We start from the raw sequence: 54,944 nt of genomic DNA on the forward strand, positions 1-54,944 counted from the left end.
CCGGGCGTCCCGCCCGTGGTGTGAGAGGGGCCCCGGGCGTCCCTGCCCGGTGGTGCGGGACTTGTGTGATTCAGCAGACGCGCGCAGGACGCGCGCGGTCGAGCGTGGTGTCTCTTGGGTACGGCGTCGAATTGGTGTCTGTCGGGGGCGGTGGGCGATGTGTGTCTGCGGGTGTGGTGTCTGTGGTGGGGGATCGTTTCCGGGTGTTGCGGCTGCGTGGTGTCCGGGAGTGTCGGGGGATTGCCGCGGCTTGCCTGGCCTATCGAGTTTCGATAGATTTCGGTTGTCATTCGTGAGGAGGGTGGGGTTGTGGGCAGGCTGACGGTGGGTGCGTTGCGGGCTGTGCTGGTGGTGGTGCTGGCCGGGACGGTGTTGGTGCAGGTGTTGATGGTGTGGGTTGTGGTCAGTGGGAGTGATCCGGAGGGCGGGTCGGCGGCGCTGACGGCGATGCGGGTGTTGACGGTGGTGGGTTTGGTGTCGGTGCAGGCCGTTGTGGTGTGTGTGGGGCGGCTGGTGGCGATGGTGCGGCGGGGGACGGTGTTCTCTTCTGCCGCGTTTCGGTATGTGGACGGTATTGCCGGGGCGATCGTGGCGGCTGCGGTGGTGTGGTTCGCGGTGACGGCTGTCAATGCGCCGGGGCAGCGGGACGATCCGGGTGTCACTGTGATCATGGGCGGGATCGGTGTGGCCATTTTGGGGGTGGCGTTGATCGTGCTCGTGCTGCGGGCGCTGCTGGTGCAGGCTGTGGCCCGTGAGGGGGAGGCGGCGCGGATGCGGGCCGAGTTGGACGAGGTGATCTGATGCCGATCGCCGTGGACATCGATGTGATGCTGGCCCGGCGGAAGATGTCGGTGGGGGAGCTCGCGGAGCGTGTGGGGATCACGCCGGCGAATCTGGCGGTGCTGAAGAACGGCCGGGCCAGGGCGGTGCGGTTCACCACGCTCGCCGCGCTGTGCGAGGTGCTTCGGTGCCAGCCGGGCGATCTGCTGCGCTGGGAGGCCGAGGACACCACGGCCACCGCCGGCCCCGCGGCCACCGCCGGCACCGCGGACACCGCCGGCACCGGGGACGCCGCCGGCCCCGCGGACACCGAGGGCACCGTGGACGCCGCCGGCACCGGGGACGCCGAGGGCACCGTGGACGCCGAGGGCACCGCGGGCGGTGAGGGCACCGCGGGCACAGAGGAAGCCGCGGGGGCTGCCGGGGTCGCGGGGGGATGATCCGTGCCTGCGGGTGCGTCGCCGCCGTCTCGTGCCCGTCGTCGGCCTGTCCGGTGCGCGGGCGGGCCGGGGCTGCGGTGGCCGTGTCCGGTGCAGCCGCCGGATCAGGGCGGGCCGGCACGGTCACGTGTGACGGGTGTTCGGTGAGCGGCTGGGCCGGGTGGCCGGCGTAGGGGGTGAGCCGGTCCAGCCGTGGTCTGCTGCGGGCGGCACGAAGGGCCGTGGGCGGTGGCCCCGGGACGCGGCCTGGACGGCGTGCGGCCGAGCCCGCCCGGAGGATGCATTCAGGGGCGGGTTCCGCGGCCTGGGCGAAGACGTTCACGGTGCGGTGGGCGGCCGTGCCCGGGGTCGTCCGCTTGAAGGGGTGTCCGCGCACGGGACTTCACCGGGGTGCCGCCGTCGTGGGCGGGAACGGTGTGGTGTGGTGGCCGTGTTCGGCGCCGGGGGTGTGGGGCGGGGTGGTCCGGTGGTGGGTGGTGCCGGCCGGTGGCCGTGGCCGTGGCGGTGGCCGGGCCGGGCCGGGGGTGTGAGGGGTGTGGTGGAGGTGGGGGAGAGGGTGGGGGCGTGGGGTGGGGACGGCGGGTGGGTGTGGCAGTGGCTTGGTGGGCTGATGGGCAATCCCGCGCTGCCCGCGTCGGTGCTGGCGCGGTTGCTCACGGCCTAGGAGTTGCCCGATGGCGGCTCGTCATGGCTGGCCCGGTGTCCTGTGGATACGCAGGGCACGCAGGTGCTGGTGGCGTCGGCGCAGATGGGTCACCGGCTGGGGGCGGTGGAGAATCCGGCGGCCGATGGGGAGGCGCTGGCGCGTCTTGCCCGTGATCCGGTGCCGCGGGTCCGGTTCGCTTATGCGGCGCTGGTGGGCGACTTCGGCCGGCGTATCCCTCAAGGGGGTGCTGGAGGTTTTGGCGGGTGACGGTGAGGCGAGGATCCGGCGGGCGGTGACGCAGGGGAAGGTGGTGCCGCCCGCGGTGCGGGAGCGGCTTGCCGGGGACGATGACGCCGCGGTGCGGGCCGCGGCCGTCACCGATCAGCTGTGGGCCGGGGCTGCGCCCGCCGTGCGCGAGAGCCTGTTCGCCGATCCCGCGCCCGAGGTCCGTTGCGCCCTGGCCGCATTGTTCCCCGGCGAGCCCGGGCCCCGGCCCGCGCCCGGCGCACGCGTCAGGGATGCCGACCCCGCGGTCCGCGGCGAGGCCGCCCAGGACCCTGAGGTGCCCACCGGCCTGGCGCTGGAACTCGCCGGGGACGGCGACGACACCGTCCGGCTCTGCCTGTCCCTGCGTGAGGACCTCACCGAGGAGCAGCGCGCGGCCATCGCCCATGTCGTGCCGCACGGCTATCACCAGGTTCCGCGCTGGATCGTGGAACGCGGCCACGGGCCGGACGTCGCCCGCCGTGCCGCCGCCTTGGGCCACGTGCTGTTGCGGCGCAGCATCGCCCTGCAGCGTCATCTGCCCGCCGACGTGGTGGAACGCCGGGCCGCCGACGAGGACTTCTTCGTCAGGCTCACCCTGTGCCAGTCCTGCCGTAAGGCCCCGCACGATCTGCTGGGGGAGATGTACGCCCACGGGCACGGCCTGAAGTGGAGCTTCCTGCGCGTCCACCCGAACTTCGCCCGACCCGGACTCGCCCGCTTCGCCGGCCACCCCCATGGGCGGCTGCGGCGCGCCGCGCTGGACGACCCCGAGGCCGGCGGCGACCTCGTTCTGCGGCTGGTGGACGATTGGGACGTCGGTGCTTTCGCCCTGCGCGATGCCCGGCTGCCCACGGCGGAGCTGCATCGGCGCCTGAACATCCCCGGCTGCGCCCAGTACGCCGCGGGCAATCCCGCCCTCGCGCCCGCGATGATGCACCGGCTTCTCGATCTCGCCGGCGTGGCTACGGTCACGGGGAGCTGAACCGCTCGGGTGTCCCGGCCGCACCTCATGTGCCACCGGCCGGTGAGGGCCGCAGCGCACCGGCTTCTCCACGGCCGCAAGGCGGGCCGGTACCGCTGTCCGTCCCTCTCCCGGCTGCGCGCCGGGCGGGGCCGGGTGCACGGTGCGTCGGCTGCGGTGCCGGGCAGGGCCGGCGCCGGGGCGGGCAGGTGCTGTTCGCCGCCTGGCCGTCCGGTGCGTTGTCGGTGGGGTGGGTTTCACCGGGGCGTCATGGAGCTCACGCACGCGACCGTGGATGATCTGCCGGCCCGGCTCGGCCGAGGGGGCGGTCACCTGTATCTGCCCGCCGGCCTTGATCCGCAGGCGCCGACCGAGCTGCTCGCCGGCCGGTTCGGGCATTCCGCGCACTCTGGTCCTGGACGGTTTTGACCGATCCGACGGTCGGGGAGTGTGCCGGCGGCCGTCCTGGATCCCTGTGCGGGGCGGGTGGTGAAGATGCGGGTGTGGGCGTGCGGGGACCGGTGGGTCGCCGCGGGGACGGCGCACGATGCGGCGGGGGTTCTACGGCCGGTGCTGGTGGCCGCGCACCGGCAGGTGCCGGACATGCCGGCGGCCGCCCGAAAGGAGAACGAGGGTGAGGGCGGGGCCGGGGTCGACTGGGTGCGTCGGCTGAGGGAGATCACCGGCTGGTCGCGGCCCGCCCGGCGGCCGGAGGTGGACTGGGTCCGGGTGCAGTCGCGGGTGGGCACCCGACTGCCGGGTGACTACCGGCGCATGGTCGAGACGTTCGGCGTGGGTGCCTCGACGGACACCTGGATCTGAACCAGGAGCCGTGGACGGATCTTCAAGGTGAGGGGCTGCTGATCTGGGCGGTCACGGAACACAAGGACCGGTACTGCTGGCGGATGCAGGGCGAGGACCCCGACGGCCGGCCCGTGGTGGTCCGCTCCTTCGACGACGAGGACACCGTCTTCGCCTGCCCGGCCGCGCAGTTCGTCTGCCGCATCCTCCTCGATGCGCACCACCCGTACACGCTGGCCCACTACGCCGGCGCCCACTGGTTCATGACCTACGACGATGGCCGCTGACCGCACCCGGCGCCCCCGGGCCCGCCGGACACGCCTCCGCCCCGGCGCCGCCCACCCCCCGGGGGGGGGGCTGGTGGAGGTGCCGGGTCGTCTCGGGTGCCGTGCGGTGAGGGCCCCGGATCGCGGCTGCGGATCGCGGCTGCGGCTGCGGTGGGGGCGGGGCGGGCGGTGCTGCCGTCAGGTGGTGCGGCGGCAGCGGTGCCCGCGCCGGGGTGTCAGGGGGTGGCGAGGTGGGAGGCCATCGCGAAGGAGTCGGCGATGATCCGGTCGGTGGCCTTGTCGATGTCCTCGTCGCTGGCCAGCGTCGCGCCCTGGGTGGCGCCGCCCTGGAGGTTGTGGGTGCCGCCCTGGGTGGCGCCCTGGGTGTTGTTGTTCCCGGCGCCCTGGGTGGCGCCCTGGGTGTTGCCGGTGCCGCCCTGGGAGCCGCCGAGGGTGTTGCGGATGCCGCTGACGGTGCCGCCCTGGACGTTGTTGGTGCCGCCCTGCGCGCCGCCCTGGGTGTTGGTCCGGCCGGTCTGGGTGCCGCCCTGGACGTTGTGGGTGCCGCCCTGGACGCCGCCCTGGGTGTTCTTCTTACCCCCGACCTGGGTACCGCCCAGCACGTTGCCCGTGCCGCCCTGGGTGCCGTTTTGGATGTTGTGAGTGCCGCCCTGCGCCGCGGTCTGGGTGTTACCGGTGCCGCCCTGGGTGTTGCCGGTGCCGCCCTGGGTGCCGCCCTGCAGGTTGCCGACCTGGACGTTGTTGCTGTTGCCGTCCCCGGTGTTGGAGATGTCGCCGATCCAGCCGCCGTTGTTGAAGATCACGTTGATCTTCGCGGGGGGTACCGGGTCGGTGCGCAGTGCCGCGGACGCCTGGCTCGCGGTGGTGCCCGTCCACGCCATGGCAGCGGCGAGGGACAGGGTCGCGTAGATGCCTACCTTCTTCACGGCAGCCCTTTCGTGCGGTAGGTGGAGAATCGGACTTTCTGCCGCTCCAACCTGTCGCACCCGCCGACCGCGCATCCACCGCGACACGGGCGAAGTCACCCGGACAGCGCCCCGCCCAACTCTCCCGCACCACCGGCGACTTTCCGCACACCCGTTCCACCCTCGGGCGCCCGCGGCCCGCACGGCGGCCGTCCGCCCGGCCCAAGTACCGTGCGTACGGCCCATGATGACCCCGCTCGCATCCCGGCGCGGCCGCCCCCGGCGCCGTGTCCGCCACGAGCGGCCGGGCGCAGTTGCCCGCCGGGCCGCGCTCGGGTCGACAAGGCGGCCCGGCCGGTTGCGTGCCGGCCGCACCGTCATGTGCTCGTCGTACGATCCGCCGTTGTGTTTGTCGGTAGGTCATTCAACGCATGACCTCGGCACGCGAGCAGGGCGAGGCTGCCCTCTGCGGCCCGGTGCACGGCTCACGCCGGGCTCTGCCCGCACGGCTGGGCACGCGCAGTCGACACGTCGGGCTCCGGGTGAGCCCCCGGGGTGACGGCGTGCGATCGTACGCCCCTGCGACCGGCACATGACGCCCACTACGGTGATCCCATGGACGTGGGGGCGGTACTGATCGCGATGACGGGTGTGGCGGGGACGCTCGGGGCCGCGCTGCTCACCCAGCGAGGCGCCGACCGGACCAAGAAACGCGAGCTGGAGATGACCCGGGCCATCCAGGAGGCGAAGGACAATCGTGAGCTGCGGCGCAGCTGTTACACGCAACTGCACCGCGATGCCCGGCAGTTCACCACGGCGCTGAGCCGGCACCTGTACCTCCTGCGCGACCGTCCGCCCGCCGCACAGGACGTGGCGGCGCTGGAAGCGGCCAAGGACGCCTACCGCGACCGGTGGTCCGAGGCGTTGATGATCGCTCCCGACGCGGTGATCGTTGCGGCACACGCACTATCCGACGCGCTGACCGGGGTCTACGGGCAGGTCAAACGCCTTGAGCAGGGCAACTGCCGGCCCGGTGAAACCCTGCGGTCCGCTGCGCAGGCGCAGCATGCGCTGTGGTCGTCGATACGCGTCATGAGAGAGGCGATGCGCCGTGACCTGGGTGTCACCGCGGACGCAGGCGACGAAGCCCGCCGTCACCCGCCGCCGGTCTCGTCCGGCGATCGAACGGCCTTGACCGCGGACTTCGCCGGGCCGCCCGACGACCCCGACCTGTAGGCGCGTCCCGGCCGCGGAGTGCGCTGAGCGCAGGGACAGCGCCGCGAGGGGGAGGCCGGCCGGGCAGAGGGCGGCTGTCCAGTCGCACCGAGGGGGCGGGCCGCCCAGCACGGTCGAAAGCCGCTGAGCCGGCATCTCGGCGCCACGGCGCCCGAGTTCGAGACGCCCGGTCCCCCCTTGCCCCAGGGCGGGGCGGGGGCACCGGGGCACGGGGCCGGGCGGGGCACGGTGGCGGGGCGGGGCCGGCCGCGCGCCTTGCGCTCGGCCGGAGGAGGGCACAAGCATCCCGGCGCCCCGCCGCTCGACTTCCCGCTGGTGGCCTGTGCACCGGGGAGGGGGGCCGGTTCGTCAGGAGAGCGGCATGGGGGTGTCGCGGACGGTGACGGTGGCGTGACTCTCGTTCAGGCTCTGCTCGGAGACGAGGGTCAGCCGGGCCGTGGAGCGGAACTGGGGCAGGGTGGTGGAGCCGCAGGAGACCATGGTGGTCTTGAGTTTGGCGACGCTCAGGGCGAGTCCTTCGCTCAGGTCGCCGGCGTAGGGGACGTAGCCGTCCACGCCTTCCTCGAAGAGCAGGTGCCGGCCGCCCTGGCCGTAGCGCTGCCAGTTACGGGCCCGGTGGGAGCCCTCGCCCCAGTACTCCTTCACGAAGCCGTCGCGGGTGGGCAGTTTCGCGCCGGCCGCCTGGTCGAAGCCGGCGAAGTAGCGGCCCATCATGACGAAGTCGGCTCCCATCGCCAAGGCCAGGGCCACGTGGTAGTCGTGCACCAGGGCGCCGTCGGAGCAGATCGGCACATAGGCGCCGGTGCGTTCGCAGAAGGCGTCCCGGGCTGCCGCGACGTCCAGCACCGCGCTGGCCTGGCCGCGGCCGATGCCCTTCTGGTCCCGGGTGATGCAGATGGATCCGCCGCCGACGCCGACCTTCACGAAGTCCGCGCCCGCTTCGGCGAGGAAGGTGAACGCCTCGCCGTCGACCACGTTGCCACCGCCCACCGGGGTGTCCGGGTAGTGCTTCTTCACCCAGGCCAGAGCCTGCGCCTGCCAGTCGCTGTAGCCGTCGGAGGAATCGAAGCACAGTGCGTCCGCGCCGGCCTCCAGCAGGGCCGGGACGCGTTCTTGGTAGTCGTGGGTGTTGATACCCGCACCCACGCGCAGGCGCTTGCCGGCATCCACGAGCTGGTGGGGGAAGCATTGGTGGTCGGTGTGGTCGGTGTGGTCGGAGCGGAACACCAGGTGCTGCAGGTGGCCTTCGCCGTCCAGCACGGGCAGGCAGTGAAGTCGTTCGTCCCACAGCCGGGTGTCGGCCTCGGCCAGGGTGATGCCGCACCGGGCGTGGGCGAGTTCGGCGACGGGGATCATCCGCTCGCCGACCGGTCCGGCGAGGTCGTGGCGCCGGGGGTGGAAATCGCGGGAGGTGACCAGGCCGAGCAGGCGGCCACTCGCCGTCCCGTCGTGGGTGACGGCGGCGGTGCTGTGGCCGGTGGTGCGCATGAGGTCGGCCAGCAGGCTCAAGGGGGCGTCGGGGCGGACGTTGGTGTCGCTGGTGACGAAACCGGACGTGAAGCTCTTCACCTGGCGCACCGCTGCGGCCTGGTCCGCGACGGGCTGGTTGTGGTGCAGGAAGCTGAGACCGCCGTTGCGGGCGAGCGCGATCGCGAGTTCGGGGGTGCTGACGGCCTGCATGATCGCCGAAGTGAACGGGGACTGCAGCATGATCGCCGCCGTCTCGCCCGCCATGTGCCGCACCAGGGGTGTGCGCAGGTCCACCGTCGCCGTCGAGCAGTGGTTGCGTGTCCGGTTCGGCAGCAGCAGGAACTCGTTGAACGTCCGTGAGACCTCGGCGATGAGCTGTGCCACTCGTTTCCTCCTGACCCGTCGGCCGGGGCCCGGCTGCCCCGTGCCGTGAGGAGCGCCCCCGCGCAGGGGAAGGGCCCGGGCAGGCAGAGATCAGCCGGGCAGCCGTGCGGGCGCGGCCGGCTGCGGGCAGAGCTCTGACCGGCCCGCGGATCACCACGGGGGCGGTCGTGACCTGGCACCCTAGCCACCGATCCGGCCGCTGCACCAATCGGGAGCGTCACAGCCCTGCCCCCCCGGCCGCAGGCGGCAGGTCCTCGGCGCCGGTGACATGTTGCGGCCCGCCGCGACAGCTCACCGCGGCCCGCACCCACTGCCCCGCCCCGCCACGGCCCCCCGCCCCGCTCGGCTCGGCTCAGCTCGGGCCTTCATCCGCCGGCCGAGCCGCGCACTCGCCTCTTGCCCGCCCCGCGTCCACGGACGGAGCATCCGTGTCGACCCCTGTGGCGGTGCGTTCGTGCCGCACCACGCCGGCCAGGCGCCCGCGTCCACGCCGGCCAGGCGCCCGCGTCCGCGGCGAAAGGGGGGCATCGGCCGGGCGGCCCCCCCGCGCACGACCGCTGCCCGGGGTGTCCCGGTGCAAGCGGCCGGGCGGCAGAACGCCGGGGCCGTCCGCTCAGGTGACGTGGGCGGCGATGGTCCGTGCGCAGGCCATCGCCTCCGCGCCGGTGGTGTCGACCTCCAGGTCGTAGGTCACACCGCGGTGCACGACGTCGGCCTGCAGCGCGGCCATCCCGATGACCCGGTCGCCCCGTGCGACCTCACGGCCCGCGGCGACGGCCGCGTCACACCTGACGCCGACCCACAGCACCCCCAGTCCACCCAGCCCATGGCGCCAGCGCTGCTGCGAGGCCGCCCCGCCCAAAAACACCTCATCGACCAGGACGCGGGCACCGGCCCGGGCCATCGCTGCGACCCCCTCGATCCACGCCGCTTCCAGCGCCCGGAACCCGGCCCCGACACTCACACTTCCGTCCGCGGCGAACTCGATCCCGCCCTGCGACGCCCGCAGGGACGCGGGCATCGCCTCGATGAGCGTGTCCGTCCCCAAGGCCAGCCACGGACCCGGCAGGACGGCCTGCAGACACCGCACGACGGCGGACTTGCCCGAGCTGGAACCACCGTTGACCACGATCACCTGAGTCATCACCGCGCCACCGTAAAGACGCCGGGGCGACGTCCAAGACGGCTTTTGTGAACCACCAGCGCCTCCCACAACCTGGCGGGCCTTCCCTCGCAGAGCGCTGGGCGGCGGAGCAGGCCCAGTGCGACCGTGGGGTCGCGGGCTGTTCGGAGCCGAGGGCGTACTCGTGTCGCAGTGACACGCAGGTGCGGGTGCGCTGTCCGAGCCGGCCGGTGCCGAGAAGGAGAACACCGATGGCAGCGGCGGCCGTTCAGGACCCGCAGGCCCCGGGTCGGCTAGCCGGTGCACCAGACAGTCGGCAGTGCGCGCAAAGTACCAGGCGGGGCCGCCGACAACAGGCGCGGGCAGCCCCGCCTCGCGAGGGGCGGACATGCGGCAACATGCCCTGCCAGGTTGCGTCCTTGTCGCAGGTGGAGCCCGTCTCCAAGGAGCAGCGGGATGTGTGAACTCATCCCGTCTCAAAGACTCTGGCACGGCGACCACGGCGAGGCAACGACAGGCGGGACACTGCCGCATCAACGGCCGCGTTCACCCGCGTGCGGCCCGCTGCGCCGCAGGACCTGTGCCCCTGTCCATCGCTGATGACGCGCAGTCACGCTTATCGGCTGGGACACCGCTGCATCATCGCGTACCCGCCGGAACACGACGAGCCACTGACTCTGCCACGATGGGGTGCGCGCAGGCATCGGCAAATGCCCGCGCAGGAACCGCAGTTGGAGCCCGTCAACCGCTGGATGCCGAACCTCCGCATGAACGGCGTCCGCGTCCAGGAGGAACTCACATGAACCCCAACCGTCAACGCGCCCGGCGTTGCGTGTCGCTGCCCTCGCCGCACGGCACCCTCACCGGAGCCGTCGTCGTCATCATTGTCATCGTCACCCGATCCGGGACCGCCATCGACTCGGCGCTGCAAACCCTCACCGCGCTCGCCGGACTCGCCGCCGCCTGGCAGGCAGGCCGCAAACGAGCAGCCGGCGCCGGCACCGACCCGGCTGGGATCTGATCATGGGACGCCCGCAGAAGCCGATCACGAGCTCGCCGACGCTCGCCGAGCTCGCACAGTGGCTGCGCGACCAGCGCAGCCAACAACACCTCACCTACCGGCAGATGGCCCACCTCAGCGACCTCCACGCCACCACGCTCCAGCGGGCGGCAGCAGGCACCAGCGTCCCCACCCTTTCTGTCGTCGAAGGCTACGCCCGAGCCTGCCGAGCCGACCAGACGGTGGCTCATCGGCTGTGGAGGGCCGCTCGCTACGAGGCGTGCCAGAAACTCGGACAACGCGGCAACGCTCAGCTCACGCTCCGGCCCGAACTCGTCCGCGACTTCGCCGACCTTGCTCTGATGATGCGCGAGCTGCACCTGCGCGCGGGCGCCCCCTCGCTGCGGGCACTGCAACACCGGGCCGGATCACACGGCGAACTCCCGCGCTCGACCCTCCACCGCATGCTCAGCGGCCGTACGCTGCCCAGCTATGACCACCTCGTCGCCTTCGTCAAAGGCTGCGGAGCCTCACGGGAGACCACGAGAGCATGGCAGCAGGCCTGGCACAGGGCAGAGCGAACCCGTCGTAGCAGCGAGGGAGCCGAAACCTCCTTCCGCGCCGACATCCTGCACGAACTGCGCTCACCCCTGACCTCGGTACTGGGATTCTCCGCGACGCTGCTGGCCAAATGGGACCGGTTCACCGGGGACCAGAAGCGATTGATGGTGGAGACCGTCGACGCCGATGCACGGCGTATCAGCAGCCTCCTGAGCGACATGAGCCAGGCTCTCTACCACGGTATGGCGACAGACGCGTAGGCGGCGGTCTTCGATCGGCGCCACGACGGCACGATCCACGTGATAGCCCCGGTTCGGGGGCCGGCCCCCGCCCCCGAACGCGATCCCGCCGACGGACCGGGCAACAGTCCGGGCGCCTCCCCGTGACGGCGGATGCCGGTACCGCGCGCCGGGTGGCCGGATATCGCCCACGGCCTTACGCCGGGCCGGCCGCTGCTCGGCCGTGGTGCTGCCCGGCGAAGCGGCCGGCACCGCCTGCTGTGCCGGCACCGCCTGCTGTGCCGGCACCGCCGGCTGCCCGGCCACGCACCCGGCCGCGCCCGCCCGAGCCAGGCGCGGCGCGGTGCCCGCTCCAGGCAGGCGGCGGTGCACCGTCCCCGCCAAACCCCCTCAGAGCCCTGTGGTTCGCGGTGCGCACTTGGTGACGCCCCGCGCGGCCACCGGGGCGCGGCACACCACCCGCACCCGGAGGCGCGGGACGGGGGCCGAAATCAGCAAACGCTAAGCGTTACCGGCCGGTTCACCGAACGCCGGCCGATCCTTCCGGACGTTGTCGGGGGAACGCTTGTGCCTGCCGGGGCGGGTTTTCTAGGCTCACACTCCAACACGGCGGCGCCCCCACGGCGTTGCCGTGCTGTCCCCCCCCACCACCCTCCTCGCTGAGCCCGACACCCCCTCATCCCGCCTGTCCGGGGCGGCTGTCCGCGCCCGCGGCATGCCGGCCCGGCCTTCGCCGTCGCCTTCCGGCCCGCGTCCCGGTCCTGCCCGGCCCGTCACCGACCCCGACGGGCCCCATGCCGGCGTGACCGGCAAACCGGCCCGCCCCGTAGCGGTATTTCGGCCACAAGCCCCCCACCCCCGCTGCGCGCGGCCGCGGCTGCCCGCCCCCGACCTTTTGGGGGAGCAGAACGGCCCATGGGCCCATGACCCCGCCCGCAGCCGCCCCCCGAGGGAGGCGTGAACTGGGTGGGGTGCGGGTGGGGCGTGGTCCGGCTCACGCAGGGACTTCGCACCAGGAAGAGAACTGCCGATGACCCGTCGCACAGCCCGCCTGTACGCGCTGACCGCAGCCACCGTGAGTCTCGGTGCCGTCGGCGCCGGGACCGCGTTCGCCGAGACGCCCACCTCCTGCCAGGCCAGGTACGTCTGCCTGGCCGACGGCACCGTCTTCGGCGGCCCCGCCGATTCCTACCCGGACACGCCGACGGACAGCCAGATCACCGCCCGGCAGATAGTCGAGGACTGCGCGGTGGACCGGCAGGCCGACGCGCCCGGCGTGGCGTGCGGCTTCTACCCCTACGGCGAGCCGGAGACGAAGGGGTTCGGCCCCTGGGAGCCGTTGACGGCCGACTACGCCAACTGCCGGGGCGGCAACGAGCAGAACAACATCACCTACAGCGACCACAGCGACTACACCACCTCCAACAGCGTGACGGTCGGCGCGAGCGTCGAGATCGGCCTCAGCGAACTCGTCAAGGCGTCCCTGCGCACGGACTTCCAGTACACGTGGGGGTCCTCGCGCGGGACGACGCAGAGTTTCAGCGCGTTCGTGCCCAAGGGCCACAAGGCGCACCTGCAGCACCGCTACCAGCGGCAGCAGGTCAGCGGGGTGCTGTGGATCGACTACGAGCACACCGGCACCGGCCCGCTGCAGGGGCACGGTCACCACTACTGGGCCCTCACCGACTTTCGCGCGACGTCCCCGGCGAAGGACCCCGACAACCAGACGGTCAAGGACCAGGTGTCGCTGTCCAAGCCCCAGCCGGTGGCGGCGGACGACTGCGCCGGCTGAACCGGCCGCCGCCCCCGGTGAGGGGGCGGCCTTCCCTTCCTCTCGTCCCCGTCCCGATGCGTGTCGGCCCGCACCGCACAAAGGGGGGGTGTCCTCCCGCGGTGCGCGGCGCGGGCCGCCCGGTGGGGCCGGCCGGACGGCAGAAGGGCGGGCTTCGACGGCCTGCCGGCCGGCGGGTTCAGCCGTGCCGCTCGGTCAGGACGCACAAGGAGTGGCCGTCGTCGGGGTCGCCGACGTAGGTCCACAGCTTCGAGGTCCTGCCCTCTCGCAGGGCCTCGTAGCCGGAATCGACGTCGCCGGGGTCGTAGAAGACCGTGATGCTGGTCTGTCCCTTCCAGTCGTCGGCCTTCCACGTGCCCGATCCCGACCGGGGCTCGTTCTTCGGCCCGAAGGCGTCGATGTCGTAGTCGCCGCAGACACGCTCGGCAGTGAACGTTCCGTCCGGCTTCAGCTTCAGCACGCCGCCCTTGCCGTCGCCCCACACGGTCGTCATCCGGCGGTGCGGCAACTCGGTGGGCTCACCGTCCGGGACCGGCGGCGGGGCCAGCCGGCCACAGCCGGCGCAGGCGGACACCACGGCGACGAGAGCCCACAGGGCCCGGTAAGAACGCAACGCAACGCCACCCCACACTTCTTCTCGGACACGACCGCGGCCCGCCTGCTGGTGCCCGCAGATCCTAGGACAGGGCCCAGCAGCGGTGATCATGCGGACCGGGGCGGCGACCCACGCCGCGCCTATAGGTCCGCCCAGCCCCGGCCATGGGACCCTCCTCGTTGGGCCCGCAGCTCGTACGGCCGGGGGGACGGTGACGAGGAGCCGTTGACTTCCGCTCCCCTCCCTAGGGGGAGGGGATTCCTGCCACGGCCGGCTGACCGTCTCGGTGGGTTCCTGCTTCTACGCGCTGCGCCGGTACGGGTACCGGTCTTACCTGCGCTCCACGGGCTGTCACGGCCAGTCCGGCCGCCTTGGCGACGTTGACCGCCGCGTTGATGTCCCGGTCAAGGACGGTCCCGCATTCCCTGCATGTCCACTCCCGGATGTGCAGGGGTTTGGGTTTGTCCTTGACGCTGCAGGCCGAGCAGACCTGAGAGGTGGGTTCGAAGCGTCCGATGCGATGGAAGGCCCGGCCGAACTTCGCGGCTTTGTACTCCAGCATCGCGACGAACGCGGACCATCCGGCGTCGTGCACGAACGTGGCCAGGCGTGTGCGGGCGAGGTGTTTGACCGCAAGGTCTTCCACTGCGACCGCTTGGTTGTCGCGGATCAGCCGGGTGGAGAGCTGGTGGTGGAAGTCCCGCCGGGCATCGGCCACCCGTGCGTGAGCACGGGCGAGGCGAACCCTTGCTTCCTTTCGGTTCTTCGAGCCTTTCATCTTGCGGCTGAGAGTCTGCTGTGCACGCTTGAGGCGCTTCTCGGCTCGTCGCAGGAACCGCGGGCTGTCGATTTTCGTGCCGTCGGAGAGGACAGCGAAATGCCTCAGGCCCAGGTCCAAGCCGACCTCCCTGGCGACCGGCGGAAGGTGTGCGGGGGCGGTCTGCACGACGAAGGAGCAGAAGTACCGCCCGGCGGCGTCTTTGATCACGGTCACCGTGGACGGCGTGGACGGCAGCATGCGGGACCACTTCACCCGCACATCCCCGATCTTCGGAAGACGCAGGTCACCGCCGGGCGTGATCGACCAGCGAGCGTTGGCGGTGAACCGTACGGACTGCCGGTTGTCCCGCTTGGACTTGAACCGAGGCTCGGCGACCTTCGGGCCCTTGCGAGTCCTGTTGAGTGAGGCGAAGAAGTGACAGTACGCGGTGTCCAGGTCCCGCAGAGACTGCTGCAGCACCACAGCCGAGACCGCCCCGAGCCAGGCACGCTCAGGGCTCTTCTTCGCCTCGGTGATGACCCGCTTGGACAGGTCACCGATCGTCGGAAAGGGGCGCCCCTGCTCGTGGGCCTCCTTGCGGATGCGCAACGCGTCGTTGAACACCACGCGGGCGCACCCGAACGCCCCGGCCAGCGCGGCACGCTGGGGCCCGTTCGGGTACAGACGGAAGCTGTACCTCAGCTGCACGTCGATCAGCGTACGCACATGGTTCTGCCTGAGTAGGGAGAGATAGGAAGTGATCGGCACTGCGTATTTCACCTACATGCGGACGTGCTTTCCGTGCCGAAGTCCCCGCATGAGGTGTGCACCCGCCGACACCTGACGCGATGTGAAGCGAACATGCGGGCGGTGTCCCAGGATGTCGAGGCGGAGCTGGAAGGAGTGCAACGGCGACGGGTGGGTGAAACTCGCCCACCCGTTGCTGCGTTTTCCTCCTGGACGGCATCAGGGGTCCCGCCCCTTCGTCAACGACGTCCGCCCCTCCCAGCGGGGAGCGTCAGGATGCGCCGGTGCTGCTCCGAGGAGCGAGAGGGGCGTGGCAGTCGCTGCAGGTGCGGCGGTGGCAGGTTTCGTGCCCGGTTCCCGTACGCGGCTCAGGTGACGGCGAAGCCGATGGAGATGGCGTTGGCGATGACGTAGGCGGCGGTCGTCGACCAGACCACGATGTGGTTGGTGCGCCGTACGGCGGCGCGTTTGTCGGGGTTGGCCCAGCTCAGGAGGATGTAGGTGGTGCAGCCGACGCCGACGAGGGTGTAGAGCAGGGTGGCGAGGTGGATCTGGTCGACGAGGGTCACACCGAACTGGGTTCCGGTCAGGCTGGTGGAGCGCATGCTGAGCACGACGCTGAACAGGGAGGCGCCGAGGATGCCGAGGCGGGCCGCGAGCACGGTGAGGAATTCCGGTGCCCAGATGAAGTAGGACATCAGGGAGATGAGGAAGGCGACGTAGGCGGGCCAGGCCTGGCGGATGAAGCCGGCCAGGTCGACGCGGTCGAGGTGGAGTTCGATGACGAACTGGCTGTAGCGGCTCTGCTGCCCGTGCTTGATGCGGGGGTCGCCGAAGGACGTCTGGTAGGTGTGGGTGACCACCCGCACGCTGAAGTCGCGGATCTCGAATCCGTCGAGGCTGATGGCGTGGTCGTAGCCGGAGTTCGCCCGGTCGGCGACGTAGGCGAACTGGGAGGCGTTGAGCTGGGAGTCCTCGACCTGGATCTGGACGTCCTGTTTGTCGAAGGGGTATTCGCTGAGGTCGAACTGCTGGCGGAAGGTGCCGGAGACCTTCACCTGGGACCAGTACTGGTCGCCGACCTTCACCACGGACCGGTCGCTCTGGCTGACCTGGGTGGCGTTGATGAACTCCAGGCGCCGGGTGGCGTCCAGGTCGGCACTGGGGCACACGCTCCACAGCCAGAAGTCGGCGTTGATGGTCCGCGGTGAGACGTCCAGCCCGTAGAGGTCGGTGACGTAGGCGCCGACCCGGCAGGTCGGCGGCGCCGCCGCCGGGGCCGCGGCGGGCGCTGCCGGTGCCGCTGCCGGTGCCGCTCGGGTGGCGGCTGTGGGGGCCGCGGGCGCCGTCGCCGCTCCGAGGGCGGCGAACAGCACGGTGTACAGCAGGAGCGTGACCGCCCTCCGGCATGCCCGGCGCCGTGGGTTTCCCTTCGCCCAGGCGGCGGGGGAGCGGTGGCCGGGACAGGGGTGGTCGGGCGTCACCATGCGGGGGACCGTACCTGCGGAGACGGAGCTTGCTTCGGGCTGACACACCCTGCCCGCCGCGTTTTCATCCCGCAGTGGTGCGGCAGGCGGCGCACCCCCGGGTGGGCGGCGCGGCGGCCAGGGCGCAGGGGCCGGCGCCGCCCGGGGTGGGCGGACCCGTCGGGACGGTGTCCGCGCGGGCCGCGGGCCGGTGTCGGGCTGCTGCCTTGTCCGCTTCCGGGTCAGGCGGCGGCCGGTGTCTGGTGCGCGGGTGCCGGCCGGGTGTGCGCGGCGTGGTGGTGGCGTTGTGCCCAGCGCACCGCGGGCGGTGCGGCCAGGCCCGTCAGCGCGAACACGGCTCCAACGGCGTACCAGCCGGGGCGGCCCCAGGTGATGCACAGCGCGATGAGCAGTCCGGGGCCGAGGGCCTCGGCCAGGCCGGCGCCGAGACCGAACACCCCCAGGTACTGGCCGGTGGCGTGGTGCGGGGCGAGGGCGAAGGAGACCTCGAAACCGGCGGCCGAGTGCCAGAGTTCACCGACCGTGTGGATCACCACCGCGGTGAGGAGCAGGGCGGCGGCCGCCCCCGCGGGGACGCCCGCGGACAGCGAGAACAGCGAGCAGGCGATGAGGAAGGCCGCGCCCGCCCGGCGGTAGGCGCGGGCGCCGGCGGCGGGGGAGTCGATGCTGCGGCCGGAGCGGACCTGGAAGGCGACGACCATGACGGTGCCGGTGAGCATGGTGGCCGAGATGAGCCAGGCAGGGGCGGTGGTGGCGCCGACGATCCAGAGCGGGACGGCCACGGTGAGCACCTTGAACTGGACGGCCATGACGCCGTCCAGGGCGACCAGCAGCAGGTAGGGGCGGTCCCGCAGGGCGATGCGGCGCGGGCCGCCGGCGGCGGGCAGGGGCGCGAGGGGCGGCAGGCGGAGAAGGATCACCGCCGCGGCCGCGAACGCGAGCGCGTTGGCGGCGACCATTGCCCGGTAGGCGGTGAGCGTGCCCACCTGGACCACCCAGCCCGCCAGCAGGGCTCCCAGGGAGATACCGACGTTGGTCACCGCACGCAGGTAGGCCCTGAACTGCTGCGGCCGGTCTCCTCCGTGGTGCCGGATGAGCGGGGAGCGGGCGGCCGTGCCGGCCGCCTTCGCGGCGGCGGCCGCGCAGACGGCCACGACGAACGGCCAGAAGCCGTCCACCAGGACGAAGCCGGCCGTGGCCAGCGCCTGCACCACCAGGGTCGCCGCATAGATGCCGCGTGCACCGCGGCGGTCGGCCAGGTGGCCGACCGCGACCCCCAGGGCCAGCGCGAGGAGACCGGCGATGCCCAGACCGAGGCCCACCTCGCCCGCCGGAAGACGGACCGCCTCGGTGAAGTACAGCACCCCGGCGGTGAGATGGAGACCGCTGCCGAGGGTGTAGACGAGGTTCGACGCCGCGAGGATGCGCTGCGGTTGGGCATCGGGCATCCAGCGGGGCATGACAAGACTCCAGGTCCGGCACGGCAGGTAAGGACCCCACTAGCTTGTTGCATGTTACTTGCAAGAGCAAGAGGGTTGCTGCGGTGGGTGGTTGTGTTCGGCCTGCCGCACCGGCGGGGCCGCTCGTGCCGCCGGCCCGCGCCGGTGTCGGGTGACGGTGAGGGCGGCGGTGTCGGTGAGGGCGGCGGCGCGGGCGGTCCGGCCGGTGAGAGCGCGGCAGATCCCCCGGCCGGCCTGATGCTGCGCCGTGAGACGGCCCCCCGCCGTGGCTGCGGTGTCTGCCATGGCGACGGTGTGCCTGCCGGGGTGGCGGCGCGTTTTTCGGGGCGGCCGGCTCTCGGCCGGCGGGGCCGCGCCATCCCGGACGGCTCCGGCGGCAGCGCCGCCTACGGTGTGATCGTGCGTTCGCCCGGTGTGAGAGCGCGCAGGGTCCACAGCCCGTACAGGGCCAGCAGCGGTTTGAGGACCGTCCCTTCGCCCAGGCGGTAGTCGCCGGCGCGCACCAGCCTGGCGGCGAGATCGGGGCGCCGGCGGCGCAGGTAGGCGCGGGCCTTGAGGGCGTGGGCGGGCTGGGAGGCGATCTTGATGCGGTCGGCGTCCTCCAGCAGCGGGATCACGTTCGCGATGTTCTCCCAGGTCGTCCCGCTGGCCTCTTCGAGGGCCACGGTCCCCTCGAAGGCGAGCACCCGCCTCGCGTAGTCGGCCATCACCCGCGCCTCCGTGGCGACGCCGCCGGTCGCGCCGCCACTGAAGATCACACGCGTGCTGTGTGCGCGGTCGGCGGCGATGGAGCGGATGCCCGCACGCACACGCTGGCGGTTGACGGCGTTCGCCGACTTCTGCGGATTGCGGTATCCGAGTACGACGACAACCTCGGCGGTGCCCTCACGGTGGCCCACCAGGGTGCGCGACCAGCGCCAGTTCATCCACTCGCCCCAGGCCAGGACCGCCGCTCCGGCCGACACCGCCAGGCCTGTCCTTCGTCGCATGCGGCGACTGTAGTGCCGGGACCGGAACGAGGGGGTGCGCCGCGGCGGTGACGGGGCTTCCTCAGGAGGGGGGTGCGAGCGGGGCCAGCGCGGCGGGCCGCACCGCGCCGTTTGCGGCCGAGCCGCGCAGCAGTTCGGCGAGGTCGCGGGGGTGTGCCGGCTCGGTGGTGGCGGCGGCCGCGGTGATGCGGTCCAGGCGGAAGCCCCGGCCGGCCCGGCGCGTGCGGCACCAGGCGATGACGTACCAGCCGCCGCCGGCGGTGAGCAGTCCGGCCGGTTCCACCTCGCGCCGGCTCTCCCGTCCTGCCGCGTCGCGGTAGGCCAGCCACAGGACCGTGCGGGTGGTCAGGGCCGCTTCCACCGCGGTACGGACCGCGGAATCGGCCGGCGGGGGCAGCGTGACGATCCGTGCGGCCACCTCCTGTGCCGCCGCCGAGGCGGCGCCGGTCATCGACGCCGCGATCTTCTGGGCCGCGGTGCGGGCCGCACCGGCGTACGGGGTGCGGGTGTCGGCCGTGGCGAGGGCGACGGCCAGCGCGGAGGCTTCCTCGGGGGTGAAGCGCATCGGGGGGAGGGTCAGGCCGGGGTCGATCGACCAGCCCCCGCCTCGCCCGGCAACGGCGCGCACCGGGACGCCGGTCTCCATCAGCACCTGCAGATCGCGCTGCACCGTGCGGCGGCTGACCTCGAAACGCGCGGCGAGTGCCGCGACCGTGCGGGGCCGTGGCGCCGCCGCACGCAGCTCTTCCACCAGGGCATACAAGCGGGCCGTGCGGTTCATGCCGGTGAGGCTACTGTCCCGCGGTGGACAGGAAGTCCCGCTCGCGCCGCTGTTCGCGGGCGGTGACGGTCAGCGGGAACAGGGTGAAGCCGTGCATGGCGCCGGCGACGACACCGAGCTGCACCGGCGCGCCCGCCGCCCGCCACCGTGCGGCGAGGAACAGAGAGTCGTCGAGGAGAGGATCTTCGGTGCCGACGACGATCCGAGCGGGCGGCAGGCCCGACAGATCGGCGAACAGCGGTGAGATGCCGCAATCGCGGCGCGCTTCGGCTGTCATGCCCGGGGTGAACAGGTCGTAGGTTCGCCGCAGCGTGTCGGTGTTGCTCAGCAGCCGCCGAGAGCCGAACGCCCGCTGACTGGGTGTCATCGACAGGTCGTACGGGCCGAAAAGCAGGTGGGCCGCCCGGAAACCGCCGGTGATGCCGTGCCGGTCGCGAAGGCGCAGCAGCGTCACGACGCCCAGATGGGCGCCGGCCGATTCACCCCCGATCAGCAGCCGCCGGGTTCCGAACTCGCCGGCGGCGTTCTCCACCAACCAGCGGGCGGCCGCCTCGCAATCCTCGGGCCCGGCGGGGAAGGGATGCTCCGGCGCAAGGCGGTAGTCCACACTGACCACGGCCAGCCGTGCCTGCCGGGCCAGCCGCCACAGCCTTGCGTCCTGCCCGCAGGCCGAGCCGAACACCCAACCGCCTCCGTGGAAGTGCAGGTACACCCCCTCGACACGGCCGGGCGGCACGAACGCCCGGACCTTCACCCCCTGGGCCACGATGCGGTCCTGGCCCTGCGGCAGGCGCACCGGCGGCGTGTCACCGCCGAGTCGGTTGCGTCGCAGCGCGGCCAGACCGGCTGCGTCCGGCGCCTTGCCGCGCGCCGGGCGGCTCGCGGCTCTGGCCTCGAACTCCCGGTTGAACGCCAGGGTCTCGGCGAGGCAGTCCTCATCAGTGATCATCATGGCGTCGACCGTCGCAGCCGTCCGCGACACCCCCCTGTCACCGTTTCCCAGTGAGCTGCGACACGTGAGGGCTGCCCGCCAGGTGCCGCACCATCTCTCAACCCGCGACGCCACGCTCCCGTGCCGCGCCACCCGCACCCGACCGTGCAGTCCCCGGGCCACGGCGCCTCCCGCACGCTCCGGGGCCGCCGCGGATCGATGGCGCCGCCGGCCGGAATCCAGCGGTTCGTCATCCACAGGCGCCTGGACGTTCGGCACGTACCATTCCTCGCACGCCGCGAACGCAACGAAGTCCGCCTGAGCCCCACCCCGGGCCGGCGCAGCTGCACACCATCGTCCCCTCGAGCACACCGGGCAGGTGACCGCGGCGCACGCGCGGGAAGGCCGGTGTCACGACGGCCCTGCTGCGCCAAGCCCACGCGATGCCGCCCCGCAGTGCGCGCCGCCCCGAGTGCAGGGCGTGCCCTGACCGGCCACCGCGGCTCGCGCGGCGGCCCGCTTCAGCGCACGACGTCGAAGACCTGCTTCTGCAGGCCGTTGGCGTACGCCTCGTGCTCGACGAGCTTCAGCTTCTGCGTGTCCTTGTCCGTGGTGCTGAACAGGCGCTTGCCGGCGCCGAGGAGGAGGGGGAAGACGAGCAGGTGGTAGCGGTCGATGAGGCCGGCGTCGGAGAGGGCGTGGTTCAGGGTGGCGCTGCCGTGCATGATGATCGGCCCGCCTTCGGTCTCCTTCAGCGCGGCGACCTCCTCGACGCTGCGCAGGATGGTGGTCTCGCCCCAGTTGGACACGAGGTCGTCGTCGGTGAGGGTGGTGGAGACGACGTACTTCGGCATGACCTTGTAGTCGGCGAAGTCCGCCATGTCCGGCCACACGGGGCTGAACGCCTGGTAGCTGGTGCGGCCCAGCAGCATGGCGGTGGCTTCCTTCTGCTCCCGGCCCTTGATCTCGAACGCCTCGGGGAGGAACTCGGTGTGCTTGAAGGTCCAGCCGGAGTTGCGGTAGCCGGGCTCGCCGCCGGGAGCCTCCACGACGCCGTCGAGCGAGATGAAAGCGGTGCTGATCAGGGTGCGCATCGTGGTTCCTCGGTGTCTGGTGCGGTGTCCGGGTGGTGGGCGATCGGTGAGTGCCCGCTGCGGCCGTATGCGCGGCTGAGGCGCACCAACCGTGATCCTTGACTGCCGGCCACGGAAAAACTCATCGGACGTCGCCCACCCCTATCCTCGCCGCGACGCCGGCCGGCGGCCCGCATCACCGCGGGAAGCCGGCGCCCTCCTGGCCCACAGGCGCCGCCGGCCCGGCAGCGGCCGGGGGGCACGGCCGCCCTCGCTCGGCGCGGGAGGCGCCCGCGCCGGCCGGGCGGCGGGGGGCGCAGGGTCAGCGGGCCGGGGCGGAGGCGGTCTTCTTCCGGGCCCGGTACGCGGCCGCCTTGATCTTGTTGCCGCAGGATTCCATGCCGCACCACTGCCGGCGCATGCCCCGGGAGCGGTCGATGTAGGTGCGGGTGCATTCGGGGTTGCCGCACTCCTTGAGCAGCGGCACGTCCGGCCCGCTGAGCAGCTCGACGGCACAGCGGGCGACCAGGGAGAGGGCTTCGCCGGCACTGGCCTGCGTCCAGCGCCCGGACGGGGTCAGCTGCGGCACCGCGGGCGCGGCGCGGGCGGCGTTGTTCACCACGGTCAGCGCCGCCGTGTCGTAGGGCTCCGCGAGCCGGCGGGCGGTGACGAGCCGGTAGACGGCCTCCCGGACGGTCCTCGCCTGCTCGACGTCGGCCTGCGTGCTGGGCGCGACGGCGTCGACCAGGCCGGACTCCACGTACCAGGCGTTCAGCCGGTCCGGCGTCACGAACATCTCGAAGCGCACCGAACGGCGCGCGCGCAGCGTCGCGGCGAAGTCCAGTGCCGGATTCCCGCAGACGAAGACATGCTCGAGATTCACATCACCATCCTGACAGGTGACTGCCCGGGCGGGCAAACACTCCCCGAACGCCCAGTCCCGCCCCCCCCGGCAGCCCAGTCCCGGCCGGTGGCGGCCCGGCCCGGCCTGGCCGGCGGCCGTTCGGGCTACGCTGCGGCGAAGCGGCCGACAGCCGCCGAGGGGGGATCGTGAGCCGTCGACCGTTGCTGTTCCTGGATGTCGACGGGCCACTGCACCCGTACGCGACGCCTTCGGGCAGGTGCCCAGAGGGCTACGTCACCGTTGACCTGCCGGCCGAGGCACGCCGGCCCTTTGCGGCCGGCAGCCCGCCGTCCTACGTGCGTCCTCGGACGGTGTGGCTCGACCCGGCCCACGGCCCCGCCCTACTGGCCCTCGGGTTCGAGCTGTGCTGGGCCACTGCCTGGATGGGCGAGGCGAACCGGTGGATCGGTCCCGCCCTCGGCCTGCCGCCGTTGCCGTTCGTCGACTTCGGCGACGCGCTGCTGCGCGAGCGCCCGGACACGGTCCACCGGAAGTCGGCGCCACTTATCGCCCACGCCGGTGGCCGGCCCTTCGCCTGGGTGGACGACGAGCAGAGCGACGCGGACCACCGCCACGCCGCCGCCCACCGCGCGCCCTTCCTGCTGCATCACGTCGATCCACGCGTCGGCCTGCGCAGGGACGACTTCACCGCACTGGCCGGCTTCGCGGCCGCCCTCGACGGCTGCGCCGCGGCGCGGTGAGCCAGGCACCGGATGCCGGGCATCGGATGCCGGGCATCGGATGCCGGGCAGCGCGGACGGCGCGGGGACGGGCCCGGCCGCGCCGCGCCGTGCCGTGGCCGCCCGGGCACGGCACCCGGCCCCCGCACTCCGCTCTGTGAGCCCAAGGGGCGGAGCAGGCGCTGCGCTGCCGTTCACTGGGGCGGTCCGGCGAGAGGGCCGGCTGCCGTTGCCGGTCATGACGGCCAGCCGCCGAACTGCCAGGCGTGGACCTCGATGTCGGCGTATCCGTGGGGGGCCAACACGGCGCGTGCCGTCTGCGGGTCCGGTGCCCGCAGCAGGACGGCCGTGCCCAGCCAGGTGGCGGCGTCGTCGGACAGCAACGGCCCGTAGGCGATCAGTTCGTCCCGGTCGTGCGGCACCGCGAGGTCGGCGGCCTGCCCGGTGCCGAGGCCGAGCACCAGGTACCGGTTGCCGCCCGTCCGGCCGCCCGGGAAGTCCCACATGGTGCGCCCCAGTGTGTTGTGCCACCGTCGCAGCATCACGTCCCGGTAGGCGCCGGCCTGGTAGTTGGGCTCGTCGAAGGCGAACGCGCGGGCAGCGGCGGGGTCGGGCAGGTCGACGATGTGCACGCTTCCGGTCGGGGTCTCGCCGTCGTCCGCGAGGGTCGGACCCCGGGCGATCATCTGCTTCGCGTACCTGTCCATGTACGACCAGTGGGCCTCCAGCAGCTGCTCGCGCAGCGGCAGGGAGGCGGGCCGGTCGCGGTGATAGCAGAGGAACTCCATGCCCCCAGGCTCCTGGCCCGCACGCCATCAGGCGAACGATTTCCCCCCGGCGGGCGACCGGCACCTGCCGTCGACGCCACCGGGACGCTCAGGCACACCGGACGCCCGGCCGCGCGGGAGACCGACTGCGCAACCGGCGTGTCCGTTACCGTATGTGACGTACTGTCAGCTGGCATCGAGGAGTGTCGGAGTGTCGGGAGGGTTCGGGGGAAGCCCCCCAAGAAGCCCGGCCGGGCAGGTCCTGGTCCGTCTCAGGTGCTGACCGTGCGCAGGAAGTGGTCGGCGTCCTCCGGTCCTGAAAGCCGGCCCAGTTCCAGCCAGGAGCCGTCCGGGAAGTGGAGGACGAAGGTGCCGAATCCGCGCGGCTGGCCGGCCTCGGCCTCGATGCGGGCCTCGGCGGGGGAGAACTGGGCGACGGCGTGGAAGTCGGCGGCCTTGGTGGGGGAGAGCCTGCGGCGCGGGGAGGCGGCCACGCAGATGCCGTCACCGGTGAGCATCACCAGGCGCTGGGGGTTGGGGGAGTGCCCGTACCAGTGCAGCAGCAGCCGGCCCGCGGTGCGCTCCCAGTCGCCGTCGAAGAGGCCGTGCGCGGGGTCGCCCGGGCGCCGGCGGCCCTGACGGTCCCGGCCGGGTGCCGGGGGGCTGGACGGGGACGCGGTATCGGGCGGGGACGCGGTATCGGGCAACCCTGACCCTGAACTTGAGCTTGACCCCGGCTCCGGTTCGTGGCGGGGATGCGGGGCGCGTCGGCCGGCCGGCCGACGCTCGAGGCGGTCGCCGAGCTTGTCGATCAGCATCATGGGGATGACGACGAAGAAGAACAGCACCGCGCCGGCGTAGAGCAGCCAGTGGCGGCCCGGCTTGAGGCGTTTGCTGCCCGCGGCCCGGTGCACCTGTGCGGGGGGTGGGGGGATGGGCCGGGCCAGTTCGCACCAGACCAGAGCCGCCGGGTCCGCACCCAGGATCTTCCTCGCCCGCCGTCGCACCTTGCGCTTTGCCATGTCGGGAGCCTACGTGCCCGGCCGGTGCCCTCTTCCCGCCCGCCCCCGCGGCCGGCACGCAGGGTGATCTACGGCGCGCGGTGCGCGGAGGTTGCCGTGTCCGGTCGCGTCCGCAGCGGCCGCAGCACCGCGGTGCCGTCCTCCAGCCCCACTTTCATGGCGAAGCCGAACCGGTCGACTTCCAGGCAGAGTTCCACATCGGCGGGGTGAGCACCGCGGCGTCGCCCGCCGCGCAGGTCCTCCGCGGCCGGGGAGGTGCGCGCCCGGTGCAGGAAGGGGCCGGCGTCGGGGCGGTCCCCGGCCAGGAGCCGGTCCAGGTACGCGGCGCAGGCCAGGTCCTCGGCGGCGCGGCCGTCCTCGCCGGTGGCGACGAACGTCACGCGGTCGGCGCCGGCCTGCGCCAGGGCCCGGGCCGTCGCGCCGGCCACGACGAAACTCGCGCACAGCGCCAGTTCCGCGTCGACGACCGCCAGGGCTCCGACGGTCCCCGCCGTGGTCTTCTGGACCACGGTGCGGCCGGCCAGGTCGGTTTCCCGGATCTGGCCGGGGGAGTTGGCCAGGTCGAACCCGTCGGCCGGTGCCCCGTCCTTGAGTGCGAGCCAGCCCGGGTGGGACGCCTTGATCTTCAGTGCCTCGCCCTGGTCGGCAGCGAGGACGATCTTGTCCGCCCCGCGGTGGAACGCCCATGCGGCGGTGGTGAACGCCCGCATCACATCGATCACCACGGCCACCTGCTCGGTGCCGTCCACCTCGGGTATGCCGACCACGCGCGCGTCCATGCGGGGATCGTCGCAGCCCGCTGAAACAGCCTGCAAGACGTCGTGACGATCTTCGGGCAGGAGGCGGGGACTTGATACGACGTCCGCCCGAACACCCGCCCGTTGCCGTCCTGTTGATGGACCGGAAGGCCCGCCCGGTGTCCGCCTGGTGGCGGACCCGGCGCGGACGGCCCGGACGGTGCGGTGCCCCTGCGTCCCCTCGGCTCCCGCCGCGGGCAGGCCGCCGCACGGCCGGCCCGCCGGGCCTCGGGCGTTGCGCACCGGGAGGCACGAGGGTGGGGCTGGAGGGCGAACAGGGGTGGCCGGCCGGGGACTTGGCGCGGGCCGGCTCCGGGGCACGGTCCGGCCCGCGGCCGCGGGCCGTTCCCGTCGCCGGAATCACCAGAATCACCGGAATCACCGGATCACCGCATCGCCGGAATCACCGGATCGCCCAAGGGGTGCCGGGCGGGGGTGGGTCAGGGCAGCAGGACGGTCTTGCCGTGGTTGCGGTGGGCTTCGAGGTCGGCGTGTGCGGCGGCGGCCTGTTCCAGGGGGTAGGTCCGCCAGACGGGCAGGGTGAGCGTGCCGGCGGCGGCCATGTGGGCCAGTTGCGGCAGCGGGTCGTCGGCCCGGCCGCTCTGGCCGGTCCGGTCGGGGCCGCCGGCGCTGAAGCGGACGCCGTGCTCGGCGGCGGACATGTCGGCGATGGTGACGATGCGTGCGCTGTCGCCGGTCAGGGCGACGGAGTCGGCGAGGACCCCGGCGCCGGCGGCGTCCAGGACGTAGTCGACTCCCTGGGGGGCCGCGTCCCGCACCCGCTGCAGCCAGCCGTCGCCGTAGCGGACCGCGGTGGCGCCCAGCGCGGTGACCCGCTCGATGTCGTGCTCGCCGGCCGTGGCGACGACGGTGAGCCCGCGGGCGGCGGCCAGCTGCACCGCGAGGATGCCCACGCTGCCGCCGGCGCCGTGGACGAGCAGGGTTTTGCCCGCCCGCACGCCGAGTTCGCCCAGGACGCGGGCGGCGGTCCGGCCGACGGTGACCAGCGAGGCGGCGACCTCCCACGGCAGGGCGGCGGGTTTGGCCACCGGCTCCTCGAGCAGCGCGTACGTGGCGTAGCTCCCGCCGACCGTGGCCCCGAGGACCGCGTCGCCGACGGCCGCGCCGGCCTGCTCGCCGGCGGCGTCGACGACACCGGCCGCGTCCAGACCGGGGATCGCGGGGAAACGGACGGGGAACGCGCCGGCCATCGCACCGGAGCGGATCTTCACGTCCAGGGGGTTCACGGACGCGGCCCGCACCCGGATGCGGACCTGGCCGGGGCCGGGCTCCGGCAAGGTGACCTCGGCCGGCCGCAGCACCTCGGGCGTGCCGTACTCGGAGAAAGTGATCGCTCGGGACATCGGTACCTCCAGGCGGTGGGGGGGCAGGCGGTGGGGGGCGTTCAGGCGGTGAGGGCGGGGTAGTCGGTGTAGCCGCGGTGGTCGCCGCCGTAGAAGGTGGCCTGGTCGGGGGTGTTGAACGGGCCGCCGGCGGCCAGGCGCCGGGGCAGGTCGGGGTTGGCGAGGAACAGCGCGCCGTAGGCCACCATGTCCGCGGCGCCCTCCTCGATCAGGGTGAGCGCGTCGGGGCCGGTGACGTCGGGGTGGGTGAAGGGGTTGAGGACGAACGTGCCGGGCCAGGCCTTGCGCAGCCGCCCGGTCAGCCCGGCGTCCGGGCCCTCCAGCAGGTGCAAGTAGGCCAGGTCCAGGGGGGCGAGCCGGTCCAGCAGGGCGCCGTAGACCTCACCCGGGTTGTCCTCGGCGATGTCGTTGAAGGGGTTGCCCGGGGAGATCCGCAGCCCCACCTGCCGGCCGCCGACCGCCTCGGCCACGGCGGTGACGACGTCGACGGCGAAGCGGATCCGGCCCTCGGCGCCGCCGCCCCAGGCGTCGGTGCGCAGGTTGGCGTTGTCGCTGAGGAACTGGTGGATCAGATAGCCGTTGGCGCCGTGGATCTCCACGCCGTCGAAGCCGGCCGCGACGGCGTTGCGGGCCGCGGCCGCGAAGTCGGCGACGGTCTGGGCGATCTCCGCCTCGCCGAGCTCCTTCGGCGTCACGAACTCCTTGGGCCCCTCGTGGGTGTAGACCCGGCCCCGGGCGGCCACGGCGGACGGCGCCACCGGCACCAGGTGGCCGGGCAGCAGGCTCGGGTGGCCGATGCGGCCGGTGTGCATCAGCTGCGCGAAGATCACGCCGCCCTCGCGGTGCACGGCGTCGGTCACCGTCCGCCACGCCCGCACCTGCCCCGGGGTGTGCAGGCCGGGGGTGTCGGGGTAGCCCTGGCCGACGGGGGAGGGCTGGACGCCCTCCGTGACGATCAGGCCGGCGCCGGCGCGCTGCGCGTAGTACGTCGCCATCAGCTCGGTCGGCTCGGCGCCCGCTCCGTAGGCGCGGCTGCGGGTCATGGGCGCCATCACGACGCGGTTGGCCAGGGGCCTGCCGCCCAGGACGATCGGGTCGAACGCGGTGGTCATCAGGGGTCTCCTTCGTGGAAAGCGGGACGTTCGGCGGGCCGGGCGCACCGGCTCCCCGCACATTGCCTGCCCGAACAAGTAAATCACTTGTCCGAACAGTAAACGCCCACCGGTTCATTCTCCGAAGCCGGAAGTGACCCCACAAACACCCCGCCAACTGCACCGATGAACCCGGGAAGCAGCAGGAAACCCTCCGCCAGGCAACGGTGAACGGTAGAGTTGTCCTGTCCAAACAGGAGAGTGAGGAAGAGATGGCCGAGTCGAGGCCCGAGGCCGGGCAGGAATCCGCGGCGGCGCAACGGGAGGCCACCGTCCCGGTCCCGGGCGCGGCCGGCGGCGGGCCGATCAGCCACGCCATCTTCCGCCTCGCCCGCCTGCACCGCATGTTCGCCGGACAGCTGCTGCGCCGCATCGGCCTGCACCCGGGCCAGGAGCTGGTCATGATGCACCTGTGGGAACTGGGCCCCCAGCGCCAGATCGACCTGGTACGCCTGATGGACTCCGACGCCGCCACCATGACCCGCACCGTCCGCCGCCTCGAACAGGCCGGCTTCGTGCGCCGCCGCGCCTCGCCCACCGACAAGCGGGCCTCCCTCATCGAACCCACGGCCGCCAGCCACGCCCTGCGCCGGGAGGTCGAAAAGGTCTGGAGCCAGCTGGAGGACCTCTCCACCGCGGGCCTCTCCGACGACGAGCGCGCCGACGCCCTCGCCACCCTGGAGCGCCTGGAGCACAACCTCGTCCAGGCCGCCGCCCGGCCCGTGGGGCCGGCGCAGCACTAGAAGACCGCGGAGCGCGGCCCGAACGGCCGGGCCGCCTCGGCCGACGGCCCGGCGGACTCCTCCGCTTCAGCGCGCCGAACCCGGACGAGAAGCCGCCGCTGCGAGGGCCCGCGTCGTCTCCAGGGCCGGTGCCGGGCTGCCGAGGGCGCGGGCGGTGTCACGGGTGCGGTGGTGCCGGCGGGGCTGTCGGCATCCATCACGACACAAGCCCCGGCCGGGTCGTCGGCGGGTCGTCCCCGTGTCGGTCACGTCGATCCGCCGGGCCCGGAGCCGGCCGGGCGCAGCACTCCTCCAGGCGCACTCGGGACAGGAATCATGGCGACGGCAGCGGAGGAAATCTGTCACGGCGACGGTAGACATTGCCCCTCTGCGGAGTTACCCTTTCTGTCGTACCCAGGAAGTCGACATGGGCACGGATGAACGCCGTGCGAAGCAGGTCAAGCAGGACGCGACCCGAGGGGGTCGCGAGCAGTACCCGCGGTATGTAGCAGTGCAACCGAGTAGCCGAAGGTAAGGAGCAGAGCGCCATCAGGATCGCCCGGGCGAGGAGGAAGTCCGCCCGGGTACCGCAAGGCCCCGGATTGGAAGGTGGTCCCCGGTCACGCATCCGCGATCCCCGCAGCCCCGTCCTCCCAGGCGGGCCCTGCGGACACAGAAGGCCGGCGCAGTCGGCCGGTAGATGGTGTTGAAAGCTCGGGGCCCGGGTCGCCGCACGGCGACCCGGGCCCCCCGACGCGTCCGTGAAAGAAGAGGTCTATGCCCCCTGCCAGTACCCGGCCCGCCGACAATCTCGACGACGACGACTACCCCGCCTACACCATGGGCCGGGCCGCCGAGATGCTCGGCACCACCCCCGCCTTCCTCCGCACCCTCGGCGAGCACCGCCTGATCACCCCCCTGCGCTCCGAGGGCGGCCACCGCCGCTACTCCCGCTACCAGCTGCGCATCGCCGCCCGCGCCCGCGAACTCGTCGACCAGGGCACCCCCATCGAGGCCGCCTGCCGCATCGTCATCCTCGAAGACCAGCTCGAGGAAGCCCAGCGCATCAACGAGCAACTGCGCACCCAGGGCGGCCAGTCGCAGTCGAACACTCCGGCCTGACAAGGGCGCCGGGCCCGCTGATCACCGACTGCAGGGCGGACCAGGAACCCGTCCCAGGTCCGCGCCGCCGCCTCACACCGGCCTGGAGCCGGTGCGCACAGCACGACACCAGGGCCCCGACACCCCAGGTGCCGGAGCCCCGGCACATCTCGATCAGCAACCAGCCCACACCCAGACCCCGGCCGTCCACGCACCCGGCTGCCGGTGCGGCGCACGACGGGGGGTGCGGCCCTCGGCGTCCCGGAGCGAAGCGGATGCCGACCTGGCCGGCGACGAGCACCTCGCCGCTGCCGGCCTTCCCTCGCCCGGACCGCCGGCCTGGTCCTGGTGTGCTCGGCGTCCCGCCGGTCGGGGCCGGGGCATTCCCCGCCGGCGCAGGCGCTTGCCCCTCACTCAGGCGTACGCGGTGCCGACGCAGGCGCTTGCCCCTCACTCGGGCGTACGCGGTACAGCTGGGCGGCCGGGTGCGTTCGCCTGTACGGCGGCCTTCGGGCAGCCGGGTCGCGCGGTCGCGTCCCGCAGCCTCACGTGCCGTTGGGCACCCGCGTCCTGCAACGCTGCACTCCGGGTGCGTCAATATCTGTGTCCGCGAGGTGAGATTTCGACGGACCATGCAGTGAGAGTTTTGCGGGGGAATTATGAAAAACGCTGCAGGCCTTCCGGTGTGCTACTGTCGATCTCAGTTGCAGTTGTGGTTCCCAAAACTTCAAGTGCCCCGCTCGGCTCCTGCCGGGCGGGAGCTCTTATGTATTCCGGTCGTTTTCCGGGCGGGGTAATCATCTCAGCGATACGGCGTCCGTACAGTGCGGATACCGATGTGCCCCCAAAGGAGATATGACATGGCTACTGGGACCGTGAAGTGGTTCAACGCGGAAAAGGGCTTCGGCTTCATCGAGCAGGACGGTGGCGGCCCCGACGTGTTCGCCCACTACTCGAACATCGCCACCCAGGGCTTCCGTGAGCTGCTCGAAGGCCAGAAGGTGAGCTTCGAGATCGGCCAGGGCCAGAAGGGCCCGACGGCCGAGAACATCGTTCCGGCCTGACGCTGACACGCACTTTGCAGCTGGGGCCCGCATCCCTCGGGGTGCGGGCCCCAGCTGTACGCATTTCCGCAGCGGTTCGCCATGCCCGACGACGCGGACGGACCCGCAGTCTCACCCCACGCGGTGCTCCTTGTGTGGCAGGCGCATCCTGACGACGCGCACCGCAGTCGACGCAGGATTCCACGCCCCCCCGCAGCGTCACGGATTCCAGCCCGGCGCCTGCGGGGATTTCCGCCGCTCGAATTCGCTTCATTGTGTCATCGGTTCATACTTGCGATTCTTCGTGCCGCTCACAGCTACGGGAATTCCTTGATATGTGCCCCATCGAGGAAGGTTCCGCATGAACCGCGACCGTACAGGCGACCGCTCCGGCCGTACCCGTGCCGCCGGCGCCGACACTCGAAGGGGCGGCAGCCGCTTCGGCTCGCCGGCCCCACGCCGCTCCCAGGGGCCGGCCCGTTCCGGCGGTTACGCCCGCCGACACGCCGAGACGCAGGGCGAGTTCGCGCTCCCCGAGACGATCACTTCCGCACTGCCCGCCGTCGAGGCCTTCACCGATCTCGGCATGCCTGAACCGCTCCTGGCCGAACTCGGCAAGCAGGGCGTGAGGGCACCCTTTCCGATCCAGGGCGCGACGCTGCCGAACTCCCTGGCCGGCCGCGACGTCCTGGGCCGCGGACGCACCGGTTCCGGCAAAACCCTCGCTTTCGGCCTCGCGCTGCTCGCCCGCACCGCCGGCCAGCGCGCCGAGCCCCGGCGGCCGCTGGCGCTGATCCTCGTACCGACGCGCGAGCTGGCGCAGCAGGTGACCGACGCGCTCACGCCGTACGCCCGCTCCGTCAGGCTGCGGCTCGCCACGGTGGTGGGCGGGATGTCGATCGGCAGGCAGGCCGGCGCCTTGCGAGGCGGGGCTGAGGTCGTCGTCGCGACCCCGGGACGGCTCAAGGACCTCATCGACCGTGGTGCGTGCCGGCTGGACCATGTGGGCGTCACCGTGCTCGACGAGGCCGACCAGATGGCTGACATGGGTTTCCTGCCCCAGGTCACGGCACTGCTGGACCAGGTGCGTCCCGACGGGCAGCGGATGCTGTTCTCCGCCACCTTGGACCGTAACGTCGACCTGCTGGTGCGCCGCTATCTGACCGACCCCGTCGTGCATTCGGTCGATCCGTCGGCCGGTGCGGTCACGACGATGGAGCACCACGTCCTGCACGTCCACGACGCCGAGAAGCACGCCGCCACGGTCGAGATCGCCGCCCGGGACGGCCGCGTGATCATGTTCCTGGACACCAAGCACGCCGTCGACCGGCTCACCCGGGAACTGCTCGGCAGCGGGGTCCGGGCCGCCGCACTGCACGGCGGGGAAACGCAGCCGCAGCGCACCCGCACGCTGACGCAGTTCAAGACGGGACACGTTGATGTGCTGGTGGCGACCAATGTCGCGGCGCGCGGCATCCACGTCGACAACCTCGACCTCGTCGTCAACGTCGACCCCCCGATCGACCACAAGGACTACCTCCACCGCGGCGGGCGTACCGCCCGCGCCGGGGAGTCCGGCAGCGTCGTCACCCTCGTCACGCCGAACCAGCGCCGCGCCATGGTCCGCCTCATGTCGGCCGCCGGCATCCGGCCGCAGACCACCCCGATCCGCTCGGGCGACGCGGCGCTGAGCCGGATCACCGGAGCCCAGGCCCCGTCCGGCATCCCCGTCGTCATCACCGCACCGGTGGCCGAACGCCCCGAGCGCGCCACCTCCCGTGGCCGCCGCCGTCCCTCTTCGGCGACCCGGCGCACCTCCCTACGCACGTCCGCCTCGGACCGGGCGGTCTAGAACCTTTGTGCTCAGGAAGCCGACCCATCTCTGCAGGAGGCACCTTTTGACACCGACTCAGATGCAGCCCCGCCCGGCGAGCGCCGACCCCGCGCAGAAGGCGGTGGTGGAGATCATGGACGCGGCCGAACCCCGGGTCTGTGACGACATGAGCGTCGAGGTGGCGCTGGCCGTCATGGCCGCCGCGCGCACGCTCCGACTGGTCGTCTGCGACCGGGACGACCAGGGGACCCACCTGGTCACCCGGAGAGAACTCGTCGCCGTGTGCGACAGCTCCGCCTACACCGACCGCGTCCGCCTGCGCGACATCCTCGGCGACCACGGATCGTTCGCCTGACCCGCTGCGGCCCAGGCCCAGCCCGCGACGCGCCCGCGGCATCCGCGCCCTCTCCCGCACACCGCTTCATCCCCGATCAGGCCGTTCTCCCTGCTCGGCAGGGCCACCTGCGCTGCGCCGTCGCCTGCTTCCCCTCCGAGCCCACCAAGAGCGGCGTGCTGGAATCGACGAACGGCATCAGACCCGACCGGTCAACGGCGAATCAGTGATCAGCGGCCGCCGTTGCCCCGACAGGCACGTCGGCCGCGTCGCCACCCGCTTCAGCGCCGCAGACGTCCTTCGGGCCATGCCCAGGCCCTCTCCACCTGCCCCGCCTTCGCCGAAAGGTGAGCCACGTAGCGGACCAAGAGGGGGGTGCGCGGCGGCCGCGAGCACGGCGGTGTGCCCGCCCGGGGACTGGCCGGCCGGCACCGGCCGGCGCAGGCCGAGTTGCTCGGCGACGGCCATGACGTAGGCGACGTAGGCGGCGCGGCTGACCTCCTGCGGGTGCTCGCTCGCGCCGGGACCGCGCTGGTCCACGGCGACGACACGGCGTCCGGGCTCGGGATCCGGGCGAGGCCGTCCCACTCGCTCGCGTGCCCGGCCGGCCCGTGCAGCGGAACGACGGGTGAGCCGTCTTCGGGCCGGTCGCGGCAGGCCAGAGCGATACCGTCGCGTTCCGCGAGGTGCTCGGAGCAGGACATGCGGCCCCCTTCGGGCCGGGGCGGGTGCTGCGCCGTGCGGAATCAGCGGTAGGCGGCGAGGAACGCGCGGACGCCGGCGGCGGCCCAGCGGTCGAGGTCGGCCTCGGTGTGCTGGGGCGAGCCGGTGAACATCGCCTTGTTCACCGGGATCCACAGCAGCAGGCCGGCGAAGTGGTTGGCGGCCAGGAGCGGATCGTCCACGCGTAGCAGCCGCTGGTCGGCCAGGCGCGCGAAGGTGGCCGCCAGGGTGTCCAGGACCCGCTCGAAACCCTGCGTGTACCAGGCGCTGCCCAGCTCGGGGAAGGCTTCGGCGTTGGCGATGATCAGCCGCCGCAGCTGCAGCACCTGAGGCTCGGTGAGGGTGCCCACGAACCGGCGGGCGAGCCGGTTGAGGTTCTCGTCCAGTGAGGCGGCGTCGGCGGGGACGTCCGCCACCAGCTCGATCATGGCGTCCACCTGGTCGGTGGTGGCCAGGACGATCTCCGCGAACAGCTTCTCCTTGTCCGCGAAGTGCTTGTAGACGGTCTGCTTGGACACCGCGGCCAGCTTGGCGATGTCGTCCATGCTGGTGCCGGCGTAGCCCTTCTCCATGAACACCTGGGTCGCGGCCTCCATGATCGCCTGGTGCTTGCGGGCCGACCGCCCCTGCTCCCTGGTCTCCATGTCTCCTCCGGTCATCAGCAACCGCCTCAGTACTGGACAGTCCAGTTCCTTTCTGAGTACTGTACCGTCCAGTTCCAACGAGTACTACACCGTCCAGTTCTCACTCTGGGGAGACCCTCGCATGACGCACACGCTCACCGCCCGGGCCACCGCCACGCCGGCCACGGCCCACTCCGTCCCGCGGCTCCTGCTGGCCGGCGGCATCACCGCAGGGCCGCTCTTCCTCGCGGCGGGCCTCGTCCAGGGGCTCAGCCGGGACGGCTTCGACTTCACCCGCAACGCGCTCAGTCAGCTCAGCCTCGGCGGCCTCGGCTGGATCCAGGTGACCGCCTTCCTGCTCACCGGTGCCCTGGCGACAGCCGGCGCCGCCGGGATGCGCCAGGTGCTACGCGGTGCGCCGGGCGGAACCTGGGCGCCACGACTGATCGGCGTCTTCGGCGCGTCGTTCCTCGTGGCCTCGTTCTTCCCGCCCGATCCCGGAGCCGGGTTCCCGGCGGGCGCTCCCCAGGCACCGCCCGGGACCCTGAGCGCACACGGCGCCCTCCACATGGCCGCCGCCATGACCGGCTTCCTGGCGCTGTGCGCCGCATCCCTCGTGCTGGCCCGGTACTTCACCGCCCGCGGCGAACGTGGCTGGTTGCTCGCCTCCAGGCTGGTGCCCGCCGGCGTCCTCGCCGGTTTCGCCGCCTCCGCCGCCTCGGTCGCGGCCTTCACCGCCGGCGCGGGACTCGGCCTGCTCTGGCTCAGCGCCCTGACCGCGCGCCTGGCCCGCCCGGAACCCACCGCACAGCATCGGTGACAAGCCCCCGCCCCCCGCACCGAAGCGGCCGACACATCGAAGTCGGCACGTCGACAGGAGACAGCTCCTCATGACCGCATCCGTGAAGGGCCCCGCCAGCTACTTCCCCTCGATCGAGAAGAAGTACGGCCGCCCGATAGCGCAGTGGAAAGACCTCATCCGCACCTCACCGCTGACCCGGCACATGGAACTCGTCGCCTGGCTCACGGCCGAACACGGCCTCGGGCACGGCCACGCCAACGCCCTGGTGGCGCACACCCTGGCCGAGGACACCCACCCGTAGCGCTCACCGCGCCGGGGCCGCCCCCGCCACCGGCGTCCCCGGCGGACGGACCGCCGCCTCCCGCGAGCCGGGGGGAGGGTAGAGGAGCACGCCCGTCACGGGCATCGCCCACCCGGCGCTCGCGAGGGGCGCCCGCACCGATCGGCAGACCCGGTCCGTCACCAGCCCCGAGGTGCGCCGTACGGCCAGGGCGCCCCGCGCGCAGCCCGCCGCGGAGCGCCCGGGTGTCCCGCATCAGCCGCCTACGTCCACGAGTTCGTGCCCATCGACCGCTTGGCTGGGGCAGATCACCCTCGTCGGCGCGGCCGACGGCAGAGGCGCCATCAGGGAGCCGCTGCGGTCACTGAGGTCAGTGAACTATCGCAACTATGATAGTTGGGATAGGTTGCGGGGATGGAGCCGAAGACGTACACGACGATCGACCTCCGCAAGCAGATGGGCGAAATCCTCGACCGCACTCGGATTGCGGGTGAGCCCGCCGCGATCACTCGCAAAGGCAAGACCCTGGCCTACCTCGTGCCCGCCGAGTGGTTCGAGCAGTACATGGCGCAGCTCCCGCCGGCCTCCGGTGCCGACCAGGATGCGGTCTGACAAGGCCGGACCGCAGGCAGACCAGGAGCCCTTTCGCCATGACAGCGCAGCCCGCTCACTTCGAAGGCCCCGGCGGGGACCGGCCCCGCCGGGTGCCGCCCATGCCCGAACGCACCCCTCAGGCCTTGCGCCTGGCCATTCAGGAACACGCCCCGCATCTGCTGCCGGACTTCGAGGCGCACTGGCGCCGTGCGATCGGCGACGCCTTCAACCTCACTCCGGTACCGGCCTTCATGCGCCTGTGGTGGACCCAGTACGCGATCGCCCGCGATCCCGGACTGGAAGCACATTTCCACGACCTCGAAGCCCGTGCTGCGAAGTCGGAGCAGCCGGAGGAGTCGGCCCGGCTCCTGGCCGAGTACAGCCGGCTGCGCCGCCAGGCGGCCGCAGTGGGGCCCGGCCGGTGACCGATGAGCTTCCATGTCCGCCTTGGCAGATGGACTGGACGGCGGAGGCGCTCCAGGAATTCGAGAGCATGCCTGAGGGTGCAAAGCAGCTGGTCCTGTCAGCCCGCGCCGAGCTGATCACCACTCCCGACTCCTACTGCCGCGGCATTGACGCCGATGGGTCCCTGCCCCTCGCTGACCTCGCAGGCGGCCGCGGCTGGCTCATCTTCACGTTCATCCGCCGCCACGCCGACCCCCAGATCACCGTCACGGATGCGTTCTGGGCGTGAGACGGGGCATCCCCGGGCGCAAGGCCCGGGCGAGGCCGCCCGCGGGCCCGGCCGGTCCGTGCAGCAGAACGACAGGTAAGTCATGTCCGGGACGCGACCGGTTCTCCTCAACCAGCGACCCTGCGCGACGAACATCCGCCGTCCATGCCCCGCTCCCGGTGACCGCCGCGATCCCCGAGGGGTGCCTTTGGACGAAGGCTGGACGAGTTGGCGGTCTCCCTCAAGCTCGCGGCCGCCCGGCGACTGCCTATCCGCGCACCGGCCACAGCTCCGGCCGCCTCCCCAGCAGCCGCAGCGTCTCCTCCAGCGCTCCCGCCCCCTCGGCCTCCTCAGGCGTGGGTACCACGGGGGCGAAGGCGGCGCCGGGCCCCCGCAGGGCCGGGTCGGCCGGGACGCGCCGGGCGACGGCCAGTGCCGCGAGCAGCGCCTCGTCCGGCAGAAGGACCTCCACACCGACGGTGGCGGCGACGTCCCAGGCGTGCACCACGTAGTCGACCAGGTGGAAGCCGACGGCCCGGCGGCCCAGGAAGGCGCCGCCCAGCTCCGGCAGCACGAACTCCCGCTCCAGGGCGCCCGGTTCGGCGAAGGCGTCGAGTACGTCCGCCGCGGCCGCGCGGTGTACACGCGCCGGCTCGCTCAGGTCCCGCGGTTCCTGCCAGTGGGCGGTCTCGTGGCCCGCGCCCCGTGCGGCGGCCGCGAAACCGTGGTGCTGAGCCGCCATGTGCGCCACGAGCCGGCGCAGGGTCCACCCCGCACACGGGCTGTCGCGTTCCCAGTCGTCGTCCCCCGCCAGATCCACCACCCGCACCGCCTCCCGCACGGCGATCCGGTTGCACTCGACGAGGTCCGCTGCGTGAAGGGTCATGGACCCGAGCCTAAAACTGTACGAACGGTCGTGCTAGTTGTTTTGGGCGGCCCGGCACGAGCGCAAACGCCGGAGCGGTCACGGGACTTGGGGGACCTGGTGGGGGTCGGTGGCGGCCGCCCGCAGGCGGGAGGCGATGCCTGTGCGGGCCCGCCGGTAGGCGCTCTCCTGGCCGTGCAGGACCGCGATGCCGTTGGCCGCCTCCATCAGCGCCGCGAGCTCGAAGGCGAGCTGGGCCACCTCGGTGTCCGCCCGCAGGCCGCCCGCGCCGACCGCCTCGGCGAGGGTGCGCTCCACGTGGGCCGACCAGTCGTGCTGGGCGCGGACCACGGCGTCGTGCACCGGACCCGGGCGGGCGTCGAACTCGGCGGCGATCTCGTAGAAGAAGCAGCCGCCGGGAAACACCCGCGACCGCGAGTACTCCAGCCATGCCTCGCACAGCCGCCACACCTGCCCGATCCCGGCGGGCTCCGCCGCCGCCGGACGCACCACCCGCTCGGCGAAGACGCGTCCCGCCTCCCGCACGGTGGCGAGCTGCAACTCCTCCTTGGACCCGAAGAGCGCGAACACCCCGCTCTTGCTCAGACCGGTCTCCGCCGCCAACCGGCCCACGGACAACGCCTCCAGGCCCTCCACGGACGCGATCCGCACCGACTGCGCCAGCACCAGCCGCCGCGTCCGATTGCCCCGCTCGACGCGCCCGTCGCCACGCGCCGTGGATATGCCCTTGCCTGCCACGCGGGAACACTAGCGCGCGGCAGGCAACGGCCACTTCCGGGCAGGGCCCAGAAGCCGGGGGCGGGGGAGCGCCCGTGGGATCAGAAGTTGAGCAGGCTGCTCTGCTCGACGGCGTGGTTCATTTCGCAGGAGTTCGCAAAGGTGTGTTTCCACGAGGTGCGCGTGCCCTGCCAGACACCGTCGACCGTGACGGTGACGGGCGACCACAGCCGCGTACACGCCTGGCCGGGCGCCGTGGACAGCAGCGAGTCGAGCTGTCCGCCGGCGGCGCGCAGGTCGGCGCAGGCCGCGGCGGGATCGGGATGGGTGCCGCCGGCGCCGGGCATGCAGCTCAGGGTGACGGCGCGAGCTGCGGTGTCGGTCGTCCCGCCGGGGTGGGTCACGGTCAGGACCAGGGCCGAGGGCGCGTACAGGCCGGCCGGTGCCGCGGTGGCGGTGACCGAGGTGACGGCGAGCGCTCCACCGATCAAGGCGGTGGCTGCCGCGGCGGTGACGGCGAAGCGCAGGTTCGTGCGCATGAGAGCTCCTTCGTGAGGGTCGACGGCCTTGTGGGCCGGGAGCAGCTTCGCCTGAGCAACGGGGCAAGGCCAGTTGACGGACCGTGTTTGAGACGTGCCCCTCTGTGTGCGGGGTGTGAACGCCGTGTGGGCAGGTCACGGGTGCGGCCCACCTGCGGCAGATCTCCATTCAGTTCGGACTAGTGTGAATCTGACTAGTCTTGATGGGGTGAAAGACCAGGTCGCCATGGTCGTCACACCCCGCAGAATGGCCGGAAGTCAGGGCGTACCCGCCCCCACGATGGCGCAGTGCCGCGCCCGGCACACATGACACACACTCACCGGCCCGGCAGGGCAAGGATGTCCGGCGTCGCGGTCGTCCGCGGCCACGTCCGGGAGAGGCTCGATCGGCGGCGGCCTCCGCGATGGAGACACGCGAGCCGGCTTGGGACTGCGCCGCTCGTGCGCGGGTGGTCCGCGGGGCAGTGAACGTCCGCGCCAGTCCTGGCCGTCGGTGCCAGGGGAAAGCACGAGCCGGCCGGGGGGCTCGGCACCTCACAGATCCCCCGCGGCCGTCGTCATGCCACGGCCTGCCCGGGAAGCCGGTCAGACCCGGTCCAGGGGCCGGTGTGGACCGTCCGGAAGGTCCACCTCGATCGTGTCGCCGGGGCGCACCACGCCGCCTTCTCGAACGATGCTCATGATTCCGGCCTTGCGGACGACGTTCCCTGCATCGTCGCGGCCGACGACTTGCTTCAGCAGGCCGCCTTGGAAGGTGTCGATCTGCAGGCAGGGATTGCGCAGACCGGTGACTTCCAGGACCGCCCACTCGCCGATACGCAGCAGGGTGCCGACCGGGAGAGCGAGCAGATCGATGCCACGCGTGGTGATGTTCTCGCCGAGTTCGCCGGGCGCCACCGAGAACCCTTCTTCGCCGACCTCGGTGAAGAGCTCTTCGTGAAGGAGGTGGACCTGGCGCAGATTCGGCTGGGTGGGATCCTGCGCGACGCGCGAGCGGTGCTTGACCGTCACACCGGCATGCACGTCCCCCTCCACACCGAATCCGGCGAGCAGTCTGACGCTGTCCCGGTTCGGCTTGGTGAACGAGTACTCCCCGTTGCTGCTGACCGCCGCCACTCGCCCGCCCATACCCCGAACCCCCTCGTAGGTGACCGTGATCAGCCACGAGCCTAGCCCCCACCGCTCAAGGTGCAGCACTCACGATCAACCGCAGGTGGATGCCCGGTAAGGCCGTCGACGGCCACTGAACCGGTCGAGCCCTTCGGTGCGGCGTCGGGTCCGCCACGACCCCGTTCTCCGCCCGAACGCTCATCCCATGTGTCACAGGGCAGGAAACCCTCCCGTCACTGCGCGCTGACGGCCCTCTGCCTCTGGGGGATGGACGCGACAATCGTCGTCAGTCGATGCCATCGTCGCCCACGGCAGGGCGCAGTCAAGCCGGCATTGAGGAGACGGCGACGCGGGTCGCGCTGTGGCCCAGGTGGTGCTCCTGGACGTGGACAGCCCCCGTGGCCACGGGCCATGGAGGCTGTCCACGGTGGGCCGCTCGGCCGGATGCGCGACGGCGATGAACCCCTCACGGTGCCCATGGCGCCGGACGGGCTCGCCGCGTCTTCCGGCATGTTGTTTGCCGCCGCTCACCTGCGACGAAGACAGCCGGAGCAGGGCCGGGTGCGACCGGCCTTGCGCTCGCAGACCCTCCACCCCGCCTGTGTTCTACCGGCGGTAGAATCGGCTCATGAGCAAGCCGACCAGCATCAAGACCAGCGAGGCTGTGCGTGACCGGCTGCGCATTCTTGCGGACGAGCGCGGCACCACCATTACGGAGCTCCTGGAGGAGCTTGCCAGTCGCGAACTCACGGCAGCTGAACGGGAGCAGCGGGCGGCGGAGGCTGCCCGTGAGCTCGGGGTCGAGTACAGCGAGCAGGTCCAGCAGGCCGGCCAGGACGCCTGGGCGAAGATCCGCGCCCATCAGGGCAGTGCCGCCGTATGAATCTGACGGCTGTCCTGGACCACACCGCTCTGGCCGCCTTGTTCCGCGCGGATCCCTTCTTCACCGGCCTCTATATCGAAGCCTCGCGTGGCACAGGCCGGGTCCTCATTCCGTCGCTGTCCTTGGTGGCTGCCGAGCGCCAGATTGTCGGCGCGGGCAGGCATGCAGCCTCCCTGCGGTTCGCGCAGAGCGTGCCGTTCACTGCGGCGCATGCGGTGGACTCGATCGACTGGAAGGACGTCGGCTGGCCGGTGGTGCACCCGGCGGCGATCGCCTGGCAGGCGATGAAGGCGGGGGAGCCGCTGACTGTCCTGTCACTGGAGCCCGAGCTGTACGCGGGCACGGGCGTCACTCCGCTGAACCCCACCTGACCTGCTGGGCTGGCATCCACGCCGTGGCCGAGGGCCCTGTCCCGATGCCCTTGTGCCAAGGGCAGGGAGCTGGCGGAAGGCGATGCGGCACAGCCGGGAGTCCATCCGCGTAGTGCGGAAGCCTTGGTGCTCTTGCGTCCTCCGGCCTGCCCGCCGGGCGGATCGGGCGCCGCACCCCAAGATTCCGGGACGCCGCCCGTCCGGCCGCGCCCGGAGCCCCGGGACCTGTCGGCCCCGGGGCTGGCGTCTCGCCTCTGCCCGCAGCCGGCCCTGGCCGGCTCGGCCGGGGTCAGGCGACGCTCAGGACGATCTTCCCGGTGGTGCGGCCCTGCTCGCCGATCTCGTGCGCCTTCGCGGCCTCGGCCAGCGGTACGACGCTCTCCACGACCGGGGTGAGCGCGCCCCGCTCGGCCAGGGCGGCGATCTCGCGCAGGCCCAGGTGGTCGGGCTCGACCAGCATCCACACCGCCCGCACGTGGCCGGGGACGTCGGCGGGGACGTCGTCGGGGCCGGGCAGGGTGATCAGCCGGCCGCCCGGGCGCAGCACCTTCAGGGACCGCTCGGCGTTCTGGCCGCCGAGCCCGTCCAGCACCACATCCACGTCCCCGACGGCGTCCTCGAAGCGGACCGTGCGGTAGTCGATCACCTCGTCCGCGCCCAGCTGCCGCAGCAGGTCGTGCTTGCCGGCGCTGGCCGTGCCGATGACGTACGCGCCGCGGGCCTTGGCGATCTGCACGGCCAGGTGACCGACCCCGCCGGCCGCCGCGTGCACCAGCACCCGCTCACCGGCGCGCACCTGGGCGGTGTCCACCAGGGCCTGCCAGGCGGTCAGCGCGGCCAGCGGCAGCGCCGCCGCCTGCACGTGGGTGAGGTTCGCCGGCTTGGGCGCGAGGTGCCGCGCCGGGGCGACGACGTACTCGGCGTAGGCGCCGGCCTGCCGCGGGAACAGCGGCATGCCGTACACCTCGTCCCCGGGCCGGAACATCCCCACGCCCGGTCCGACGGCCTCCACCGTGCCGGAGACGTCCCAGCCGACCGCCGGGATCTCGCCCCACTCGATCAGGGCCCCGCTGGCCCGGGTCTTGAAGTCCACCGGGTTCACACCGGCCGCGTGGACCCGCACCAGGACCTCGTTCAGTCCCGGCTCGGGCCGGGCGACCTCGCGCTCGACGAGCATCTCCGGTCCGCCCCACTGCTCCACGACCACCGCACGCATGCTGTCCGCCTCACTCTTTTCCGTCTCGATCGGATGCCGCCGCCCGGGCCTTCCCGGTGCGACGTGAGTCCACGATCCGGCACCCGCCCCCACCATGGTGTTGGCCGTTTGGCCACTATGTGACAGGATCTGGCCATGAGCGAGATGCAGTGGCCGTGCACCGACCCCCGCCCCGACCGGAGCGCCGACGCGGCCGGGCGGCACCGCATCGCCGTCCTCGCCCTGCCCGGCGTCCCGCCCTTCGAACTCGGCATCCCCTCCCGCGTCTTCGGCAGCGTCCTGGACGCCGGCGGACGCCCGCTGTACGAGGTCACCGTCTGCACCGCCGACGGCGCCCCGGTACTCAGCGACGCCGGGTTCACCGTGCAGCCCGCGGCCGGCCCCGAGGCCCTGGCCGCCGCGGACACCGTGATCGTCCCGCCCACACACGCCATGCCCGAGCTGGGCCGCGGCGGCCCGCTGCCGCCCGAGGTCACCGCGGCCATCGCCGGCATCCGGCCCGGCACCCGCCTGGTGTCCATCTGCACCGGCTCCTACGTCCTGGCCGCCGCGGGCCTCCTGGACGGCCGGCCCGCCACCACCCACTGGAACCTCGCCCCCGAGTTCCGCCGCGCCTACCCCCGCGTCAAGGTCGACGAGGAGGTCCTCTTCGTCGACGACGGCGACGTCCTGACCTCCGCGGGCGTCGCCGCCGGCGTCGACCTGTGCCTGCACATGATCCGCCGCGACCACGGCGCCGCCGCCGCCAACCGCGCCGCCCGCATGTGCGTCGTACCGCCCTGGCGGGACGGCGGCCAGGCCCAGTACATCGACCGCCCGGTGCCCGAACCCACCGTCGCCACCACCACCGCCACCCGCGCCTGGGCCCTGGAACACCTGGGTGAGCCCCTCTCCCTGAACCGCCTGGCCGAACACGCCCGGATGAGCCTGCGCTCCTTCACCCGCCGCTTCCGCGACGAGGTCGGCATGACCCCCGTGCAGTGGCTCACCGCACAACGCCTGGAACTGGCCAAGCAGTTGCTGGAGACCACCGACCTGTCCATCGACCTGGTCGCCCACCGCTCCGGCTTCGGCTCCGCCAACTCCCTGCGGGCCCACATGCGCACCGCCTTCGGCGTCTCACCCGCCGCCTACCGCCGCACCTTCCACCCCCACGACCTCGTCGAAGCGGGCGCCTGACGACGAGGCGGATCCGGAAGGCGCCTCGCCCCTCGCTGCAGCTCCTGCCTTACGCGCCACTGCACACCGTCGCGCGGTGACTGTCGTAGCCGTCTCTCGCCGGGCCGGCTGGTGCGCGACCGCGGGCGGTGCGGGTGAGGGTCCGTCGCGCCTGCAGCCGGGGCAGGTCTGTCAGCGTGTCCGCCACAGGCCGACCAGGTCTCCTGGGGGGCCTATGGACCCCGTCGGCGCGGGCGGCCGCTGGGGCCGGGCCGACGGCTCGTTACTCACTTTCGGGTGATCGCGTCCACGGCGGCGGGGTGGCGGGGCCTAGCGGGATGGTTGCTCCGGGCCTGCAATACCAAGGCGTATATGCCTGAAATAGCGTCAACCTAGTGCATTCAGAACATAGATGGTCGCTACAGGTGAGTGTCACAGAGATCTGGTGAATCTGTAATCACCTGCGCATTTCCCACACATCGACAGGGTTCCGGTTGCAGGGTGTGGGTGTGCGGCCGACCGGCTGCACACCAGCACAACGCACCTCGCTGGCCTGTGGTTTCTGGTGCCCGGGCGGGGTGTGCGCAATGAAGGGGGACCTCGGTGTCCGTTTCTTCTGTTCGTCGTATGACCGCCGTCGCCGCTGTCGCGGCCGCCGCCGTGGGTGCGGTGGCGCTGCCGGCCTCGGCGGCCGACCACCACCCGGGCCGCGCGCACGCCGCGGTGTACATCTCGGGTGTGCAGTACGACTCCCCGGGCCGGGACGACCGCTCGAACCGGTCGCTGAACAAGGAGTGGGTGGACATCTCCAACTCCACCCGCCGGGCGGTGAACCTGGACGGCTGGACCCTCGAGGACGAGGACGGCCACAGCTACACCTTCCGGCACTTCCGCCTCGACGGGCGCTCCACGGTCCGCGTCCACACCGGCGTCGGCCGCGACACCCGCACCGACCTCTTCCAGGACCGGCACAACTACGTGTGGGACAACAACGCCGACACCGCGACCCTGCGCAACGACCACGGCCGGTTCGTCGACGACGCCTCCTGGGGCCACCACCGCCACGGCGGTGACCACCGCGGTGGACACCGCCACTGACCCCCTACCAGTGGCGGCAGGTGACGCCGGTCGGTAAAGCCGGCGTCACTCAGGTGGGTCACCCGTGCGGGTGGCCCACCTTTCCCATGAGGTCACCATCGCGCGCACCCCGCTGGGCGCGCCGGCACCCGGCGGGCAGTGGCTCGCACCCCGGTCCCTGCTTGCCCTGCGGGGCCGCTGCAGCACGAGACGGGCAGCCGGCGCGGGGCGCACGCCCCGCCTTTTTGCGGCGAGGACGGGGCGGGGAGTTGACGGTGCGGTCGGCCGCGTCGTCGTCCTCTGCCAGACTGCGGCGCATGGCCCACCGCCCCTACCCCAACCGTGAGCGCGCCCGCCGACAGGTGGAACGCCACCACAGCGCCGCCGGCACCCGGACCGCGGCGCGTCCTCGCTTTGCCGCCGCGCCCCCCGCTCCGCGCACGGAGAGCGACTCCCGCGTCGGCGAGTACCGGCTGTCCACTCGCTGACCGGCGACCGGGCCGGCTCTTAGCCGACCCCGGGTTGCAGGGCGCCGCCTGCGAGCGAGCCCCTGCAGCACGGCCGGAGCAGGAAGCCGACCCCCTGCCCACCGCCGCCACCAATGGGTGCTCGGCCTTGGAGAGTCCGGCTCGACTCGACGCCCACCGAACCCTCGATCATCTGCACGAGCGGTTCGCCGCCGAGGGGCATCATCCCTATCGCCCGGACATCCACCACACTGCGGCGGCGTGACAGCTGAGGGTGGCCGTGGACCCCCGCAGGATGTTCGCCGCGGGCGCTTTTGACGCAGACCGCCTACAGCAGTGGACAGGACGACTCCTGCTGCAGCCGGGCACAGCGCATGGCCCCGCCGTGCCTACCCGGCGACCGATCGGGCGACCGCGGGCGTCACCCGCCTGGCCGCAGCACGGCCCGCGCCGCACCAGAGACGCCGCGCTGGACTGCGGGATGCCGAACGCGCAGATCCCGGCCGTCCCACCACGATGGCGGTACTGCTCCAGGGCTTGCCGGAAGCGCAGCGGGCCCGGCCGGCGGCCGAACGGTACCCTCGGCCGGGCGCCGGGGGAGCAGTTGGGCCGGATGCCGCCTTCCGGATGCACCCCGCAACGGCCTCGCCACAGGATCTGGACCATGCGGATCTTCACGGTGACCCCGTCCCCTCGTCGGCTGATGCGGCGCGGCGGTGCACGCCATGCCATATCCGCCGCCGTCGCCTCCTGTGTCCTGCTGGCCGGTGCCACGGCGTGCGGGCACGGGACCGACCGGAAGGCCTCCGGCGGTGCGCCCGGCGCGGCCTCGGCCCGCCCCGGCCAGGTGGTGGGCCTGCGTCTTCCGGGGGTCGGGGACCGGATGTTCAGTCAGGTGCCCACCGACACCCGCCAGGCCGTGGTCGTCTACGGCGAAGGCCCCGATTCCCCCGACAGCCTCGTCGTGCTGTACGAGAAGCAGGGCCCGACCTGGTATCGAACGCAGAGCTGGGCCGGACACAACGGCAAGCTGGGCTGGACGACGCAGCACCGCATCGACGACGAGCACAGTCCCGTCGGCGTCTTCACCCTCACCGACGCGGGAGGCACGCTCGCCGACCCCGGCAGCCGGCTGAAGTACTGGTACGACGACAACGCCTACGCCACCATGCTGAACCCGGAACCGGCCCACGCCCACGACTTCGACTACGTCATCGCCATCGACTACAACCGGCTCACCGGCGCTGCGCCGTTCGACTGGAACCGCCCGGACGGCGTGGAGAAGGGCGGCGGGATCTGGCTGCACATGGACCATGGCGACGGCACCTCGGCCTGCGTCACGGTCCCCGAGTCCGGGATGAAGACCCTCCTGCGCACCCTGGACCCGGTGCAGCATCCCGTCGTGGTCATGGGGGACCGCGACCACCTCAGCTCCTGACCACCGCGGGGCGCCCCCCCCGCCCGGCACATCAACGCTTCGGCTGCGCGGCAGCCCGGGCGACGACGGCGGCGCCGGGGCCGCCGCGCAGCCTTTGATGGTTGAAGCCTCACACGAAACAGGGGTGCAGGGGGTGCCTGAGGTGCGCGAACGGCCAGCACACAGGGCGGCCATGACCACCGAGTGAAGGTCGCGTGGGGGAGTTGTCGTATTTGATCGACGCGCATAGCGGACGATGCAACGGCTGCGGTTTTCTCGTGTGCACATCTCCAACCCCCCACACCATTTGGAGAGTTCATGCGCCATGCCGTCTTCGGCCTGCCCGCAACCGCCTTACTCCTGATCGGGGCCGGCGCGTCTCCCGCCCTGGCCGACCCGCCCCCGCCGCCGTCGACGGCGACCGCCCGGCAAGAGCTGGCCGCGCTCACCGTGGACAGCCCGCACTCGATGGACGGCTACGCCCGAGACAAGTTCGACATCTGGTCCACCCAGCCGGGCGGCTGCACCACCCGGCAGACGGTCCTGGCCCGCGACGGCAAGGGCGTCGAGGACAAACCGAGCAGCTGCCAGCCCACGTCCGGTTCCTGGTACTCGGCGTATGACGACGCCACGGTCACCGAGGTCGCCAAGGCCACCATCGACCACATGGTCCCCTTGGCCGAGGCCTGGCGCTCCGGCGCCGACACCTGGAGTGCGGACCAGCGGAAAGCTTTCGGCAACGACCTCAAAGACCCGCAGCTGCTGATCGCCTCGGAGTCGTCGAACACCTCGAAATCCGACAGCGGGCCGGCCGACTGGAAACCCACCAACCACGCCTTCTGGTGCACCTACGCCAAGGACTACACACACATCAAGTCCGTGTGGAAGCTGACCACCACCGACCAGGAGAAGACAGCACTGTCCTCCATGCTCGACACCTGCACCACCTGAACAAACCCGCAACTGCCCCGGCCGGGCAGCCGCGGTGACACGGGTGCAGGCCTCAGCCCTGGCGTGCCGGACACCGGCGCAAAACAGCCGACCATGCGCGGGCTTGGGGCATCGGCGCCGTTGAGGCAACAGCCGTGCGCGGTTGTGCGCCGCGGGGGCGGCACGCCTCGAGCACGGCTGGGAGGTCGGCTCACGCGGAGCCGACCGCTGCAGGCCGCGCCGACGCGCGGCGGAATCGGTGTGCCGTTTTCCCTGGTGGGAGCGGTCGGCCGATTCTCGACCAACATCACTCAGCAGGTAGTGACATGGGCATGTCATACATGTCAGGCTCTGTTCACCGCTGCACGAGCACCACCCGTCCCAGAGCCGCTCCTGGCCGGCCCCACACCGGCCCGGCGGCATTCCCCCCACAACAAGGAGCCCTTCCTCGTGAGCCTCCTCAACGTGCGTCACCAGCGCACCACTTTGGCCATCGCCACCGCGGTGGCGGCCGGCGCCCTGCTCTCCACGGGCCTGGCCACCAGCGCCTCCGCCCAGATCCCGGCGGAACCCACAGCCGCGAAGCCGCTCGCCGCGGCCCCGACCACCCTGTCGGCCGCCGCCCGCACCACACTCATCCACCAGGCGCAGGCCGGCGCCGCCACCACCGCGCAGCACATAGGCCTCGGGGCCAAGGAGAAGCTGGTCGTCAAGGACGTCGTCAGGGACACCGACGGCACGACCCACACCCGCTACGAGCGCACCTACGCGGGCCTGCCCGTGCTCGGCGGCGACCTGGTCGTCCACACGGCCAAGTCCGGCAAGACCGAGGGCGTCACCAGAGCGACCACCTCCGCCATCAAGCCCGCCTCACTCACGCCGCGGATCACCGCCGCCCACGCCGAGAAGCAGGCCGTCTTGGCCGCCAAGACCCTCGGCTCCGCCAAGTCCTCCGCCAACAGCGCACGCAAGGTGATCTGGGCCGGCTCCGACACGCCCGTCCTCGCCTACGAGACGGTCGTCGGCGGCCTCCAGGACGACGGCACCCCCAACCAGCTGCACGTCATCACCGACGCCGCCACCGGCAACAAGCTCTTCCAGTACCAGGGCATCGAGACCGGCGTCGGCAACACCCAGTACAGCGGCAAGGTCGACCTGACCAGCACCCAGGCCGGATCGTCGTACACCCTCACCGACGCCACCCGCGGCGGCCACAAGACCTACAACCTCGACCACGGCTCCGACGGCACCGGCAAGCTGTTCACCCAGGACAGCGACACCTGGGGCGACGGAAAGGCCTCCAACGCGGGCACCGCCGCCGCGGACGCCGCCTACGGCGCCCAGGAGACCTGGGACTTCTACAAGAAGACCTTCAACCGCAGCGGCATCAAGAACGACGGCGTCGGCGCCTACTCCCGCGTCCACTACGGCAACGCCTACGTCAACGCCTTCTGGGACGACAGCTGCTTCTGCATGACCTACGGCGACGGCACCAAGGACGCCGCCCCCCTCACCTCCCTCGACGTCGCCGGCCACGAGATGAGCCACGGCGTCACCTCCAACACCGCGGGCCTGGAGTACTCCGGCGAGTCCGGTGGCCTCAACGAGGCCACCAGCGACATCTTCGGCACCGGCGTGGAGTTCTACGCCAACAACGCAACCGACGTCGGCGACTACCTCATCGGCGAGAAGATCGACATCAACGGCGACGGCAGCCCGCTGCGCTACATGGACAAGCCCAGCAAGGACGGCGGCTCCGCCGACTACTGGTCCGCGGACGTCGGCGACAAGGACGTCCACTACTCCTCCGGCGTCGCCAACCACTTCTTCTACCTCCTCGCCGAGGGCAGCGGCGCCAAGAAGATCAACGACGTCAGCTACGACTCGCCCACCAAGGACGGCTCCACCGTCACCGGCATCGGCCGCGACAAGGCTCTGCAGATCTGGTACAAGGCGCTGACCACGTACTTCACGTCCAAGACCGACTACAAGGCGGCCCGCGAAGGCACCCTGAAGGCGGCGACGGACCTGTACGGCGCGGACAGCACCGAAGCCAAAACAGTCGCCGCGGCCTGGACCGCAGTCGCCGTCAGCTGACACCCCCAACCCACCGGGGGCGGCACCAGGGACCTTGTAACCCCCTGCTGCCGCCCCCGGCGCACGCCCGCCCCGACTCTCTCCGTCGCAGACACCCAGCACCCAGCGTTCAAAAGGGATGCCTGTCCCCTGAAAACCACCGCGTCTTCGTGCAGAGCTCCTCCAGGGCGTGGAGCGCAACGCCGCCACGTCCTCGAGCGGCGCGCGGCGCGCTCAACTCGGTGGCGTCAGCAGCGGGTATCAGGAAGCCCGCGCGCATGGTCGCGGTACTACAGACCGATTGGGGTGAACGGCGCGGGCATCCCTCGCGACGGCCCCGACCTGCTGACCGGCACTCAGGCCAGGCCGGCCTGCGTGGGTAGGGTGATGCGGTTCGTGACGGACGAGTCGGGAGTGTCGCGGTGGCTGCAGAAGTGGTCGTCAGGACGGGTCTCCAGTACGGGGCCTGCGGCAAGCTCATGGACGTGTACCAGCCTGCGTGTGCTTCGCAGCCTGCTCCCGTGGCGCTGCTGTGGCACGGCCGGGGCCCCGATGAGAGGGACGTTCTGGCGCCCGTCGCTCGCGCCGCTGCGAAGCTGGGCGTCGTCGTGCTGGTGCCGGACTGGCGATCCGACGCTGCGGACGGCGGGCGCACGCACCTGAGGGAGTCGGCCGACTATGTACGGCACAACGCGGCCGATTTCGGCGGGGATCCCGAGCGGATCACGCTCGTCGGCTGGTCACTGGGCGGCAAGGCTGCGGTGGCTGTCGCGGTGAATACCGCCGCGTTCGGCAACTGGAGGCCGCGCGCCGTCGTGGGCATCGCGGGTGCCTACCACTCGGTGGCACCGACCACCGGCACCGTTCCCCTCGACGACCTCCGCCTGGGCGACAGCATGGTGCCGCCTGTGCCGGTGTGGCTCGTGCACGGCCTGGCCGATGACGTGGTGGACGTCGAGCGTTCCCGCGAGTTGGCCACAGCTTTGGAGAAGCGGAACTGGCCGGTGTCGCTCACTGAGGTCGCAACCGATCACGCCGGCGTCATCATGACCGCATTCGACCCCGGCCGCGATCGCTGCCTACCCAGCGCTGCCGGTCATGCCGTTGAGGCGGGGGCGCGGACCGCCGGCATCCTGGCCCGCGCTGCCGGGATCACTACTCGGTAACCCAGGAGTGGGTCGTGATCTTGCCGGTCAAGGCTGCCGCCAGACGCTCCCGGCGGCCTGCGCTCGCCGTCAGCCGCTCTCCTGCTGGAGCACTTGATGCTCGATCCCCACCGGGCAGTCACCTCGAGCGGACCGCTACGCTCACATGCCCTTAGCGCTGCGGGGGAGGGCGTCAGTTATGACCGGTATGGCGGGTCCGGGACGTCGCAGCGCGCTCGCGCTGGGCTTGGCGGCGGTGCTCTCGGCGTGTACGTCGACTCATGGGGAAAGCGCAGACAGCGGCGGCGTCCGAACGGACCCTGAACCGCTCGAACGCCGGTTCACCGCTCTCGGCCCGCTCTCCGACGCGCATTGGCTCGGCGTTGTCCTGGGTACCGATCACGATTGGAGAGTTCCGGGCCCCACCGACGTTCGCGTGGTGGGCTTCGCCCGGCTGAGAGCGGGCGCCGTCGCCGCCCTGCAGGGTGCATCGCCGCGAGGGTTTCAGCCCGCCCAGCCACGCCGACTGCCCCACAGGCTGGTCCCGTTCATGCCCGAGAAGGCCCGGTGGGTCCGCAGCGAGTCCTTCGACCGACACATGACCGGCGAGAGGTATTCCGGCACGTTCTTCCTCGATCCGGGTGCGGACTGGGTCTACTTCGACACGACCAATCCGAGTGCGCTCTCCAGCTCCAAAACGTGATCGCGCCCCCCGGCTTCACCAGATCGGTCCTCTCTCGACCGGCACCGCGGTCGCACGCCTGCAGGGCGTGGCCGTCCGCGTCCTGCAGCGCTTCCTTCCGCCTCGCCGCCGCTCTGGTGCACACCGGCACCGGCCGCACGGTCGTGCGCCAGCTGACCGGCTACGACGGCTGAAGTCCCCGAGACGGCCGTCTAGGCCGGATCCATGGTCAGGAACTCGGATGCCAGCTCCGCAGGATTGGCGTTGCGGGTCAGCGCGAACATCGCGTCCGGGTCGAACATGTCGTAAAGGATCACCGGGGCCGGCCGTCCCAGCACCTGCACAAGCAGGCCGCTGTCATGGAGGTGGCGAGCCGCCGCGACGCACACCTCGTAGAACCAGGCGATGAGTTGCTCGTCACGCTCGCCGGGCTCCTCGTCGTCCTCGTACCACAGGCCCCGGGACTCGGCCTCGCGCCGGTACGCGGCCGCACCCTGCGCCTCTTGCCCCACGGCCCGTACCCCTTCGAGCCCGGTCGGCGGAAAACACGCGTAACTCCAGCGCGCCTCCCAGGCATCCGACGCCGCCGCCCCCGCCGAGGCGGCGGCGTCGGCCTCGGTGGTGTAGCCGATCGCCACATACGGAAAGCGCGGATCCTGATCGACGCTGTCGATGCGGAACGTCACCGCGTAGATCCCGCTGCCCGCAGCAAAGCCGGCGACGACCTCGCCGGCGACCCGCCTCACATGGTCCGAAAACGCCACAGGGCCTCCTCCTCGATCAGGCCGAAGATCATAAGGTGCGCCCCGCGCGGGGACACCCCGCGGTCCTCTCGCCGGCCGCAGGCGTGGCACGCGTCCGCGCCCTCGTCCGCAAGCTAGCGTGGCGAACTGCTTCAGCGATCGCACAGCGGAGGAACGGGTGCCCGTCTTGCTCGGCGAGGATCTGCTGGCGCTGCTGCGCCACCCGTCCACCTGCTACATCGCCACGCTCATGCCGGACGGTTCCCCCCAGCTCACCCAGACGTGGGTCGACACCGACGGGCGCCACGTACTCATCAACAGCGTCGAGACCCACCAAAAGACCCGGAACATCGCCCGTGATCCCCGCATCGCGCTCGCCGTGGCAGACCCCGCGGACCCCACGGCCTACGTCCAGATCCGCGGCCGGGTGGTCGAAGTACGAAAGGACGGCGCCGCCGAGCACATCGAGTCGCTCTCCCAGAGGTATCTCGGTGGCCCGTATCCGTGGTTCGGCGGCCGCGACCAGGTCCGCGTCATCTACGTCATCGAGCCGGACCGCATCAGCAGCCCCTGCGGATAGCGCGGGGCCGGCCAGGCCTTTCGCCGCGTAGGCGACCGCCCTTCACCATCACGTCCTTTTGGGGATGCCCCGGCCAGAACATCGGCCGGGGCATCCCTGTGCGAGCCCTGCGGTGCGACGCCGGGCCGCACGAAAATGCCGCACACCCGGTCGTGGCGGTCATGGGCGGGCAGGAGGCGCCGACGCCTCGCCTCTGCCGGTTTCGCCGGAGGATGCGACGGGCCGGGGGAGGCGGCTTGCGATGCCGACGCCGGGGTAGCAGGGTCCTTGCCCCGCTGCTACTCCTGAGGTGATCACATGCGGCTCGACCGGCCCGAGCACGACACGGGAGAACCGCTCTCCATCGCACCACACCCGCACGGGGACGGCAGTGCGCGCTTGCGCGCGGAAATCGATCACCTTCGCCGCGAGGTGGCGGCACGCTCCAGGATCTCCATGGCCGAAGGCGCCCTCGCCGTCCTCGGACAGCTGCCCATCGAGAAAGCGGCAGCGGTGCTGCGGGACCTCTCAGCCGCCCTCGGCCTGAACCTGCACGAGGTCGCCGAACACGTTCTGGGGCTGGTTCAAGGCGCCGGCACGCCCGCCCTGGTGGTCGACGAGCTGCAGCGGGCGCTGCTGCGAGCCTGACCTCTGTAGGGGAGACACAAGGAGGGCAAGCCGGTCTGGTATCCCGCATCCGTGACGTTGAGGCGGGCCAGCCCGGCAGGCGGGCCGGGTCCCCGACGGGCCGGCGGTCCTACGGCACCCGGCCGGTGGCACCCTCCGCGCGGCGATCAGTTCCCAACGGCGCCCGATCGCTTCAGGCGGCCAGGGATCGGGACGCCTTCGTGGCCGCACGCCGGTCTGCTCGCAGCTGCTGAAGGAGGACGTCGGCGGCGGCGAGGGCCTGGTCCACCGACGCGGTGCCGGTCATCGCGCACAGCCGGGCGGAGGTTTCCTCCAGTTCCCGGCTCGAGCGGCCGGTGGGCTGCAGATCGTGGCGGAAGCGGGCCTCGGCGAAGCGGGCCAGCACCGCGCGCAATTCCTTCTCCGCCGCCAGCAGCACAGCAGCAACCCCTCTCGTGCAGCGGGCCGGCACACCGGTCCCGCGACCTTCGCCGAGCGCACACCCTCAAGGCGGCACCCCGGTTGGACGGAGCAGATAGGTGCTCCAGGCATCCGTGTGCCCTTAAGGGATCACCGTATGCACTGCGCCTGCGACGCTCCGCCGACGACACGCTCCTGCCGCGCGGTGTCCGGCCTCGTACAGGCGTCCGTCGCTTGCGACTTGGCGCACCGGGTGCGGCCAATGCGGGGCAGGAGGCGCGCCGCTGCGGGGCGGCGGCCGGCCCGGCCCGGCGGTGAGGTGGTCGGCGTACTGCCGACCGGCTGCGGAAACGGGCCGCTGTGACCCTTGTGACCTGCGACGAATAGGCAAAAGGGGCAAAAGGGAGAATTTGTGACGTGGGTTCGGGTAGCGGAGGTGAAACCCACTCACCTAGGGAGGCGCATCCATGAACCCGCCCCAGGATGTCGTCGAGTTGATTCTCGAGGATCACCGCACGATGGAGGACCTCCTGCGCCTCATGCGCAGCACGGAAGCCGACCGCCCCGGAGCGCTCCACGACTTCGCGCATCTGATGATCGCCCACGGCGAGGCCGAGAGAACCTCCGTGCACCCGGTCCTCACCTGCTTCGAGGACCACGACACCGTCGACCACATCGAGACCGCACACCAGGAAGCCGTCAAAGTCCTCTTCGCGCTCCTGCAGGTACGCGAGATCGCTTCCGTCGAATGGGAGTGGAGGCTGCAGCAACTGGCCTGCGTCACCGCCCGCC

At 72.1% G+C, this 54,944-nt stretch carries 57 protein-coding genes and 1 pseudogene (1 of these 58 only partly in view); 33 read left to right on the forward strand and 25 right to left on the reverse strand.

From position 1 onward, the window contains the following. Positions 1-309: 309 nt before the first annotated feature. From ACF08B_RS37185 to ACF08B_RS37205, 5 genes and pseudogenes are all read left to right on the forward strand, one after another. Positions 310-801 carry a DUF2975 domain-containing protein gene (locus ACF08B_RS37185; protein WP_392321446.1) on the forward strand — a complete coding sequence of 164 codons (492 nt, stop codon included), beginning with the start codon at positions 310-312 and terminating at the stop codon, positions 799-801. Beyond that, a pseudogene (locus ACF08B_RS37190) lies at positions 801-1,016 on the forward strand (helix-turn-helix domain-containing protein); the annotation flags it as partial. The gene ACF08B_RS37185 and the pseudogene ACF08B_RS37190, both read left to right, overlap by 1 nt. A 1,142-nt stretch (positions 1,017-2,158) precedes the next feature. Beyond that, a complete protein-coding gene (locus ACF08B_RS37195) occupies positions 2,159-3,115 on the forward strand; it encodes a hypothetical protein (protein ID WP_392321447.1) in 957 nt (318 codons plus the stop codon). A gap of 429 nt (positions 3,116-3,544) precedes the next feature. After that, on the forward strand, positions 3,545-3,916 hold the full coding sequence (locus ACF08B_RS37200; RefSeq protein ID WP_392321448.1) for a hypothetical protein: 372 nt from the start codon (positions 3,545-3,547) through the stop codon (positions 3,914-3,916). A gap of 83 nt (positions 3,917-3,999) precedes the next feature. Continuing rightward, positions 4,000-4,182 (forward strand): hypothetical protein, encoded by a 183-nt coding sequence (locus tag ACF08B_RS37205; protein ID WP_392321449.1) that lies wholly within the window; start codon positions 4,000-4,002, stop codon positions 4,180-4,182. Between the two features lie 215 nt (positions 4,183-4,397). Here the strand turns inward: ACF08B_RS37205 and ACF08B_RS37210 are convergent, their stop codons facing one another. Next, complete coding sequence (locus tag ACF08B_RS37210) at positions 4,398-5,108, reverse strand: hypothetical protein (RefSeq protein WP_392321450.1); 711 nt, start codon at positions 5,106-5,108, stop codon at positions 4,398-4,400. Between the two features lie 594 nt (positions 5,109-5,702). On the opposite strand from ACF08B_RS37210, the gene ACF08B_RS37215 reads away from it, so the two are divergent. Next, a complete protein-coding gene (locus ACF08B_RS37215) occupies positions 5,703-6,323 on the forward strand; it encodes a hypothetical protein (RefSeq protein WP_392321451.1) in 621 nt (206 codons plus the stop codon). A 348-nt stretch (positions 6,324-6,671) separates the two neighbouring features. Here the strand turns inward: ACF08B_RS37215 and ACF08B_RS37220 are convergent, their stop codons facing one another. Together ACF08B_RS37220 and cpt are read right to left on the reverse strand one after the other, a co-directional pair. After that, positions 6,672-8,177: an IMP dehydrogenase gene (locus ACF08B_RS37220; protein ID WP_392321452.1), complete on the reverse strand. Its 1,506-nt coding sequence runs from the start codon at positions 8,175-8,177 to the stop codon at positions 6,672-6,674. A 613-nt stretch (positions 8,178-8,790) separates the two neighbouring features. After that, positions 8,791-9,321, reverse strand: coding sequence for a chloramphenicol phosphotransferase CPT (cpt, locus tag ACF08B_RS37225; RefSeq protein WP_392321511.1), 531 nt, complete (start codon positions 9,319-9,321; stop codon positions 8,791-8,793). Between the two features lie 778 nt (positions 9,322-10,099). On the opposite strand from cpt, the gene ACF08B_RS37230 reads away from it, so the two are divergent. The 3 genes from ACF08B_RS37230 to ACF08B_RS37240 all read left to right on the forward strand — a co-directional run bounded on the left by ACF08B_RS37230 (position 10,100) and on the right by ACF08B_RS37240 (position 12,892). Continuing rightward, a complete protein-coding gene (locus tag ACF08B_RS37230) occupies positions 10,100-10,321 on the forward strand; it encodes a hypothetical protein (RefSeq protein WP_392321453.1) in 222 nt (73 codons plus the stop codon). 2 nt (positions 10,322-10,323) lie between these two features. Continuing rightward, entirely contained in the window at positions 10,324-11,121 is a 798-nt protein-coding gene (locus tag ACF08B_RS37235) for a helix-turn-helix domain-containing protein (RefSeq protein ID WP_392321454.1), read from the forward strand. Positions 11,122-12,130: 1,009 nt separating this feature from the next. Beyond that, positions 12,131-12,892, forward strand: coding sequence for a hypothetical protein (locus ACF08B_RS37240; RefSeq protein WP_392321455.1), 762 nt, complete (start codon positions 12,131-12,133; stop codon positions 12,890-12,892). 178 nt (positions 12,893-13,070) lie between these two features. On the opposite strand, the gene ACF08B_RS37245 is transcribed toward ACF08B_RS37240, so the two are convergent. From ACF08B_RS37245 to ACF08B_RS37285, 9 genes are all read right to left on the reverse strand, one after another. Then, the gene (locus ACF08B_RS37245; RefSeq protein WP_392321456.1) at positions 13,071-13,505 is read right to left on the reverse strand and encodes a hypothetical protein; all 435 of its coding nucleotides are present in this window, start codon (positions 13,503-13,505) and stop codon (positions 13,071-13,073) included. 226 nt (positions 13,506-13,731) lie between these two features. Further along, a complete protein-coding gene (locus ACF08B_RS37250; RefSeq protein ID WP_392321512.1) occupies positions 13,732-14,955 on the reverse strand; it encodes an RNA-guided endonuclease InsQ/TnpB family protein in 1,224 nt (407 codons plus the stop codon). A gap of 407 nt (positions 14,956-15,362) precedes the next feature. After that, positions 15,363-16,481 carry a hypothetical protein gene (locus ACF08B_RS37255; protein WP_392321457.1) on the reverse strand — a complete coding sequence of 373 codons (1,119 nt, stop codon included), beginning with the start codon at positions 16,479-16,481 and terminating at the stop codon, positions 15,363-15,365. 221 nt (positions 16,482-16,702) lie between these two features. Then, positions 16,703-17,929 carry an MFS transporter gene (locus tag ACF08B_RS37260; protein ID WP_392321458.1) on the reverse strand — a complete coding sequence of 409 codons (1,227 nt, stop codon included), beginning with the start codon at positions 17,927-17,929 and terminating at the stop codon, positions 16,703-16,705. A gap of 398 nt (positions 17,930-18,327) precedes the next feature. Beyond that, a complete protein-coding gene (locus tag ACF08B_RS37265; protein ID WP_392321459.1) occupies positions 18,328-18,930 on the reverse strand; it encodes a YdcF family protein in 603 nt (200 codons plus the stop codon). A 61-nt stretch (positions 18,931-18,991) separates the two neighbouring features. Continuing rightward, positions 18,992-19,711 carry a helix-turn-helix transcriptional regulator gene (locus ACF08B_RS37270; protein WP_392321460.1) on the reverse strand — a complete coding sequence of 240 codons (720 nt, stop codon included), beginning with the start codon at positions 19,709-19,711 and terminating at the stop codon, positions 18,992-18,994. A gap of 10 nt (positions 19,712-19,721) precedes the next feature. Beyond that, a complete protein-coding gene (locus tag ACF08B_RS37275) occupies positions 19,722-20,921 on the reverse strand; it encodes an alpha/beta hydrolase (RefSeq protein ID WP_392321461.1) in 1,200 nt (399 codons plus the stop codon). Between the two features lie 242 nt (positions 20,922-21,163). After that, the gene (locus ACF08B_RS37280) at positions 21,164-21,736 is read right to left on the reverse strand and encodes a dihydrofolate reductase family protein (protein ID WP_392321462.1); all 573 of its coding nucleotides are present in this window, start codon (positions 21,734-21,736) and stop codon (positions 21,164-21,166) included. Between the two features lie 301 nt (positions 21,737-22,037). Beyond that, positions 22,038-22,598 carry a CGNR zinc finger domain-containing protein gene (locus tag ACF08B_RS37285; RefSeq protein ID WP_392321463.1) on the reverse strand — a complete coding sequence of 187 codons (561 nt, stop codon included), beginning with the start codon at positions 22,596-22,598 and terminating at the stop codon, positions 22,038-22,040. Positions 22,599-22,765: 167 nt separating this feature from the next. Here ACF08B_RS37285 and ACF08B_RS37290 point away from each other — a divergent pair, with 167 nt between their 5' ends. Then, positions 22,766-23,320: a hypothetical protein gene (locus ACF08B_RS37290; protein ID WP_392321464.1), complete on the forward strand. Its 555-nt coding sequence runs from the start codon at positions 22,766-22,768 to the stop codon at positions 23,318-23,320. Between the two features lie 215 nt (positions 23,321-23,535). On the opposite strand, the gene ACF08B_RS37295 is transcribed toward ACF08B_RS37290, so the two are convergent. The 5 genes from ACF08B_RS37295 to ACF08B_RS37315 form a co-directional block, all read right to left on the reverse strand. After that, the gene (locus ACF08B_RS37295) at positions 23,536-24,087 is read right to left on the reverse strand and encodes a YciI family protein (protein ID WP_392321465.1); all 552 of its coding nucleotides are present in this window, start codon (positions 24,085-24,087) and stop codon (positions 23,536-23,538) included. A 251-nt stretch (positions 24,088-24,338) separates the two neighbouring features. Further along, positions 24,339-25,088, reverse strand: coding sequence for a hypothetical protein (locus ACF08B_RS37300; protein WP_392321466.1), 750 nt, complete (start codon positions 25,086-25,088; stop codon positions 24,339-24,341). Positions 25,089-25,156: 68 nt separating this feature from the next. Next, positions 25,157-25,867 (reverse strand): 2-phosphosulfolactate phosphatase, encoded by a 711-nt coding sequence (locus ACF08B_RS37305; RefSeq protein ID WP_392321467.1) that lies wholly within the window; start codon positions 25,865-25,867, stop codon positions 25,157-25,159. Positions 25,868-26,325: 458 nt separating this feature from the next. Then, positions 26,326-27,249: an NADP-dependent oxidoreductase gene (locus ACF08B_RS37310; protein ID WP_392321468.1), complete on the reverse strand. Its 924-nt coding sequence runs from the start codon at positions 27,247-27,249 to the stop codon at positions 26,326-26,328. A gap of 41 nt (positions 27,250-27,290) precedes the next feature. Next, positions 27,291-28,361, reverse strand: coding sequence for an alkene reductase (locus tag ACF08B_RS37315; RefSeq protein ID WP_392321469.1), 1,071 nt, complete (start codon positions 28,359-28,361; stop codon positions 27,291-27,293). A gap of 251 nt (positions 28,362-28,612) precedes the next feature. Between ACF08B_RS37315 and ACF08B_RS37320 the strand changes: the two genes are divergently transcribed. The 5 genes from ACF08B_RS37320 (at position 28,613) to ACF08B_RS37340 (ending at position 33,455) form a co-directional block, all read left to right on the forward strand. Beyond that, the gene (locus ACF08B_RS37320; RefSeq protein ID WP_392321470.1) at positions 28,613-29,143 is read left to right on the forward strand and encodes a MarR family winged helix-turn-helix transcriptional regulator; all 531 of its coding nucleotides are present in this window, start codon (positions 28,613-28,615) and stop codon (positions 29,141-29,143) included. Positions 29,144-29,899: 756 nt separating this feature from the next. Beyond that, positions 29,900-30,244 (forward strand): MerR family transcriptional regulator, encoded by a 345-nt coding sequence (locus tag ACF08B_RS37325; protein WP_392321471.1) that lies wholly within the window; start codon positions 29,900-29,902, stop codon positions 30,242-30,244. Between the two features lie 839 nt (positions 30,245-31,083). Continuing rightward, entirely contained in the window at positions 31,084-31,287 is a 204-nt protein-coding gene (locus ACF08B_RS37330) for a cold-shock protein (protein ID WP_392321472.1), read from the forward strand. Between the two features lie 340 nt (positions 31,288-31,627). Beyond that, complete coding sequence (locus ACF08B_RS37335) at positions 31,628-33,118, forward strand: DEAD/DEAH box helicase (RefSeq protein WP_392321473.1); 1,491 nt, start codon at positions 31,628-31,630, stop codon at positions 33,116-33,118. A gap of 46 nt (positions 33,119-33,164) precedes the next feature. Beyond that, positions 33,165-33,455, forward strand: coding sequence for a CBS domain-containing protein (locus ACF08B_RS37340; protein ID WP_392321474.1), 291 nt, complete (start codon positions 33,165-33,167; stop codon positions 33,453-33,455). Between the two features lie 725 nt (positions 33,456-34,180). Here the strand turns inward: ACF08B_RS37340 and ACF08B_RS37345 are convergent. Further along, entirely contained in the window at positions 34,181-34,801 is a 621-nt protein-coding gene (locus ACF08B_RS37345; RefSeq protein WP_392321475.1) for a TetR/AcrR family transcriptional regulator C-terminal domain-containing protein, read from the reverse strand. A 121-nt stretch (positions 34,802-34,922) separates the two neighbouring features. Between ACF08B_RS37345 and ACF08B_RS37350 the strand changes: the two genes are divergently transcribed. The 5 genes from ACF08B_RS37350 to ACF08B_RS37370 all read left to right on the forward strand — a co-directional run bounded on the left by ACF08B_RS37350 (position 34,923) and on the right by ACF08B_RS37370 (position 37,150). Then, positions 34,923-35,600 carry a DUF998 domain-containing protein gene (locus tag ACF08B_RS37350; RefSeq protein WP_392321476.1) on the forward strand — a complete coding sequence of 226 codons (678 nt, stop codon included), beginning with the start codon at positions 34,923-34,925 and terminating at the stop codon, positions 35,598-35,600. A 70-nt stretch (positions 35,601-35,670) separates the two neighbouring features. Continuing rightward, complete coding sequence (locus ACF08B_RS37355; protein WP_392321477.1) at positions 35,671-35,883, forward strand: DUF4287 domain-containing protein; 213 nt, start codon at positions 35,671-35,673, stop codon at positions 35,881-35,883. 393 nt (positions 35,884-36,276) lie between these two features. After that, positions 36,277-36,474 (forward strand): type II toxin-antitoxin system prevent-host-death family antitoxin, encoded by a 198-nt coding sequence (locus ACF08B_RS37360; RefSeq protein WP_392321478.1) that lies wholly within the window; start codon positions 36,277-36,279, stop codon positions 36,472-36,474. A 38-nt stretch (positions 36,475-36,512) separates the two neighbouring features. Next, positions 36,513-36,881, forward strand: a complete 369-nt coding sequence (locus tag ACF08B_RS37365) for a DUF6247 family protein (RefSeq protein ID WP_392321479.1) — start codon at positions 36,513-36,515, stop codon at positions 36,879-36,881. Between the two features lie 68 nt (positions 36,882-36,949). After that, the gene (locus ACF08B_RS37370; protein ID WP_392321480.1) at positions 36,950-37,150 is read left to right on the forward strand and encodes a hypothetical protein; all 201 of its coding nucleotides are present in this window, start codon (positions 36,950-36,952) and stop codon (positions 37,148-37,150) included. A gap of 247 nt (positions 37,151-37,397) precedes the next feature. Here the strand turns inward: ACF08B_RS37370 and ACF08B_RS37375 are convergent, their stop codons facing one another. From ACF08B_RS37375 to ACF08B_RS37390, 4 genes are all read right to left on the reverse strand, one after another. Next, positions 37,398-38,015, reverse strand: coding sequence for a TIGR03086 family metal-binding protein (locus ACF08B_RS37375; RefSeq protein ID WP_392321481.1), 618 nt, complete (start codon positions 38,013-38,015; stop codon positions 37,398-37,400). A 78-nt stretch (positions 38,016-38,093) separates the two neighbouring features. Continuing rightward, positions 38,094-38,738, reverse strand: a complete 645-nt coding sequence (locus ACF08B_RS37380) for a TetR/AcrR family transcriptional regulator (protein WP_392321513.1) — start codon at positions 38,736-38,738, stop codon at positions 38,094-38,096. Between the two features lie 95 nt (positions 38,739-38,833). Then, positions 38,834-39,271: an SSI family serine proteinase inhibitor gene (locus ACF08B_RS37385; protein WP_392321482.1), complete on the reverse strand. Its 438-nt coding sequence runs from the start codon at positions 39,269-39,271 to the stop codon at positions 38,834-38,836. Positions 39,272-39,856: 585 nt separating this feature from the next. After that, positions 39,857-40,399, reverse strand: a complete 543-nt coding sequence (locus ACF08B_RS37390; RefSeq protein WP_392321514.1) for an MOSC domain-containing protein — start codon at positions 40,397-40,399, stop codon at positions 39,857-39,859. Positions 40,400-41,009: 610 nt separating this feature from the next. On the opposite strand from ACF08B_RS37390, the gene ACF08B_RS37395 reads away from it, so the two are divergent. Beyond that, positions 41,010-41,264, forward strand: coding sequence for a hypothetical protein (locus ACF08B_RS37395; protein WP_392321483.1), 255 nt, complete (start codon positions 41,010-41,012; stop codon positions 41,262-41,264). After that, entirely contained in the window at positions 41,261-41,635 is a 375-nt protein-coding gene (locus ACF08B_RS37400) for a PIN domain-containing protein (RefSeq protein ID WP_392321484.1), read from the forward strand. Before ACF08B_RS37395 ends, ACF08B_RS37400 begins: the two co-directional genes overlap by 4 nt. A 289-nt stretch (positions 41,636-41,924) precedes the next feature. On the opposite strand, the gene ACF08B_RS37405 is transcribed toward ACF08B_RS37400, so the two are convergent. Further along, positions 41,925-42,851 (reverse strand): NADP-dependent oxidoreductase, encoded by a 927-nt coding sequence (locus tag ACF08B_RS37405; RefSeq protein WP_392321485.1) that lies wholly within the window; start codon positions 42,849-42,851, stop codon positions 41,925-41,927. A 144-nt stretch (positions 42,852-42,995) separates the two neighbouring features. Here ACF08B_RS37405 and ACF08B_RS37410 point away from each other — a divergent pair, with 144 nt between their 5' ends. From ACF08B_RS37410 to ACF08B_RS37445, 8 genes are all read left to right on the forward strand, one after another. After that, positions 42,996-44,030, forward strand: coding sequence for a GlxA family transcriptional regulator (locus ACF08B_RS37410; RefSeq protein ID WP_392321515.1), 1,035 nt, complete (start codon positions 42,996-42,998; stop codon positions 44,028-44,030). Between the two features lie 606 nt (positions 44,031-44,636). Further along, positions 44,637-45,107: a lamin tail domain-containing protein gene (locus ACF08B_RS37415; RefSeq protein WP_392321486.1), complete on the forward strand. Its 471-nt coding sequence runs from the start codon at positions 44,637-44,639 to the stop codon at positions 45,105-45,107. 296 nt (positions 45,108-45,403) lie between these two features. Then, positions 45,404-45,574, forward strand: coding sequence for a hypothetical protein (locus tag ACF08B_RS37420; protein WP_392321487.1), 171 nt, complete (start codon positions 45,404-45,406; stop codon positions 45,572-45,574). A 682-nt stretch (positions 45,575-46,256) separates the two neighbouring features. Continuing rightward, the gene (locus ACF08B_RS37425; protein ID WP_392321516.1) at positions 46,257-46,991 is read left to right on the forward strand and encodes a hypothetical protein; all 735 of its coding nucleotides are present in this window, start codon (positions 46,257-46,259) and stop codon (positions 46,989-46,991) included. 297 nt (positions 46,992-47,288) lie between these two features. Then, positions 47,289-47,921 (forward strand): HNH endonuclease family protein, encoded by a 633-nt coding sequence (locus tag ACF08B_RS37430; RefSeq protein WP_392321488.1) that lies wholly within the window; start codon positions 47,289-47,291, stop codon positions 47,919-47,921. A gap of 429 nt (positions 47,922-48,350) precedes the next feature. Beyond that, positions 48,351-49,997 (forward strand): M4 family metallopeptidase, encoded by a 1,647-nt coding sequence (locus ACF08B_RS37435; protein ID WP_392321489.1) that lies wholly within the window; start codon positions 48,351-48,353, stop codon positions 49,995-49,997. Between the two features lie 500 nt (positions 49,998-50,497). Next, positions 50,498-51,142 (forward strand): alpha/beta hydrolase, encoded by a 645-nt coding sequence (locus ACF08B_RS37440; RefSeq protein WP_392321490.1) that lies wholly within the window; start codon positions 50,498-50,500, stop codon positions 51,140-51,142. 178 nt (positions 51,143-51,320) lie between these two features. Further along, on the forward strand, positions 51,321-51,824 hold the full coding sequence (locus ACF08B_RS37445) for a hypothetical protein (protein ID WP_392321491.1): 504 nt from the start codon (positions 51,321-51,323) through the stop codon (positions 51,822-51,824). Positions 51,825-52,015: 191 nt separating this feature from the next. On the opposite strand, the gene ACF08B_RS37450 is transcribed toward ACF08B_RS37445, so the two are convergent. Beyond that, positions 52,016-52,567, reverse strand: coding sequence for a hypothetical protein (locus tag ACF08B_RS37450; RefSeq protein ID WP_392321492.1), 552 nt, complete (start codon positions 52,565-52,567; stop codon positions 52,016-52,018). Between the two features lie 157 nt (positions 52,568-52,724). On the opposite strand from ACF08B_RS37450, the gene ACF08B_RS37455 reads away from it, so the two are divergent. Together ACF08B_RS37455 and ACF08B_RS37460 are read left to right on the forward strand one after the other, a co-directional pair. Continuing rightward, positions 52,725-53,126, forward strand: a complete 402-nt coding sequence (locus ACF08B_RS37455) for a PPOX class F420-dependent oxidoreductase (protein WP_392321493.1) — start codon at positions 52,725-52,727, stop codon at positions 53,124-53,126. Between the two features lie 297 nt (positions 53,127-53,423). Beyond that, entirely contained in the window at positions 53,424-53,753 is a 330-nt protein-coding gene (locus tag ACF08B_RS37460; RefSeq protein WP_392321494.1) for an ANTAR domain-containing protein, read from the forward strand. Positions 53,754-53,925: 172 nt separating this feature from the next. Here the strand turns inward: ACF08B_RS37460 and ACF08B_RS37465 are convergent, their stop codons facing one another. Beyond that, positions 53,926-54,171 carry a DUF5133 domain-containing protein gene (locus tag ACF08B_RS37465; protein WP_392321495.1) on the reverse strand — a complete coding sequence of 82 codons (246 nt, stop codon included), beginning with the start codon at positions 54,169-54,171 and terminating at the stop codon, positions 53,926-53,928. 448 nt (positions 54,172-54,619) lie between these two features. Here ACF08B_RS37465 and ACF08B_RS37470 point away from each other — a divergent pair, with 448 nt between their 5' ends. Further along, positions 54,620-54,944, forward strand: the 5' portion of a protein-coding gene (locus tag ACF08B_RS37470) for a hemerythrin domain-containing protein (RefSeq protein ID WP_392321496.1). 173 nt of this gene lie beyond the right edge of the window; 325 of the gene's 498 nt are visible here — the first part of the coding sequence; it begins with the start codon at positions 54,620-54,622; its stop codon lies off the right edge, out of view.

Origin of the sequence: Streptomyces sp. NPDC015139, assembly GCF_043079785.1 — a bacterium.
Taxonomy (GTDB): Bacteria; Actinomycetota; Actinomycetes; order Streptomycetales; family Streptomycetaceae; genus Streptomyces; species Streptomyces albidocamelliae.

Coding starts and splice junctions, on each gene's coding strand:
- ACF08B_RS37205 (WP_392321449.1), top strand. CDS start 4,000: ATGCAGGGCGAGGACCCCGACGGCCGGCCCGTGGTGGTCCGCTCCTTC.
- ACF08B_RS37215 (WP_392321451.1), top strand. CDS start 5,703: ATGGACGTGGGGGCGGTACTGATCGCGATGACGGGTGTGGCGGGGACG.
- cpt (WP_392321511.1), bottom strand. CDS start 9,321: ATGACTCAGGTGATCGTGGTCAACGGTGGTTCCAGCTCGGGCAAGTCC.
- ACF08B_RS37230 (WP_392321453.1), top strand. CDS start 10,100: ATGAACCCCAACCGTCAACGCGCCCGGCGTTGCGTGTCGCTGCCCTCG.
- ACF08B_RS37235 (WP_392321454.1), top strand. CDS start 10,324: ATGGGACGCCCGCAGAAGCCGATCACGAGCTCGCCGACGCTCGCCGAG.
- ACF08B_RS37240 (WP_392321455.1), top strand. CDS start 12,131: ATGACCCGTCGCACAGCCCGCCTGTACGCGCTGACCGCAGCCACCGTG.
- ACF08B_RS37255 (WP_392321457.1), bottom strand. CDS start 16,481: ATGGTGACGCCCGACCACCCCTGTCCCGGCCACCGCTCCCCCGCCGCC.
- ACF08B_RS37260 (WP_392321458.1), bottom strand. CDS start 17,929: ATGCCCGATGCCCAACCGCAGCGCATCCTCGCGGCGTCGAACCTCGTC.
- ACF08B_RS37265 (WP_392321459.1), bottom strand. CDS start 18,930: ATGCGACGAAGGACAGGCCTGGCGGTGTCGGCCGGAGCGGCGGTCCTG.
- ACF08B_RS37270 (WP_392321460.1), bottom strand. CDS start 19,711: ATGAACCGCACGGCCCGCTTGTATGCCCTGGTGGAAGAGCTGCGTGCG.
- ACF08B_RS37280 (WP_392321462.1), bottom strand. CDS start 21,736: ATGCGCACCCTGATCAGCACCGCTTTCATCTCGCTCGACGGCGTCGTG.
- ACF08B_RS37295 (WP_392321465.1), bottom strand. CDS start 24,087: ATGGAGTTCCTCTGCTATCACCGCGACCGGCCCGCCTCCCTGCCGCTG.
- ACF08B_RS37300 (WP_392321466.1), bottom strand. CDS start 25,088: ATGGCAAAGCGCAAGGTGCGACGGCGGGCGAGGAAGATCCTGGGTGCG.
- ACF08B_RS37305 (WP_392321467.1), bottom strand. CDS start 25,867: ATGGACGCGCGCGTGGTCGGCATACCCGAGGTGGACGGCACCGAGCAG.
- ACF08B_RS37310 (WP_392321468.1), bottom strand. CDS start 27,249: ATGTCCCGAGCGATCACTTTCTCCGAGTACGGCACGCCCGAGGTGCTG.
- ACF08B_RS37315 (WP_392321469.1), bottom strand. CDS start 28,361: ATGACCACCGCGTTCGACCCGATCGTCCTGGGCGGCAGGCCCCTGGCC.
- ACF08B_RS37320 (WP_392321470.1), top strand. CDS start 28,613: ATGGCCGAGTCGAGGCCCGAGGCCGGGCAGGAATCCGCGGCGGCGCAA.
- ACF08B_RS37325 (WP_392321471.1), top strand. CDS start 29,900: ATGCCCCCTGCCAGTACCCGGCCCGCCGACAATCTCGACGACGACGAC.
- ACF08B_RS37330 (WP_392321472.1), top strand. CDS start 31,084: ATGGCTACTGGGACCGTGAAGTGGTTCAACGCGGAAAAGGGCTTCGGC.
- ACF08B_RS37335 (WP_392321473.1), top strand. CDS start 31,628: ATGAACCGCGACCGTACAGGCGACCGCTCCGGCCGTACCCGTGCCGCC.
- ACF08B_RS37345 (WP_392321475.1), bottom strand. CDS start 34,801: ATGGAGACCAGGGAGCAGGGGCGGTCGGCCCGCAAGCACCAGGCGATC.
- ACF08B_RS37350 (WP_392321476.1), top strand. CDS start 34,923: ATGACGCACACGCTCACCGCCCGGGCCACCGCCACGCCGGCCACGGCC.
- ACF08B_RS37355 (WP_392321477.1), top strand. CDS start 35,671: ATGACCGCATCCGTGAAGGGCCCCGCCAGCTACTTCCCCTCGATCGAG.
- ACF08B_RS37360 (WP_392321478.1), top strand. CDS start 36,277: ATGGAGCCGAAGACGTACACGACGATCGACCTCCGCAAGCAGATGGGC.
- ACF08B_RS37365 (WP_392321479.1), top strand. CDS start 36,513: ATGACAGCGCAGCCCGCTCACTTCGAAGGCCCCGGCGGGGACCGGCCC.
- ACF08B_RS37370 (WP_392321480.1), top strand. CDS start 36,950: ATGCCTGAGGGTGCAAAGCAGCTGGTCCTGTCAGCCCGCGCCGAGCTG.
- ACF08B_RS37375 (WP_392321481.1), bottom strand. CDS start 38,015: ATGACCCTTCACGCAGCGGACCTCGTCGAGTGCAACCGGATCGCCGTG.
- ACF08B_RS37385 (WP_392321482.1), bottom strand. CDS start 39,271: ATGCGCACGAACCTGCGCTTCGCCGTCACCGCCGCGGCAGCCACCGCC.
- ACF08B_RS37390 (WP_392321514.1), bottom strand. CDS start 40,399: ATGGGCGGGCGAGTGGCGGCGGTCAGCAGCAACGGGGAGTACTCGTTC.
- ACF08B_RS37395 (WP_392321483.1), top strand. CDS start 41,010: ATGAGCAAGCCGACCAGCATCAAGACCAGCGAGGCTGTGCGTGACCGG.
- ACF08B_RS37400 (WP_392321484.1), top strand. CDS start 41,261: ATGAATCTGACGGCTGTCCTGGACCACACCGCTCTGGCCGCCTTGTTC.
- ACF08B_RS37405 (WP_392321485.1), bottom strand. CDS start 42,851: ATGCGTGCGGTGGTCGTGGAGCAGTGGGGCGGACCGGAGATGCTCGTC.
- ACF08B_RS37410 (WP_392321515.1), top strand. CDS start 42,996: ATGCAGTGGCCGTGCACCGACCCCCGCCCCGACCGGAGCGCCGACGCG.
- ACF08B_RS37415 (WP_392321486.1), top strand. CDS start 44,637: ATGACCGCCGTCGCCGCTGTCGCGGCCGCCGCCGTGGGTGCGGTGGCG.
- ACF08B_RS37420 (WP_392321487.1), top strand. CDS start 45,404: ATGGCCCACCGCCCCTACCCCAACCGTGAGCGCGCCCGCCGACAGGTG.
- ACF08B_RS37425 (WP_392321516.1), top strand. CDS start 46,257: ATGCGGCGCGGCGGTGCACGCCATGCCATATCCGCCGCCGTCGCCTCC.
- ACF08B_RS37430 (WP_392321488.1), top strand. CDS start 47,289: ATGCGCCATGCCGTCTTCGGCCTGCCCGCAACCGCCTTACTCCTGATC.
- ACF08B_RS37445 (WP_392321491.1), top strand. CDS start 51,321: ATGACCGGTATGGCGGGTCCGGGACGTCGCAGCGCGCTCGCGCTGGGC.
- ACF08B_RS37460 (WP_392321494.1), top strand. CDS start 53,424: ATGCGGCTCGACCGGCCCGAGCACGACACGGGAGAACCGCTCTCCATC.